Annotated in this window: 57 protein-coding genes, 1 tRNA gene and 1 pseudogene; 24 read left to right on the top strand and 35 right to left on the bottom strand. The window is 69.3% G+C overall.

Features of this window, described 5'->3' with window-relative positions:
* Positions 1–155 precede the first annotated feature (155 nt).
* The 3 genes from ON33_RS06830 to ON33_RS06820 are packed head-to-tail and all read left to right on the top strand — an operon-like array spanning position 156 to position 2878.
* Complete coding sequence (locus ON33_RS06830) at positions 156–920, top strand: carotenoid biosynthesis protein (protein WP_040856585.1); 765 nt, start codon at positions 156–158, stop codon at positions 918–920.
* 51 nt (positions 921–971) lie between these two features.
* On the top strand, positions 972–1712 hold the full coding sequence (locus ON33_RS06825) for an LppM family (lipo)protein (RefSeq protein ID WP_051151722.1): 741 nt from the start codon (positions 972–974) through the stop codon (positions 1710–1712).
* Positions 1709–2878: a glycosyltransferase family 2 protein gene (locus ON33_RS06820; protein WP_040856582.1), complete on the top strand. Its 1170-nt coding sequence runs from the start codon at positions 1709–1711 to the stop codon at positions 2876–2878. Before ON33_RS06825 ends, ON33_RS06820 begins: the two co-directional genes overlap by 4 nt.
* Positions 2879–2908: 30 nt before the next feature.
* On the opposite strand, the gene ON33_RS06815 is transcribed toward ON33_RS06820, so the two are convergent.
* Together ON33_RS06815 and ON33_RS06810 are read right to left on the bottom strand one after the other, a co-directional pair.
* Positions 2909–3691 carry a hypothetical protein gene (locus ON33_RS06815; RefSeq protein ID WP_040856579.1) on the bottom strand — a complete coding sequence of 261 codons (783 nt, stop codon included), beginning with the start codon at positions 3689–3691 and terminating at the stop codon, positions 2909–2911.
* Between the two features lie 104 nt (positions 3692–3795).
* The gene (locus ON33_RS06810) at positions 3796–4794 is read right to left on the bottom strand and encodes a methylenetetrahydrofolate reductase (protein ID WP_083868643.1); all 999 of its coding nucleotides are present in this window, start codon (positions 4792–4794) and stop codon (positions 3796–3798) included.
* A gap of 134 nt (positions 4795–4928) precedes the next feature.
* On the opposite strand from ON33_RS06810, the gene ON33_RS06805 reads away from it, so the two are divergent.
* The 4 genes from ON33_RS06805 (at position 4929) to ON33_RS40490 (ending at position 10468) form a co-directional block, all read left to right on the top strand.
* Positions 4929–6080, top strand: coding sequence for a polyprenyl synthetase family protein (locus ON33_RS06805; RefSeq protein ID WP_444543756.1), 1152 nt, complete (start codon positions 4929–4931; stop codon positions 6078–6080).
* Between the two features lie 15 nt (positions 6081–6095).
* Positions 6096–7721: a phytoene desaturase family protein gene (gene crtI / locus ON33_RS06800; protein ID WP_040856720.1), complete on the top strand. Its 1626-nt coding sequence runs from the start codon at positions 6096–6098 to the stop codon at positions 7719–7721.
* Positions 7722–7784: 63 nt separating this feature from the next.
* Entirely contained in the window at positions 7785–9479 is a 1695-nt protein-coding gene (locus ON33_RS40495) for an alpha-(1->6)-mannopyranosyltransferase A (RefSeq protein ID WP_169336784.1), read from the top strand.
* A 29-nt stretch (positions 9480–9508) separates the two neighbouring features.
* Complete coding sequence (locus ON33_RS40490; protein ID WP_040856716.1) at positions 9509–10468, top strand: phytoene/squalene synthase family protein; 960 nt, start codon at positions 9509–9511, stop codon at positions 10466–10468.
* A gap of 138 nt (positions 10469–10606) precedes the next feature.
* Here ON33_RS40490 and ON33_RS06785 read toward each other — a convergent pair whose 3' ends face one another.
* Positions 10607–10975, bottom strand: a complete 369-nt coding sequence (locus ON33_RS06785; RefSeq protein ID WP_040856714.1) for an Rv2175c family DNA-binding protein — start codon at positions 10973–10975, stop codon at positions 10607–10609.
* Positions 10976–11081: 106 nt separating this feature from the next.
* Here ON33_RS06785 and ON33_RS06780 point away from each other — a divergent pair, with 106 nt between their 5' ends.
* Complete coding sequence (locus ON33_RS06780) at positions 11082–13097, top strand: Stk1 family PASTA domain-containing Ser/Thr kinase (protein WP_218001379.1); 2016 nt, start codon at positions 11082–11084, stop codon at positions 13095–13097.
* 210 nt (positions 13098–13307) lie between these two features.
* On the opposite strand, the gene ON33_RS06775 is transcribed toward ON33_RS06780, so the two are convergent.
* On the bottom strand, positions 13308–14696 hold the full coding sequence (locus ON33_RS06775; protein ID WP_040856709.1) for a class II 3-deoxy-7-phosphoheptulonate synthase: 1389 nt from the start codon (positions 14694–14696) through the stop codon (positions 13308–13310).
* Positions 14697–14833: 137 nt separating this feature from the next.
* Here ON33_RS06775 and ON33_RS06770 point away from each other — a divergent pair, with 137 nt between their 5' ends.
* Complete coding sequence (locus ON33_RS06770; protein WP_040856578.1) at positions 14834–15331, top strand: polyadenylate-specific 3'-exoribonuclease AS; 498 nt, start codon at positions 14834–14836, stop codon at positions 15329–15331.
* A gap of 63 nt (positions 15332–15394) precedes the next feature.
* Here ON33_RS06770 and ON33_RS06765 read toward each other — a convergent pair whose 3' ends face one another.
* The 10 genes from ON33_RS06765 to ON33_RS06720 all read right to left on the bottom strand — a co-directional run bounded on the left by ON33_RS06765 (position 15395) and on the right by ON33_RS06720 (position 24726).
* Positions 15395–16120 (bottom strand): lysophospholipid acyltransferase family protein, encoded by a 726-nt coding sequence (locus ON33_RS06765; RefSeq protein WP_040856575.1) that lies wholly within the window; start codon positions 16118–16120, stop codon positions 15395–15397.
* A 172-nt stretch (positions 16121–16292) separates the two neighbouring features.
* Positions 16293–17288, bottom strand: a complete 996-nt coding sequence (locus ON33_RS06760; RefSeq protein WP_040856572.1) for an ROK family glucokinase — start codon at positions 17286–17288, stop codon at positions 16293–16295.
* Entirely contained in the window at positions 17285–18166 is an 882-nt protein-coding gene (locus tag ON33_RS43120) for a hypothetical protein (RefSeq protein WP_245550326.1), read from the bottom strand. Before ON33_RS43120 ends, ON33_RS06760 begins: the two co-directional genes overlap by 4 nt.
* Positions 18163–19521 (bottom strand): ArsA family ATPase, encoded by a 1359-nt coding sequence (locus ON33_RS06750; protein ID WP_051151721.1) that lies wholly within the window; start codon positions 19519–19521, stop codon positions 18163–18165. Before ON33_RS06750 ends, ON33_RS43120 begins: the two co-directional genes overlap by 4 nt.
* Before the next feature lie 47 nt (positions 19522–19568).
* Complete coding sequence (locus ON33_RS06745; protein WP_040856569.1) at positions 19569–20006, bottom strand: SRPBCC family protein; 438 nt, start codon at positions 20004–20006, stop codon at positions 19569–19571.
* Between the two features lie 19 nt (positions 20007–20025).
* Complete coding sequence (locus ON33_RS06740; protein ID WP_040856566.1) at positions 20026–20418, bottom strand: SRPBCC family protein; 393 nt, start codon at positions 20416–20418, stop codon at positions 20026–20028.
* Positions 20419–20570: 152 nt separating this feature from the next.
* Positions 20571–21728, bottom strand: coding sequence for a glycosyltransferase family 4 protein (locus tag ON33_RS06735; protein ID WP_040856564.1), 1158 nt, complete (start codon positions 21726–21728; stop codon positions 20571–20573).
* 62 nt (positions 21729–21790) lie between these two features.
* Positions 21791–22801, bottom strand: coding sequence for a peptidase MA family metallohydrolase (locus ON33_RS06730; protein WP_040856701.1), 1011 nt, complete (start codon positions 22799–22801; stop codon positions 21791–21793).
* Positions 22802–22837: 36 nt separating this feature from the next.
* Entirely contained in the window at positions 22838–23842 is a 1005-nt protein-coding gene (locus ON33_RS06725; RefSeq protein ID WP_051151720.1) for an NlpC/P60 family protein, read from the bottom strand.
* A 257-nt stretch (positions 23843–24099) separates the two neighbouring features.
* Positions 24100–24726, bottom strand: a complete 627-nt coding sequence (locus ON33_RS06720) for a C40 family peptidase (protein ID WP_083868665.1) — start codon at positions 24724–24726, stop codon at positions 24100–24102.
* A 583-nt stretch (positions 24727–25309) separates the two neighbouring features.
* Here ON33_RS06720 and ON33_RS06715 point away from each other — a divergent pair.
* Positions 25310–27049 (top strand): DEDD exonuclease domain-containing protein, encoded by a 1740-nt coding sequence (locus tag ON33_RS06715; protein WP_169336783.1) that lies wholly within the window; start codon positions 25310–25312, stop codon positions 27047–27049.
* A gap of 211 nt (positions 27050–27260) precedes the next feature.
* Positions 27261–27881, top strand: coding sequence for a class I SAM-dependent methyltransferase (locus tag ON33_RS06710; protein WP_051151728.1), 621 nt, complete (start codon positions 27261–27263; stop codon positions 27879–27881).
* A 6-nt stretch (positions 27882–27887) separates the two neighbouring features.
* Here the strand turns inward: ON33_RS06710 and ON33_RS06705 are convergent, their stop codons facing one another.
* From ON33_RS06705 to ctaE, 5 genes are all read right to left on the bottom strand, one after another.
* Positions 27888–28847 carry an AraC family transcriptional regulator gene (locus tag ON33_RS06705; RefSeq protein ID WP_051151719.1) on the bottom strand — a complete coding sequence of 320 codons (960 nt, stop codon included), beginning with the start codon at positions 28845–28847 and terminating at the stop codon, positions 27888–27890.
* Between the two features lie 115 nt (positions 28848–28962).
* Positions 28963–30582, bottom strand: coding sequence for a cytochrome bc1 complex cytochrome b subunit (gene qcrB / locus ON33_RS06700; protein WP_040856558.1), 1620 nt, complete (start codon positions 30580–30582; stop codon positions 28963–28965).
* Positions 30579–31727 carry a cytochrome bc1 complex Rieske iron-sulfur subunit gene (gene qcrA / locus ON33_RS06695; RefSeq protein WP_040856556.1) on the bottom strand — a complete coding sequence of 383 codons (1149 nt, stop codon included), beginning with the start codon at positions 31725–31727 and terminating at the stop codon, positions 30579–30581. Before qcrA ends, qcrB begins: the two co-directional genes overlap by 4 nt.
* A complete protein-coding gene (qcrC, locus tag ON33_RS06690) occupies positions 31724–32584 on the bottom strand; it encodes a cytochrome bc1 complex diheme cytochrome c subunit (RefSeq protein WP_040856555.1) in 861 nt (286 codons plus the stop codon). Before qcrC ends, qcrA begins: the two co-directional genes overlap by 4 nt.
* A 102-nt stretch (positions 32585–32686) precedes the next feature.
* Positions 32687–33298 carry an aa3-type cytochrome oxidase subunit III gene (gene ctaE, locus ON33_RS06685; RefSeq protein WP_083868641.1) on the bottom strand — a complete coding sequence of 204 codons (612 nt, stop codon included), beginning with the start codon at positions 33296–33298 and terminating at the stop codon, positions 32687–32689.
* A gap of 156 nt (positions 33299–33454) precedes the next feature.
* Here ctaE and ON33_RS06680 point away from each other — a divergent pair, with 156 nt between their 5' ends.
* Positions 33455–33889 (top strand): hypothetical protein, encoded by a 435-nt coding sequence (locus ON33_RS06680; protein WP_040856550.1) that lies wholly within the window; start codon positions 33455–33457, stop codon positions 33887–33889.
* Between the two features lie 68 nt (positions 33890–33957).
* Positions 33958–35013: an anthranilate phosphoribosyltransferase gene (trpD, locus tag ON33_RS06675; protein ID WP_040856547.1), complete on the top strand. Its 1056-nt coding sequence runs from the start codon at positions 33958–33960 to the stop codon at positions 35011–35013.
* Between the two features lie 33 nt (positions 35014–35046).
* On the opposite strand, the gene ON33_RS06670 is transcribed toward trpD, so the two are convergent.
* Positions 35047–35592 (bottom strand): phosphoribosylanthranilate isomerase, encoded by a 546-nt coding sequence (locus tag ON33_RS06670; RefSeq protein ID WP_040856545.1) that lies wholly within the window; start codon positions 35590–35592, stop codon positions 35047–35049.
* Between the two features lie 105 nt (positions 35593–35697).
* Here ON33_RS06670 and ON33_RS06665 point away from each other — a divergent pair, with 105 nt between their 5' ends.
* Positions 35698–36006, top strand: coding sequence for a hypothetical protein (locus tag ON33_RS06665; protein WP_040856543.1), 309 nt, complete (start codon positions 35698–35700; stop codon positions 36004–36006).
* A gap of 29 nt (positions 36007–36035) precedes the next feature.
* Here the strand turns inward: ON33_RS06665 and ON33_RS06660 are convergent, their stop codons facing one another.
* The gene (locus ON33_RS06660) at positions 36036–36311 is read right to left on the bottom strand and encodes an Lrp/AsnC family transcriptional regulator (protein ID WP_040856541.1); all 276 of its coding nucleotides are present in this window, start codon (positions 36309–36311) and stop codon (positions 36036–36038) included.
* 52 nt (positions 36312–36363) lie between these two features.
* Positions 36364–36834 carry a MarR family winged helix-turn-helix transcriptional regulator gene (locus ON33_RS06655; protein WP_040856686.1) on the bottom strand — a complete coding sequence of 157 codons (471 nt, stop codon included), beginning with the start codon at positions 36832–36834 and terminating at the stop codon, positions 36364–36366.
* 87 nt (positions 36835–36921) lie between these two features.
* Here ON33_RS06655 and ON33_RS06650 point away from each other — a divergent pair, with 87 nt between their 5' ends.
* Positions 36922–37773, top strand: coding sequence for an NAD(P)H-binding protein (locus ON33_RS06650; protein ID WP_040856539.1), 852 nt, complete (start codon positions 36922–36924; stop codon positions 37771–37773).
* 23 nt (positions 37774–37796) lie between these two features.
* Here the strand turns inward: ON33_RS06650 and ON33_RS06645 are convergent.
* Together ON33_RS06645 and ON33_RS06640 are read right to left on the bottom strand one after the other, a co-directional pair.
* Positions 37797–37871, bottom strand: a tRNA-Asp gene (locus ON33_RS06645).
* Positions 37872–38027: 156 nt separating this feature from the next.
* The gene (locus ON33_RS06640) at positions 38028–38492 is read right to left on the bottom strand and encodes a carboxymuconolactone decarboxylase family protein (protein WP_040856538.1); all 465 of its coding nucleotides are present in this window, start codon (positions 38490–38492) and stop codon (positions 38028–38030) included.
* A gap of 234 nt (positions 38493–38726) precedes the next feature.
* On the opposite strand from ON33_RS06640, the gene ON33_RS38000 reads away from it, so the two are divergent.
* On the top strand, positions 38727–39491 hold the full coding sequence (locus tag ON33_RS38000) for a YdcF family protein (protein WP_051151718.1): 765 nt from the start codon (positions 38727–38729) through the stop codon (positions 39489–39491).
* A gap of 62 nt (positions 39492–39553) precedes the next feature.
* On the opposite strand, the gene ON33_RS06630 is transcribed toward ON33_RS38000, so the two are convergent.
* From ON33_RS06630 to ON33_RS06610, 5 genes are read right to left on the bottom strand one after another with little or no spacing between them, the layout of a single operon-like run.
* Positions 39554–40006, bottom strand: a complete 453-nt coding sequence (locus tag ON33_RS06630) for a MaoC family dehydratase (protein WP_040856536.1) — start codon at positions 40004–40006, stop codon at positions 39554–39556.
* A gap of 15 nt (positions 40007–40021) precedes the next feature.
* A complete protein-coding gene (locus tag ON33_RS06625) occupies positions 40022–41506 on the bottom strand; it encodes a long-chain-fatty-acid--CoA ligase (RefSeq protein WP_040856534.1) in 1485 nt (494 codons plus the stop codon).
* A gap of 43 nt (positions 41507–41549) precedes the next feature.
* The gene (locus ON33_RS06620; RefSeq protein WP_040856532.1) at positions 41550–42707 is read right to left on the bottom strand and encodes an acyl-CoA dehydrogenase family protein; all 1158 of its coding nucleotides are present in this window, start codon (positions 42705–42707) and stop codon (positions 41550–41552) included.
* A 23-nt stretch (positions 42708–42730) separates the two neighbouring features.
* Positions 42731–43480, bottom strand: a complete 750-nt coding sequence (gene fabG / locus ON33_RS06615; RefSeq protein ID WP_040856530.1) for a 3-oxoacyl-ACP reductase FabG — start codon at positions 43478–43480, stop codon at positions 42731–42733.
* A gap of 29 nt (positions 43481–43509) precedes the next feature.
* Positions 43510–44661, bottom strand: coding sequence for an acyl-CoA dehydrogenase family protein (locus ON33_RS06610; RefSeq protein WP_040856528.1), 1152 nt, complete (start codon positions 44659–44661; stop codon positions 43510–43512).
* Positions 44662–44804: 143 nt separating this feature from the next.
* Here ON33_RS06610 and ON33_RS06605 point away from each other — a divergent pair, with 143 nt between their 5' ends.
* The 5 genes from ON33_RS06605 to ON33_RS06595 all read left to right on the top strand — a co-directional run bounded on the left by ON33_RS06605 (position 44805) and on the right by ON33_RS06595 (position 49194).
* Positions 44805–45476, top strand: a complete 672-nt coding sequence (locus ON33_RS06605; RefSeq protein ID WP_040856526.1) for a TetR/AcrR family transcriptional regulator — start codon at positions 44805–44807, stop codon at positions 45474–45476.
* A gap of 96 nt (positions 45477–45572) precedes the next feature.
* Complete coding sequence (locus ON33_RS06600; protein ID WP_218001378.1) at positions 45573–46652, top strand: alkaline phosphatase family protein; 1080 nt, start codon at positions 45573–45575, stop codon at positions 46650–46652.
* Positions 46653–46705: 53 nt separating this feature from the next.
* Positions 46706–46858 (top strand): hypothetical protein, encoded by a 153-nt coding sequence (locus ON33_RS40995; RefSeq protein WP_157184437.1) that lies wholly within the window; start codon positions 46706–46708, stop codon positions 46856–46858.
* Positions 46859–47337: 479 nt separating this feature from the next.
* Entirely contained in the window at positions 47338–47481 is a 144-nt protein-coding gene (locus tag ON33_RS40990) for a hypothetical protein (protein ID WP_157184436.1), read from the top strand.
* 471 nt (positions 47482–47952) lie between these two features.
* Positions 47953–49194, top strand: a complete 1242-nt coding sequence (locus ON33_RS06595) for a metal-dependent hydrolase family protein (protein WP_040856524.1) — start codon at positions 47953–47955, stop codon at positions 49192–49194.
* On the opposite strand, the gene ON33_RS06590 is transcribed toward ON33_RS06595, so the two are convergent.
* On the bottom strand, positions 49167–49895 hold the full coding sequence (locus tag ON33_RS06590) for a helix-turn-helix transcriptional regulator (RefSeq protein ID WP_040856522.1): 729 nt from the start codon (positions 49893–49895) through the stop codon (positions 49167–49169). The genes ON33_RS06595 and ON33_RS06590 overlap by 28 nt on opposite strands.
* A 129-nt stretch (positions 49896–50024) precedes the next feature.
* Here ON33_RS06590 and ON33_RS06585 point away from each other — a divergent pair, with 129 nt between their 5' ends.
* Both ON33_RS06585 and ON33_RS06580 read left to right on the top strand, forming a co-directional pair.
* Entirely contained in the window at positions 50025–50555 is a 531-nt protein-coding gene (locus tag ON33_RS06585) for a DUF2231 domain-containing protein (protein ID WP_040856520.1), read from the top strand.
* Between the two features lie 31 nt (positions 50556–50586).
* On the top strand, positions 50587–51003 hold the full coding sequence (locus ON33_RS06580) for a hypothetical protein (protein WP_040856518.1): 417 nt from the start codon (positions 50587–50589) through the stop codon (positions 51001–51003).
* 105 nt (positions 51004–51108) lie between these two features.
* Here ON33_RS06580 and ON33_RS06575 read toward each other — a convergent pair whose 3' ends face one another.
* From ON33_RS06575 to ON33_RS06560, 4 genes are all read right to left on the bottom strand, one after another.
* A complete protein-coding gene (locus tag ON33_RS06575; RefSeq protein WP_245550325.1) occupies positions 51109–52464 on the bottom strand; it encodes a TIGR03118 family protein in 1356 nt (451 codons plus the stop codon).
* A 91-nt stretch (positions 52465–52555) separates the two neighbouring features.
* Positions 52556–53053, bottom strand: coding sequence for a nuclear transport factor 2 family protein (locus ON33_RS06570; protein WP_040856516.1), 498 nt, complete (start codon positions 53051–53053; stop codon positions 52556–52558).
* A 14-nt stretch (positions 53054–53067) separates the two neighbouring features.
* Complete coding sequence (locus tag ON33_RS06565) at positions 53068–53907, bottom strand: TIGR03619 family F420-dependent LLM class oxidoreductase (protein ID WP_040856513.1); 840 nt, start codon at positions 53905–53907, stop codon at positions 53068–53070.
* Entirely contained in the window at positions 53904–54716 is an 813-nt protein-coding gene (locus ON33_RS06560; protein WP_040856510.1) for an SDR family NAD(P)-dependent oxidoreductase, read from the bottom strand. Before ON33_RS06560 ends, ON33_RS06565 begins: the two co-directional genes overlap by 4 nt.
* A gap of 105 nt (positions 54717–54821) precedes the next feature.
* Between ON33_RS06560 and ON33_RS06555 the strand changes: the two genes are divergently transcribed.
* Positions 54822–55430 (top strand): TetR/AcrR family transcriptional regulator, encoded by a 609-nt coding sequence (locus tag ON33_RS06555; protein WP_040856507.1) that lies wholly within the window; start codon positions 54822–54824, stop codon positions 55428–55430.
* A gap of 55 nt (positions 55431–55485) precedes the next feature.
* Here ON33_RS06555 and ON33_RS06550 read toward each other — a convergent pair.
* Positions 55486–55900 (bottom strand): annotated as a pseudogene (locus ON33_RS06550) (Fe-S oxidoreductase); the annotation flags it as partial.

Raw genomic sequence — 55900 nt, 5'->3', positions numbered from 1 at the left:
CCTCCCCCGGCCTACCCGAGCGGGCCGCGAATGCCGCTGGGGCCGCGCCGAAACCGGCCTGGTGGCCATCGCCCCGGCATCAGGGACCCCGGCCGACCGGCGACACGAGGCGAACGGCGATCAGATCGCAGGACCGGGTCACCGCTATCGCGGCAGTGCCGGCGGTGTTGCTGGTGCTGGTGCAGATCACGTATCCGCTGGCGCATGGGCAGGCGCGAGATCGGGTGACCGTGGCGGTCGTCCTGCTCTCGGCGGCCACGGCTCTCGTGCACGCCTTGGTGACGCGCGGAGTCCGGTGGGCTGCGGGTTTGCTGGTGATCGTGTCCGGGATCGGGCTCGGCGCCGAGGTGCTGGGGACCGCGACCGGATTCCCGTTCGGTAGCTACGACTACGCGGGTGGGCGGTTGGGGCCCGAGCTGCTGGGTGTCCCACTGCTCGTTCCGCTGGCTTGGACGGGCGGGCTGTATCCGGTGTGGATCGTGGCCGGGCTGCTGGGTAGCGGTGCGGCCGGGCGGATTTCGCTGACGGCGCTCGGAGCCGTCGGATGGGATCTGTTCCTGGATCCGCAGATGGCCGCCGATGGGCAGTGGACGTGGAGCTCGCCGATTGCCGGATTGCCGGGGCTGGGGCAGATCCCGGTCACCAACTACCTCGGCTGGTTCGCGGTGGCGCTGCTGATGGCGGGGTTGCTGGAGTGGTGGGATCGGACCGCGCCGGATACCGGCGCGGCGCGGCTGGTTCCAGTGGCGGTGTTCGGGTGGACGTGGCTGGGGTCGACGCTGGCGCACGCGGCGTTCCTGGGGCTGCCGGTGTCGGCGATTTACGGGTTCTGCGGCCTCGGTCTGCTGGGGATTCCGCTGGTTCGGGGGCTGAGCGCCCGTCGAATCACCCTGGGGCCCGGGGCGCATGGCACGATGTGAGCCGTGCAGCCGAGTCCGAACATGTCGACAGCAGAGGAAACGCTCGAATCCATGACACCGTCGGGTCCCAGCGCACCGGGAGCGCGGCGTACGCGCCGGTGGGTGCGGATGCTGGCCGTGGTCCTCTTCGCGGGACTCGCCGTCATGCTGACCGGATGCCTGCGGGTGCAGGTGTCGATGGGTGTGTCCTCCAATGACCGGGTGTCGGGCCGCATCGTCGCGGCGGCCGTGCCCCAGAACGACAAGGACAAGGGCCCGCAGCTGAAGGCGCCCGACGGGTTGCAGGGCAAGGTGCGGGTCGATTCCTACGCGCAGGACGGATACGTCGGCAGCCAGGTCTATTTCGACGATCTCACCTTCGGTGAGGTGCAGCAGCTGGGCAGCATGTCCGACCAGACCTCCGGCATGTTCAACCTGCTCTTCAGCCGCACCGGCGACCTGGTCACCCTGACCGGCCGGGTGGACCTGAAAAGCCTGCCCGCCCAGGGCTCCGACGTGCAGCTGACCGTGGCCTTCCCGGCGCGCGTCGCCACCACCAACGGCACCCGCGAGGGCGACTCGGTGGTCAGCTGGAAGCTGCCGGCCGGTGATGTGACCACGCTGCGCGCGGAAGTCGGCTACGCGGACCCGAATACGCGGTCCTTCGCCGGGTGGGCCGGCATCGTCGGCGGCATCACCCTCGCGGTGGCGGCCGTGGTCGCGGTCCTCGCCTACATGACCCGCAACCCCGATCCGCCGGCCTACGTCCGCGCGGCCCGCTGGCTGCGCCCCGATCGCACCAAGACTCGATGACCTTCGCCGCCAGGGCGGTGACGGCCGGTAGCGCCGTCGCCGCCCTGGGCGCGGCCACCGCTCTCGCGAACCGCCTCGGCACCCGCCGCCTCCGGGCCGCTGGGCATCCGATCGAGGAAACGGTCACCGTCTGTATCCCGGCCCGCGACGAGGCCGGCCGACTGCCCTCTCTCATCGCCGATCTGCGTGCCCAGCAGGGTGTTCCACGACTGCGGGTCCTGATCCTCGACGACGCCTCGACCGACGGCACCACTGCCGCCGCCCGCGCCGCCATCGGCGACGACGACCGTTTCCGGCTGTCCCGCAACGACATCGATCCCCCACCCGGCTGGACCGGCAAGACCGCGGCCTGCACCCGACTGGCCGACCTCGCCCTCGAACCGCCCGCCGGTTCTCCCCATCCGCAGGGCGCCCTGATCTTCCTCGACGCCGACGTGCGCCTCTGCCCCGACGCCCTGGCCGCCGCCGTGCGCGAATTGCGGTCCGCGCGAGCCGCACTCGTCTGCCCGTGGCCCCGCCAGCTCGCCGAATCCCCGGCAGAGCGCCTGGTTCAGCCACTGCTGTGCTGGTCCTGGGCCTCGACGCTCCCGGTCGCTCTCGCCAACCGCACGCTGTTTCCCTCGATGGCCGTGGCCTGCGGCCAGTTCCTGGTCTTCGACGCCGCCGCCTACCACGCGATCGGCGGCCACTCCGCGGTCGCTGACAGCGTCACCGAGGATCTCGCCATCGCCCGCGAACTACGCCGGAAAGGACGGCACACGGTCCTCGCCGCCGCCGGTCCGCTCGCCGAAACCCGCATGTACCGCACCGGATCCGACCTTGCCGAGGGCTACACCCGCTGGCTGTGGTCCGCCTACGGCGGCCCGGCGGGCAGCCTCGCCGTCGGTTCGATTGCGGCCCTGGCGTTCTGGGTCCCGCCGCTGGCCGCCCTCGGCGGGCGAGGACGGCTGCGACGCATCGGACTGCTGGGTTACGGCGCGGCCGTCACGGCTCGCCTGCTCGCGCGCTCGATCGAGTCGGGCGGACGCCCCGACGGCGCGGATGTCGTTGCCGCGCTGGCACACCCGCTGTCCGTCGTGGCATACCTGGCCCTGTCGGCCCGCTCCCACCGCGCCCATCGAGCCGGTGGCCTGCACTGGAAGAGCCGACCGCTCGACGCCCGCTGAAGTCGTCCCGTTCTGCCGCCGGCCTCCCGGTCAGGGAACCGGGGTCATGCCGATGGTGGGGAGGAAGAAGCAGGTGGTGTTGCCGTTGCGGACCGTGCCGAACATGGCGGCCAGGACGGTGCCGGAACCGGTGGTGACGGGGACGGCGCGGACGCCGCCGACAGGCAGGGCGGCGGTGAAGTAGTTGCTGACCGCCTGCTCGACCATGGGGCGGAGTTCGGCCGGAACCTGGGGCGGGATCATGGCATTGAGAACCTGGCTCAGCGGACCCATGGGGACCAGTCCGCCGCGCCCGGTGTTCATGTTGAACCAGGCGACCTGCATGCCGGAGGTGTCGGCGCCGTCGGAGCCGATGCCGTAGGGCACGAAGGCGAACATGGTCTCGCCCGCCTTGACGGCCGAAAGATCCAGTCCGGGAATGGAAATCGCGTACTTGGGCCACGGGCCGGGGATGGCGCCCGCCACGGCGGGGGCGATGCCGAGGGTGGTGCCGCCGAGGCAGAAGGGGGCGGCGGTCGGGTAGAGGAAGGGCTGGATGCCCAGGGCCTGCAGGCCGTCGAGGGCTTGGCGGTAGGCCGAGAGCCAGTCGGAGGTACCGGCGGCACCCGAGCGGGCCGCGGGATCGGCCGTGGTGGTGTCCGCGGCGGTGATGGCCGCCAGCGCGGCGGCCGCCTCCTGGGTCGCGGCCGCGGCGGGGGCCGCGGGCGGATCGGCGGCGGCCGGGCCGGTCACGGTTGCCGGGCCCGCGGCGGTCAGCACGGCGCAGGCGCCGACTGCGCCTGCGACACGGACGAGGTGATGGAACACGGACATGGATAGCTCCCCTCGAGGTCACGAGACGAGGGCGACGCTACTACGCTGACCAGCGCATACCGGGGATTTGATCCGGCATGCCGGGTGGCGGATCGAGCTCGGTGTCAGGCGTGCGCCGGGGTCGGCGACATGGTGTAGCCGAGGTTAGCCAGCACTTCGCTGGTGGTCTTGGCGAAATTCAGGGTGATGAAATGCAGGCAGGGCGCGCCCTCGGCGATGAGCCGCTGGGCCATCTCCGTGGCGATCTCGATGCCGACCTCGCGGACCGCGGCGCGATCCTCCTCCGGTCCGTCGCCCGCGGCCTTGCGCAGCCGCTCCATCACCGCGGCCGGCAGCGGCCGGCCCGACAGCTCCTCGGCGCGCTGTACGGTGCGCAGCGAGGTGACCGGCATCAGCTCGGGGATGATCGGCTTGGCGCCCTCGACCGGATCACACGCGATGACCCGATCCCGCAGGCGCAGATAGTGCTCCACATCGAAGAACATCTGGGTGATCGAATACTCCGCGCCCGCACGCAGTTTCGACACCAGGTAGTGGGTGTCCTGGTCCAGGTCGGTGGAGCGCGGGTGGCCCTGCGGGAACGACGCCACACCCACGTGGAAGTCGCCCAGGTCACGGACCATGCGCACGAGCTCGTCGGCGTATTCGACGCCCTCGGGGTGCTTGATCCACTCCCCCAGCACGTCGCCGGGCGGATCGCCGCGCAGCACCAGCAGGTTGCGGATGCCGGCGTCGGCGTACGCGCCGACGATCGACCGCAGCTCGGCGACCGAGTGATCCACCGCGGTCAGATGCGCGACGGTGAGCAGCGTGGTCTCGCGGGCGAGCTGGCCGGTGACCCGGATGGTGCGGTCGCGGGTGGAGCCGCCCGCACCGTAGGTCATGGACACGAACGCCGGATGCAGCCGCTCGAATTCGCGCGCGGCCCTCCACAGCCGTGCCTCGCCGGCGGCGTCCCGCGGCGGGTTGAACTCGACCGAGAACGGGATCGAGCCGTCCGGGCGCGGGCCCAGCTGCTGGACTACGGAGCGAGTTCCGGACGCGTGGGGGGTGCGGGAAACTCGGCCAGGGGTCGAATATCCCCATACGTTGTCGGAACTCACGCGGACATTTTACGGGCCCGTGCCGGGCACTGGACCGCGACCTGGGCTTATCCCAGCAGGTGAGACCGAATCGGAGCCGACCGATTCCCGGCCGCGACGAGGTGGTCGGTAGAGTCGGTCGCGAACCCCGCTGGCTGCGCACGCGACGCGCCGCGGCACTCACCAAGGAGGCTCCCCTGTCCGCCGGACCCGGTACCCCGACCCGCCACCCGGTCGGCGCGGGATCACTCGTCGCCGCCGTGGAGGACCGTCTCACGGCCTTCTTCCGCACCCGGGAGCCGATCGTCGCACCGCTCGGCCCGGTGTTCGTGGACGCGGCGGCGGCGCTCGAGGACTTCGTCATTCGCGGCGGCAAGCGGACCCGGCCCTCCTTCGCGTGGACCGGCTGGCTGGGCGCGGGCCGCAGCGCCGGCGATCCGGACGCCGACGCGGTGCTCACCGCCTGCTCGGCGCTGGAGCTGGTGCAGGCGTGTGCGCTCATCCACGACGACATCATCGACTCCTCGCGCACCCGGCGCGGTTTCCCGACCGTGCACGTGGATTACGAACAGCGGCACCGGGATCAGCGCTGGGCGGGTGACAGCGATCACTACGGCGTCAGCGTCGCCATCCTCATCGGCGATCTGGCCCTGGCCTGGGCCGACGACATGACCCGCGACGCCGGGCTGCCGGCCGACGCCGCCGCCCGCTTCGCCCCGGTGTGGGCGGCCATGCGCACCGAGGTGCTGGGCGGGCAGCTGCTCGACATCCACGGCGAGTCCGCCGGCGACGAGACCGTCGAGGCGGCGCTGCGGATCAACCGGTACAAGACCGCGGCCTACACCATCGAGCGCCCGCTGCACATGGGCGCGGCGCTGGCCGGGGCCTCTCCCGACCTGATCGCCGCCTACCGCGAGTTCGGCACCGATATCGGCATCGCCTTCCAGCTCCGTGACGACCTGCTCGGCGTCTTCGGCGATCCGGCCGTCACCGGCAAGCCATCGGGTGACGACCTGCGCGAGGGCAAGCGCACCGTCCTCATCGCCGAGGCCCTGCGGCGCGCCGACGCCTCCGCCCCGGCCACCGCGGACCTCATCCGCTCCAGCCTGGGCACCGACGTCACCCCGGAGCGGGTCGCCGAATTGCGAACGGTCCTCACCGAACTCGGTGCGGTCGACGCCGTGGAGATGCGGATCGGCTCGCTCACCGACCAGGCCCTCACCGCGCTGGAGGCCAGCACCGCCACCCCGGACGCCAAACGGCAGCTGCGGGCCATGGCCCTGGCCGCCACCGCGCGCTCCTACTGACCGGAGGTGGGCGCGATGGCGAGGGGCTCGAGAACTGTTGCGGGACCGGCTGATCGGGTCGTGGTGATCGGCGCCGGACTGTCCGGGCTGGCCGCCGCGCTGTACCTGGTGGCGGCCGGACGGCAGGTGACCGTCCTGGAACGCGACGATCGCCCGGGCGGGCGGGTCGGCGCGTATCGCGGACCGGACTACGAGATCGACTCCGGGGCAACGATTCTCACTCTGCCCGAACTCATCGACGAGGCGCTCGCGGTGGTCGGGCACACCCGTGAGTCGGTCGGCCTGCGCATCCTCGACATGGCTCCGGCGTATCGGGCGCGCTTCGCGGACGGCTCCGAGATCGGCGTCTACTCCAATGAGGAGGACATGGCGGCCGAGGTCGAGCGGGTGCGCGGCCCGGGCGCGGCCCGCCGCTACCGGCGGCTGCGCGGCTGGCTGAAAGACGTGTACGAGGCCGAGTTCCGGCAGTTCATGGACACCAACTTCGATTCGCCGCTGGACATGGTGCGGATCCCGGAGAAGCGGGTGGCGCTGACGCGGCTGGTGCGGCTGGGCGCCTTCGGGCGGCTCGGGCCCAAGGTCCGGCGGATCGTACGGGATCCGGACGTGGCCCGGCTGTTCAGCTTCCAGGCCCTGTTCGCGGGCATGGCGCCGAACCGGGCGCTCGGGGTGTACGGCGCGATCCCGTACATGGACACCTGCCTCGGCGTCACCTACCCCGAGGGCGGGATGCGGGCCATCGCCGAGGCGCTCGGCCGCGCGTTCACCGCCGCGGGCGGCACGCTCGAACTGAACGCCGAGGTCATCGGCATCGAATACGCGGGCAAGCGGGCCACCGCCGTGCGGACCGCCGACGGACGCGTCTTCGACTGCGACGCCGTCGTGGTCACCGCCGACATCGGCTCGCTGTCGCGGTTCGGGCTGCGGCGCCGGATCGGGCTGCGAGCCTCACCGTCGGCGGTGGTGGCGCACGGCACGATTCCCGCCGCGGTGGCCCAGAGCTGGCCCGTGCAGGCGCATCACACCATCGACTTCGGCCGGGAGTGGGACCGCACCTTCACCGAGATCGCCGCCCGGCGCGGCCGCGGGCAGCTCATGAGCGATCCGTCGCTGCTGCTCACCCGGCCCGCGCTCACCGATCCGACCCTCTACATCGAGCGTGCCGAACAGCACATCGACCGTGACGGGCACCTGCGCGATACCGTCCGCTACGAGCCGCTCTCGCTGCTGGCCCCGTGCCCGAATCTCGATGCCGCAGCGCTGGCCTGGGAGCAGCTCGGCCCGCACTATCTGCGCGAACTGCTCGCGGTCCTGGAAGACCGCGGCTACCAAGGCATTTCGCGTTACTTCCGGATCGACCACCTCGACACCCCGCATACCTGGCGGGACAGGGGCATGATCGCCGGCACCCCGTTCTCGGCCGCGCACCTGTTCCGGCAGACCGGCCCCTTCCGCACCCGGAACCTGGTGCGGGGCCGCGCGAATGTGGTTCTCGCGGGCTCGGGCACCGTGCCCGGCGTCGGCGTGCCGACCGTGCTGTTGTCGGGGAAACTCGCGGCGGCACGGCTGACGGGTGATCCGCGACATGCCGGTGGCGAATCCGCCCACTCCGGGGCTGTGGCACCCGCGCCCACGCCGTAGACTGTCCGCGTCCTGAATCAACGCGGCTGCCGCCGCCTACCTTTCCGGGGGGAACGACCGCCAATGCCGACCCCCGATGCGGACGCAGCCACCCCCGACACCGTCGGCAGCACTGCGACGCGGACCGCGGCCGGTGTCGCACAGGCCGAACCGGACGCCCCCACCCCGGCCGCCGTGACCAGCGCCGTCGAGGGCACCACCGCGCAGCGTCGGCTGCGACACGCCTCCGACTTCACCCGCAGCCCCGAGGGACACGCGGCCACGCTCGGATTCTTCGGCGCCCTGCTGATCACCTTCGGCGGGTTCGGCGCGGGCAGTGTGCGGCGCAGCGACCCGCTGCTGGAGGCCATGCACCTGTCGTGGCTGCGGTTCGGGCACGGGCTGGTGCTGTCGTCGGTGTTCGTGTGGCTCGGCGTGATCGCCATGATCACCGCGTGGGTGCGGCTGGGGCGCATCGTGATCGGCAAGCAGCCGGGCACCACGGTGTCGCTCAACGAGCTGCGCGGGATCGTCGGCATCTGGATCTTCCCGCTGCTGTTCTCGGTCCCCATGTTCAGCCGCGACGCCTACTCGTATCTGGCGCAGGGCGCGATGCTGCGCGACCACATCAACCCCTACGTCTTCGGGCCCGTGGAGTTGAAGGCGAATGCCGCGGCGGTACTGGACAATGTGAGCCCCGTCTGGCTCAACACGACCGCGCCCTACGGTCCGGTGTTCCTGGTGATCGGGCGGGCCATCACCACCATCACCGGTGACAATGTGGTGGCGGGGACCATCGCGCTGCGGCTGGTCATGCTGCCGGGCCTGGTGCTGATGGTGTGGGCCATTCCTCATCTGACCAAGCATCTGGGCGGCAAGCCGACCATCGCTTTGTGGCTCGCGGTGCTCAATCCGCTGGTGCTGGTCCATCTGATCGGTGGCGTGCACAACGAGATGCTGATGGTGGGCCTGATGGCCGCGGGCATCGCCCTGGTGCTCGAGCACCACCACATGTCGGGCATCGTGGTGGTCGCGATCGGCGTGGCCGTGAAGGCGACCGCGGGCGTCGCGCTGCCGTTCCTGGTGTGGATCTGGATGATTCACGAACGCGAGCGCCGCGCCTCGCAGGACGAGGGCGACCTGCCACATCCGATCCGGACCTTCGCCAAGATCAGCGCACTGGGTGTGGCGATCTTCGCGGCCGTGTTCGTGCTGGCCACCTGGGCCACCGGGCTGCGCGATCACCAGATCGGCTGGCTCACCGCGCTGTCCGGGTCCAAGAAGATCATCAACTGGCTCTCGCTGCCGACCATCATGGCGCACGTGGTCACCTGGGTGACCCCGCTGTCGATGGACACGGTGCTGTCCTGGACGCGCCTGCTGTGCGCGGCGGTGATGGTGGCCATCCTGGTGTGGGCCTGGTGGCGGTTCAAGAACAGCGAGAAGGAGGCCGTGCTCGGCATTCTCGTCGCGTTCGTGGCCATCGTGATCCTCTCGCCCGCCGCACTGCCCTGGTACTACTCGTGGCCGCTGGCGCTGGCCGCCGGATTCGCGCTCACCACCCGGACCCTGCAGGTGCTGGTGGGCCTGTGCACCTGGCTCATGCTGGTGTTCCAGCCCGACGGGTCGCCGGTGTCCAACTATGTGCACGGCACGCTGGCCATCTTCGCGGCGGTGGTGGCGGCGCTGTCGCTGTGCACGGTGGATCCGCTGAAACTGCGGGCGGCCCGCCCGCAGGCCGAACAGCTCGGCGTCGCGCCCGCGGCCGGGCCGGCGTGAACCAGTCCACCGCACCCGCGCCACCCGTACTGCCCGATCAGTCCGAGCGGCTCGACCGCGCCTATCGTGACTGCCGCCGGATCGCCGCCGCCCACGGCCGCACCTACTTCCTGGCCACCCGGCTGCTGGAACCGGAGCGAAGACCGGCCGTGCACGCGCTGTACGCCTTCGCCCGCCTGGTCGACGACATCGTCGACGCGAGCGACGCGCCCAGCCGCGCAGCGGAATCCGCGGCCCGGCTGGATCGGATCGAACACGAACTCCGGGCCCGCCTGGTGGACGCCCCCGTCGAGGCCGGCGACGGGCCCGAGGACCGGGCACTGCTCGCGGTATGCGACACCATCCGCCGGTATTCGATTGCCGCCGAACACTTCTGGGTCTTCCTGGACTCCATGCGCATGGACATCCCCGGCGGCCCGCACTACCGCGACCGCTACCCCACCATGAGCGACCTGCGCGACTACATGCGCGGCTCGGCCGCCGCCATCGGACTGCAGCTGCTGCCGGTGCTGGGCACGGTCGTCCCGGTGGCCGACGCCGAACCCGCCGCGGCCGCGCTGGGAGAAGCCTTCCAGCTCACCAACTTCCTGCGCGATATCGGCGAGGACCTCGATCGCGGACGCGTGTATCTGCCCGCCGACGAGTTGGCGGCCTTCGGCGTGGACACCGAACTGCTGTACCACTGCCGGGCATCCGGCCGGACCGATCCGAAGGTGCGGCGCGGGCTCGCGCACCTGATCGCCGTCAACCGCGGCGTCTACCGCCGCGCCACCCCCGGCATCGAGCTGCTCAGCCCACGCGTGCGCCCGGCCATCCGGACCGCGGCCACGCTCTACGGCAGCATCCTGGACGAGATCGAACGCGCCGATTACGCGGTCTTCACCCGCCGCGCGGTGGTGCCGCAGCATCGCCGATTGCGGATCGCGGCACGGGAACACCTATCCGCCTCTTCGCGCCTGCTGCCGGGATTCGGGGAGCCCCTCCGATAAGCGAGCGGACCGGCGGTCGTGCCAGAGGGTCGACTCTCGGACGTCCCCGACGAGTTACCCCGTACGGCGCCAAATCAGTTGGCGCCTCGGGCATCAGGCCGAGCGCGGTGCCTGGGCACCGCGCGGGAGGCCTGCGGGTCAGAAGGGGTCGGCCGCAGCGCGCCGGATCACTTCACGCGCCAGCGGGCCGTGGATGGCGTCGATCGGACGACCGGGGAGGGTGTCGTCCTCGGTGTAGATCCACTCGAGGATTTCCTCGTCGGTGTACTTGCCGTCGCGCATCACCGTGATCAGACCCGTCAGATGCTTGGCGACGGCGCCCGTGGAGTCGAAGAACTCCTTCGGGATACCGGCCACGCCGTTCCGGCGGACCGCGAGGATCTGGTGGTCGCGCAGCATCTGGTGTACCCGCGTGACCACCATGCCCAACTGGTCGGCCACGTCGGGCAGCGGGATCAGGGTCACCGAGTCCGGCAAGACGTCTTCGCTGCATGGAAAGGCACTCACGCGGACCACGGTAGTCTCTCGCGTCGCCACAGTCGCATCACACCCCGACGCGACTACCATCGGGTGAGCCGCACCGGGCGGACTCGGGAAATCGGAAGGGTTGCTGTTGATCGGCCAGATGCTGGAAGGGCGCTACCGCATCGACGCGCCGATCGCGCGTGGCGGTATGTCCATGGTGTTCCGGGGAGTGGACACCAGATTGGACCGACCCGTTGCCATCAAGGTGATGGACCCGAAATTCGCCTCCGATCCGCAGTTCCTCACCCGCTTCGAGCTCGAAGCGCGGGCCGTGGCCAAGCTCAAACACCCGTCGCTCGTCGCGGTCTACGACCAGGGCGTGGACGGTGACCATCCGTTCCTCATCATGGAACTGGTCGAGGGCGGCACCCTGCGCGAGCTGCTGCGCGAACGCGGGCCCATGCCCCCGCACGCCGTGCGCGCCGTCGCCGAACCCGTCCTCTTCGCGATCGGCGTCGCCCACTCGGCCGGACTGGTGCACCGCGACATCAAGCCGGAGAACGTGCTCATCTCCGACTCCGGCGAGGTGAAGATCGCCGACTTCGGACTGGTGCGCGCGGTCGCCGAGGCCAAGATCACCTCCGACAGCGTGATTCTCGGCACCGCCGCCTACCTCTCGCCCGAGCAGGTCACCAGCGGCACCGCCGACGCCCGCAGCGACGTCTACTCGGCGGGCATCCTGATCTTCGAAATGCTCACCGGCCGAACGCCGTTCACCGGCGACAACTCGCTGTCCATCGCGCTGCAGCGGGTCGAGAAGGACGTGCCCAGCCCCGGCCGCCTGATCAGCGGCGTCCCACCGGAATTCGACGAGCTGGTCGCGCACGCCACCGCGCGCGAACCCATGCACCGCTACTCCGACGCCACCGAGATGGCGAACGAACTGCGCCGCATCGCCCGCGAACTGCGGCTGCCCGACTACCGGGTACCCGCGCCCACCGAGTCGGCCGAGCACCTCAGCGCCAAATACCGGGTCGGCCCCACCCCCGCGCCGCGCGGACCGGTCACGCCGCCCTCGCGGCCGATTCCGGGCGCGGCCGACCTCACCACCCGGCTCCCCGCCGACCCGCCGACCGTGCACATGCAGCCGCAGGCGCAGCAGACCCGGGTCATGACCGCGGCGCGGGAACTGCCGTCGGAGTACCAGCAACAGCAGCCCGAATACGCGCCCCCGTCCGGGCCGCCGGCGAACCGCGGCTACGGCAACGATCTGATCGAGGATCGCGGCAAATCGCGACGCAAGGTCGTGGTCTGGCTGAGCATCGTGATCGCCCTGGCCGTGCTGCTGGGCCTCGGCGGCTGGTGGCTCGGGGTCGGCAGATACTCGGCGGTGCCCTCGATCGCCGGTATGGACACCCAGAAGGCCGTCGCCACACTGCAGGACGCGGGCTTCAAGACCGAGACCCGGCAGAAGGCCTCCGACATGATCCCGGTGGGCAATGTGGTCGGCACCGACCCGGTCGCCGGTACCCGGATCACCAAGGGCTCGCTGGTCGCGGTGCTGGTCTCCAGCGGCAAGCCGAAGGTCCCCGACGTCCAGTCCGGACAGGATGTCAACTCGGTGAACAAGGCCATCCGGGACGCGGGACTGACGCCCGTGGACGGCGGCGAGGTGAGCAGCACCGCCCCCAAAGGCACTGTCGCCAAGGTGGATCCGGGTCCCGGCACCGTCCTCCCCGCCAACGCGCAGGTGAAGGTCTACCGCAGCAAGGGTTCCCAGCCGGTCAAGGTCCCGGATGTGCGGGGCAAGACCGAGGACGAGGCCAAGACGGCGCTGCAGAAGGCCGGGCTCACCGTCAGCTCCACCCGCGACCAGTACGACACCAAGATCAAGTCCGGGCAGGTGATCGGCACCGACCCCGCCGCGGGCACCAGCACCGAATCCGGCAATGCCGTGGTCCTCATCGTCAACAGCGCCATCGACATGCCGAACCTGCTGGGCGCCAACGTCTCCACCGCCCGCAGCAAGCTACAGGCCCTCGGCCTGCAGGTCACCGTCCGGCAGCTCGCCAACAACGACGGCTCGATCGTCATCTCGCAGAGCGCCGCGCCCGGCGACGCCGTTCAGCCCGGATCCACCATCACACTCGTCGCCATTCCGTAGCCGGCCCGCGCCTCTCCCCGCCGTCAGCGGACGGCCGAGAGCCGGCGACCGCAGTGCATCCGTGCCGGTGGTTGGGTTCCGAACCGATTCTGGGCGTACTCGGGCCGTTGCCCCCATCGGCACGAAACAGTTGTCGCCCTGGACGACGTGACACGAACAGCCGAGAGCCCGGGCCGCACAGGGCGGTCCGGGCTCCGTTCGTTTCGCCTACTAGCGCAGCATCTCCGCGACCAGGAACGCCAGTTCCAGCGACTGCTGGGTGTTCAGGCGCGGGTCGCAGGCGGTCTCGTAGCGCTCCTCCAGGTTGAGGTCCGAGATGTCCTGCGCGCCACCGAGGCACTCGGTGACGTTCTCACCGGTGAGCTCGATGTGCAGACCGCCCGGGTGGGTGCCCAGCGCGTGATGCACCTCGAAGAAGCCCTGCACCTCGTCGACGATGCGGTCGAAGTGCCGGGTCTTGTAGCCGGTGGACGACTCGTGGGTGTTGCCGTGCATGGGGTCGCACTGCCAGATCACCTGGTGACCGGTGGCCTGCACCTTCTCGATGATCGGGGGCAGCGTTTCGCGGACCTTCTGATTGCCCATGCGCGCGACCAGGGTCAGGCGGCCGGGCTCGTTGTTGGGGTCCAGCCGCTCGACGTACTCGACCGCCTGGTCGGGCGTGGTGGTCGGGCCGATCTTGAGGCCGATCGGGTTGGACACCAGTTCGGCGAATGCGATGTGCGCGCCGTCGAGCTGACGGGTGCGCTCACCGATCCACAGGAAGTGCGCCGACAGGTCGTACAGCACCGGGTCGCCCGTGACCGGGTGCTCGCTCAGGCGCAGCATGGCCCGCTCGTAGTCGAGCACCAGCGCCTCGTGACTGGCGTACAGCCGGGCGCTCGACAGGTTCGGATCGTTGACGCGACAGGCCTTCATGAAGGCCAGCGCGCGGTCGATCTCGGTGGCCATCTGCTCGTAACGGGCGCCGGCCGGGGACTGGGTCACGAACTCGCGGTTCCAGTCGTGCACCTTGTGCAGATCAGCCATGCCGGCCGAGGTCAGCGAGCGCACCAGGTTCATGGCGGCCGAGGCGTTGGCGTAGGCCCGCACCAGGCGCGACGGATCGTGTTCGCGCAGCGCCGCATCCGCGACCAGCGAGTTCACCATGTCACCGCGGTAGGACCGCAGGCCCAGCGAATCGAGGTCGGCCGACCGGGGTTTGGCGTACTGGCCCGCGATCCGGGCCACCTTCACCACCGGCAGGCTGGCGCCGTAGGTGAGCACCACGGCCATCTGCAGCAGCGTGCGGATATTGCCGCGGATATGCGGCTCGGTGTTGTCCGCGAAGGTCTCGGCGCAGTCACCGCCCTGCATGAGGAACGCCTCGCCGCGGGCCACCTCGGCCAGCCGCAGGCGCAGCTCCTCGACCTCGGCGGGCACGCAGATGGGCGGCACGCTCTCCAGCACGGTGCGCATCTTGGCGGCCTGCTCGGGATTCCAGGAGGGCTGTTGCAGAGCCGGGCGGGCCAGCGCGTCGTCGAGACGCCGACGGAGCTCGGCGGGTAGCGGAGGAAGTTCCGGCAAGCGATCGATCGGTACGTCGACGGTCCAGTTCACCAGTTCAGAATACGGATTGCCCGCGCCGACCCCGAGCACCCCCAGGGCTTGAATTGCTCACACCGCGCCGCCGCCTAGGCTGGGAGCGGATGATCTGCCATCCGACCCGGACCTGAGCTGAGGAGAGACCCATCTCACTGCGGTACTTTTACGATTCGGAATTCATCGAGGACGGGACCGTCATCGACCTCGTATCCATCGCGGTGGTGTGCGAGGACGGACGCGAGTTCTACGCGGTCTCCACCGAATTCGATCCCGAGAAGGCCGGGCCGTTCGTCCGCCGCAATGTCCTGCCCAAGCTACCGCCGCCGTCCTCGCCGCTGTGGCGTCCGCGCGAGCGGATCCGCGACGACCTCTACAAGTTCCTGGTCCCACGACCCAACGTGGAACCCGAACTGTGGGCCTGGGTCGGAGCCTACGACCACGTGGCGCTGTGCCAGCTGTGGGGATCCATGGTCGACCTCCCCAACGCGCTGCCCCGCTACACCAATGAGCTGCGCCAGCATTGGGACCAGCACGGCCGGCCCGCCCTGCCGCCGGTCCCCAAGGACGCGCACGACGCGCTCGCCGACGCCCGCCACAACCTCGCGAAATTCGAGGCCATCGAGGCGGCGCGGCGCCTGCGCGCGGTCTGAGATCGACATGCGAAAGGCCCCGGGAGACTTGGTCTCCCGGGGCCTTTCCGGTGGTCTGGCGGACTAGCCGGCCATGGTCTCCGGGACGCGGTCGGCGTCCGGGCGGCTGCCCGACGGCACGCCCTTCTTCAGGCTCGCGGCGTACACGTCCACGTACTCCTGACCGCCCATCCGCATGAGCTCGTACATGATCTCGTCGGTGACGGCGCGCTCGACGAAGCGGTTGCCGCCCATGCCCTCGTAGCGCGAGAAGTCGATCGGCTCACCGAATTTCACGATGACCTTGCGCGGCCGCCAGCGGAACGGACCGGGCGGGCACACCTCGTCGGTACCGATCAGGGCGACCGGGATCACCGGCACTCCGGTCTCCAGGGCGAGGCGTGCCACACCGGTCTTGCCCTTGTAGAGGCGACCGTCCGGGGAGCGCGTGCCTTCGGGATACAGGCCTACCAGGCGACCCTCGTCCAGCAGCTTGCGCGCGGTATTGAGCGCGCTCTCGGCGGCGTCCGCACCGGAGCGGTCGATCGGATACTGACCGGCACCGGAGAAGAACCATTTCTGCAACCGGCCCTTGAGACCGGGCGTGGTGAAGTATTCGGCCTTGGCCAGATAGGTGATGCGACGCGGGCTCATCAGCGGGGTGAATAGCCAGTCGGTGAACGACAAGTGATTGCCGGCCAGAATCGCTGCGCCCTTGGCGGGAATGTTCTCGACGCCCTCGACCTGCGGCCGGTTGACGAGATGCATCCATGGACCAGGGAACACATACTTCAGCAGCCAGTAGAACATTGCGTCCTTTCCCCTGTTTTCGATACCCGGGACCGGCCTCGTTGCGGGCACCACCACTCGCTTGCCTACCCTACCGCTGCGACCAGCCGGTAACCAACCGGCGGTGGCGCGTTTCTCCGATGACGGGACTTTGGTCCCACGCTTCGGAATTCGCCGGGCGGTGAGCAGCAGGTCAGCGGTGCGCCGACACCGCGTCCGACGCCGACGGCACCGCGGCGCGCGCCAGCTCGGCGGCGCCGATCATGCCCGCCGCCTCACCCAGCTGGGCGGTGCGGATCCGGGCCAGCCGGCGGTGCCGGGCGCCGGTGATGGAGGCCGCGTAATGCTCGCGCGCGTCGTCGAGGAACAGTGGGGCGGAAGTGCTCACGCCGCCCGCCACCACGATCAGATCCGGGTCGAAGAGGTCACTCACGAAGGCCAGGCCCAGACCCAGCCAGCGCGCGAAATCGGCCATCACCTCGAGCGCGACCGGGTCGCCGTCCTGGGCCGCGCCCGCCACCCGGCGACCGGTCAGCGAGCCCGGGTCCCGCCCCGACTCCCGGGCCAGCACCGCGGAACGCTGCGGATCGGTGGCCAGCAACTCGATCGCGGTGTCCACCAGAGCGGTTCCGCTGCAATACCTTTCCCAGCAGCCGCGCTTGCCGCAGGCACACGCGCGGCCGTTCGGCACCACCTGCAGATGCCCCAGTTCCGGTGCGACACCGAAACTTCCGCGATACAGCTGGCCATTGCTCAGCAGGGCCGCGCCGATGCCGGTGCCGATCGCCACCAGCACCACATTGCGCCCGCCCGCCGCCGCGCCGAAGCGGTACTCCGCCCACAGCGCGGCATTCGCGTCGTGCTCCAGGATCACCGGCAGGCCGAGACGGTCGGTGAGCCGCTGCGCGACCGGGGCGTCCTCCCACGGCAGGTGCGGGGCGAAACGCACGGTGGCGCGGTCCTCGTCCACGAAACCCGCCACCGCGAGACCGACCGCGCCGATGGCGTGCCGGGAGCACAGTTCGCGCACCGCCCGGGCCAGACCGTCCTCGAGAGCGCGCGCGGAGTGCGGGGTCGGCGCGGTCACGGTGTCGAGCACCTCGCCCGCGCTGTCGACCACCGAGGCCCGAATATTCGTGCCGCCCACATCGATACCCACGGTCAACGGCACGTCCACACCGCCCGTCATGCCTTGATCGTCACGTCGATAGGGACGTATTTCGCGCGCTTGGGCCGCCTTCCACCACCGGATTGCGCGCCGCGGCCCGCCGCCGAGCTCGCGTCGCGGGCGGGCTGGGCCGTGGATCCGGCCACGGACCCCGGCTCGGAGCCGGGGTGTGCGACCGGCGGGCCGAAGGGCCCGGCGGGGGCGGGCTGCTCATCGGCCACTCGGCCGGTGCGGAAATCGTTGTGCGGCATCGCGGTCGAGTCGTCCGGATCACCTGCGCCGGAGCGGCGGGCCGTACCGGTGCCGGGACCGAAGGAATCGTCCGACGCCTCGGCGGGCGGGTGGGCCTGCGACCGGCCCCGGGCCGCCGCACGGCCCTGCGCGCCCGCGAGGAAGCGCGCGAACACCGCGGCCAGGCCCGCCGCACCGTGCGGGTCACCGGATCGCGCTCCGCCGGGCGGGAACTCACCCGCGCCCGTGTCGCCGCGCGCGGCGTCATTCGCGTCGGCGAAAGGCAGATCGCCCGCCCCGGAATCGGTTTCGGCGGTATGCGAGAAGTGATGCCAGGCTTGGTATTCCGGCGACTCCGGATCCAGATCCGGCGGGATCACCGGATCCACCGGGACACCGGCGAGCGCCTCGCGCAGCACGGTCACGATGGCGGTGCCGTGTTCGGCGATGGCCGCCACCACATCGTGGTGCTCGCCGCGCACGATGGCCGCGGCCGCACACACCGGGCACCAGCTGCAGCTCGACCATTCGGTGCGGCCGTCTGCGGCGGTGCGGCGCAGCACCGGCTCGACCCGTTCGAGGACGGCCTCGGCCAACAGCCGTAGCTCCTCGGCGAATTCGCCGAGATTCTCCTCGGGGTGACCGGGGCGCGGGTGGTGCCTGGTCATTTCGGCCAGACCTGAGGATCGGGCCGGAAGCGGATCACCAGGTGGTCGCCGTCGAGTTCGGCGGCCTCGACCGTGCACCGCCGCAATACCGGGGCCAGCCGCAACCGCCGCCGGACCCCGTCCGCTCCCACGATCAAATCGTCCTCCACTCGTCCCAGCCGCAGCGTCGACGGATCGACCACCGGCAGATGCATGCGCATCGCGAACACCGAGTGCACCCCCGCCCCGGACTCGAGCCGTACCACCGGCTCGGCGGCGGTACTTCTCTCGAGGCCGGGCGGCACACCGTCCGCGTCTGTGCCAAGCATAGGGACCGGACGCCCTCCCACCCAGTTACCACTCGCGTCCACCGCGTAGGACAGCGCCGCCAGCGAACCCAACCCCACCGGTTCGGCGCCCGCATGCGCAACGACCTGCACCGGAAGCCCGTGCAGCCGCTTGCGCAGCTCCCCCGCCACGTCGAGTTGCTCGCCGCGCCGGTTGAAGTACCACTGCGTCGCCGGATGCGGCGGCTCCACCGGATGCGGGGGCGGCATTTCCGGCAGCACCTTGTTCACCAGCACCGCGTCCAGCCGGATCCCCAGCAGCGCCGCCGCCGACCGCACCCGCGCGGACTCGGCCACCGCGACCAGTTCGGCGGCGGTCACCAGCCGGGCGCCGGTGCGGGTCTGATCCGCCAGCAGGTCACGGGCTTCCGAGACCGCCTGCACGATCTGCTCGACCGTCACCGCCAGCACGGCCTTGCGGAAGTCGGCGCCGATCGCCTCCATCGTGCGGGCGTGCGCGGGCCACACCCGCTCCAGATAGCCGAGCACGGTGTCCGGCGCGGTGACAATGCGCAGCATGTCCGCCGAGGGCGGGCAATCCACCACGATCACATCCCATTGCGCGTCCCTGGCGAACTGGGTGATCTCCAGCATGGCCAGCAGTTCCTGCACCCCCGGCAGGCCGGTCAGCTCCGCGGGATCCAGTGCCCCCAGGTCGAATCCGTGCTCGTGCCCGGCGCCGGACACCATGACCAGCACCTGCCGGAACCGATCCTCCAGCAGCGCAAGCGAATCCACCTCGATGACATCCAGCGCCGGCTCGGCGTCGGGACCCGGCCCGAATCCCGGATCGGGGGCGTCCGGATCGCGGACGTCCGCGAAAGCGGGTGCCGGAGTTCGGAACATGGGCAGGGGCAGCGTGGCGACCGCGGGGGTCGAACCGTGACGCAGGCGGTACCCCAGGGCGTCGCCCAGGGAATGCGCCTGGTCGAGGGAGGCCAGCAGGACGCGGCGGCCGTTGCGGGCGTAGGCGAGTGCGGTAGCGCAGGCCAGCGTAGTTTTTCCGACACCGCCCTTGCCGATGAACAGCTCGACGCGGGTGGCGGGGCGCGGCGAGCGTTCGGTACCGCCGGCGGTCAGCCTTCGACCCGTTTCTTGAGTTCCTTGAGGGCGGTGTCGGTGATGACCTTCTCCGCTTTGCGTTTGAACATGCCGATCATGGGGATGTTCAGATCCACGGTCAGCTCGTAGACCACCTGGGTGGTGCCGTCGGGCAGGGCGATCAGCTCGTAGGTGCCGTCCTGCGTCTTCTGCAGATCACCCGCGACCAGGCTCCAGCTCACCGCGCGGCCGTCGGGCCGCCAGGTATAGGACAGCGTGTAGGTGTCCTTGACGACGCCGGCGTCCAGCACGAAGCGGGCGATGCGGGCGCGGCCGTCCGGCAGCTTGTCCAGCACCTCGACCAAGCGGGCCGCAGCGACCCATTCCGGATACGACTCCAGGTCGGCGATGACGGCCATCACTCGATCCGAGGGGGCGTCGATCACGATCGACCTCTGAGTTCGATCGGCCATGGGCGGCAACGCTTCCTTTCTAGTGCGCGGCCGCGGGCGCGACCCCGGCCTTGCGCCCGGCCTCGAGGCGGGCCTTGATCTCGAAGGACATGACCTTGCCCGCGACCCGGCGAGTCCGGTTCAGGGCCAGCAGCTCACGCCCGGACATACCGGCGACGCCGCCGCGCGGTTCAGCGTGCATGAAGTAGTGCATGATGACGCCGTCCAGCATGGGCTCCAGCCAGACCTCCATGGTGCCGTCCGCACCGCCGCTGACGGTCCAGCGAATCCCCTTGTCGCCCCGGTCTTCCCGGACCTCCAACTGCAGGTCGGGCCACCAGCGGCGCCAGCGGGCACGATCGGCCAGCACCTCGGCCACGGCCGTGCCCGGCGCGGCGACGAATGTCTGGTCGGCAACCTGGATACTGCTCACGGTGCCTATCTTGCCCTACGCTTCGCTCCGGGCGGGTTCGCGGCCCCGAAGTCTCGATTCTTCCCTCTCCGCTCGAGCCCCCTTCGCTCGAAGCGGAGGTCTCTCGAGCCGCAGGCCAGAATCTAGACGGCCGCGAACCTTTGGGTATTGCCTCAGCGCGCCGGTGCGTTCGTCGAGCAGCTCGGATCCAGCAGTCGCTGTAGTCGCGCGCCCATCAGGTCCCAGCGCCATTGCTGCTGGACCCAGGCGCGGCCGGCCTCGCCCATGCGGGCGGCGGCGTCGCGGTCGGAGAGGATGTCGACGATGGCGTCGGTGAGGTCCTCGACGGAGCGGCCGTTCACGACGCGACCGGTTTCGCCTTCCCGCACGGTTTCCGGCGCGCCACCGGAATTGCCCGCCACCACTGGCACTCCGGTGGCCGAGGCCTCCAGGAACACGATGCCCAGGCCCTCGACATCCAGGCCCAAACCGCGGGTGCGGCAGGGCATGGCGAAGACATCGGCGATGGTGTGGTGGGCGGCGAGTTCGCCCGATGCGACGCGGCCGGTGAAGACCACGTCATTGCTCAGGCCCATGACCTCGGCGAACTGCCGCAGCTTCTGCTCGTAGGGCCCGCCGCCGGCGATGACCAGCACCGCCCCGTCGATCCGCTTGCGAATCTCGAGCATGGCCGTGATCAGCATGTCCTGCCCCTTGCGCGGCACCAGCCGCGAGAGGCACAGAATGGTGGGCCGGTCCCCGAGCCCGTAGCGCTCGCGCAGTTCGGCGCGGGCGGCCGGATCCGGCTTGAACACCTCGGAATCCACGGCGGGTGGCAGATATTCGAGCGCGGCCTGCGCCCCGAACGCGGTCGAGAACCGCCGCCGCGTGTACTTGCTGACGTAGGTGACGACATCGGTGTGATCGCCGATGACCCGCAGCGCCTGCCGCGCCACCGGCAGCATCGACCAGCCCACCTCGTGCCCGTGGGTGGACGCCAGAATCCGCTCCGCGCCCGCCTGGCGCAGCACCGGCGACATCAGCGCCAGCGGCGCCGCCGCCCCGAACCACACCCGATCGCACTTCTCGTCGCGTATCAGCTTCTTGGCCCGCCGCGCCACCAGCGGTGTGGGCAGCATCAGCGTCGTCGGATGGCGCACCACCTGAAAAGGCTGCTGCGCATCGAACTTCCAGTGACTGTCCCCCCGCCACCGCGGCGCGTACACCACCAGCTCGTCGGCGGGCAGCTGCAGGGCGAGCGCATGCAGATACGACTGAATCCCACCCGGTCGCGGCGGGAAATCATTGGTAACCAGCAGAGTTCGCCCCATGTCACAAACCTACTGCACCCAGCGCTCGCGCTCCCCCCGCCCCGAAACCTCGCACCCCCGAGTTATGCGCCCTCGGCCGTGCGGGTGGTCAGCCAGGTACGCCAGTCGGTGATGAAGTCGGCATAGCCGACGCCGAGGGTCGTGCGCAGGGCAGTCTCGATCGCGGTGCGGTCCTTCGGGCCCGATGCGAGCTGCCGGTAGAGGGTGATGAGTTTCGCGTCGCCGTAGCGGTCGGCGATGAAAGCGCAGGCGGACCAGCCCTGTTCGTAGGCCAGGGAGGCGTTGCCGCTGGTCGGCTCGAACATGGCGTCGGGCGGAAGGTCGGCGGGCAGGTCGCCGGCGTGGGCGCGGGCGGTGAGGGTGGGGGCGATCTGGGCGATGGGGTGGCGCAGGTCGCGGTGGGCCGAGTATTCGGCGAAGCCCTCGAGCATCCACATCGGGGAGCCGTCGACGGTGACCGCGCGGGTCGCCATGTGGGTGAGTTCGTGACGCAGCACCGAGCGCAGGGCGTCGGCGCCGAGGCGGCGGCCGGCGTCGGGGCCGAAAACCACGCGCTGCCCGGTCAGTTGGGCGCCGGGACGGAAGGGATCGGCGACGGTCGAGGCCGCGACCTCGGCGGGCACGTCACCGACGACATGGGTGAGCGCCGCGAACTCCGACGTGCTGGACGCCACCACGACGACGGGCGCCTGATTCCAGTCCGCACCCCACAGCGCGGTGACCGCCGTGGTGCTTGCCGCGAGTTCGCCTGCCAGCACATCGATATCGGCCTGCTGCCCGGAATGACCGAGCACGATGCCGGTGCGATCCGGCCCGGTGGAAGCGGTCTCGGCGACGACCTTGCCGTAGCCCTCCATGGTCCGTTTCACCTGCGGCACCTGCGGATCGGTGGGCGTGACCTGGCTCGAATCCTGCCCCGGCGCCACCGCGCGCAGCTTGGGCAGCACCGAGTTCGGCAACATGAGCAGCGCCCCGCAGGCCGCGGTCAGCGCGCTGACCATCACCAGGGTGGCGACGAACTGGAACCGCCGCCGGGCCGCGAGCCAGCCGTGCACCTGCCGCAGAGCGCTCATCGCCACCTCGTCGTGATCATGCGCGGTCCGCGGAGGTCAGAACCGGCGCGCCGAATGGAACGGTGTGGAGCTCATCGGCGCGACCTGCACGGGAACGCCGAAAGTCGAAGCGTGCAGCATCAATCCGTTGCCGGCGTAGATGCCCACATGCGAGATGTCAGAGTAGAAGAAGACGACGTCGCCGGGTTGGAGGTCCTTCGCGTCGACCGGCGTGCCGTAGCTGGACTGCTGCTGGCTGGTGCGCGGCACACTCTTGCCGACCTGGCGGAACGCCCACTGCACCAGGCCGGAGCAGTCGAACTGGTCGGGACCGGTGGCGCCCCAGACATAGGGATCGCCGACGCGGGTGAGACCTGCGGCCAGCGCGCTGGTTCCGGAACCGGGCACCAGACCGCGGAGCAGGCTGTCGCGATCGAAGCCGGGCGGGAACATGGAGCCCGCGAGCGCGGACTTGTCACCGGCGGAGAGCTGACCCCACGCGGCGATCACCTGGGCCATGGATCCTTGCAGCGCAGCACGTTTGGATTCGAGGTCGGTGCGGACCGCGTCGGCGGCGGCGCTGGCGGCGCGCGCGGTGTCGGCGGCGGCGCGGGCGGCGGCCTCGGCGACCGAGGCCGCGTCGGTGGCCCGCTGATACTGGCCCAGTTGATCATTGGTGCGCGCGCCCACGAAGTCCACGATGGACATCTGGTCGAGCAGCTGCTGTGGCGAATTGCTGACCAGTAGCGATGTCAGCCGGTTGGTGCGGCTGCCGAGCAGCGCGGAGGTCGCGGCCCGATCGATGACCGGTTGGTAGCGCCGGATTTCCGCCTTGGCCGCGTCCAGGGTGGCGGCCGCGTCGGCGGCCCGCTGGTCGGCCACGCCGGCCGCGGCGGCCTTGGTATCCAGATCGGCCTGCGCGTCGAGCGCCTGCTGATTGAGCTGTTCGGACTGCCGCGACAGATCGATGAGCCGCTGCACTGCTTCCCCAGCAGATGCCGGTGCGGAGGCCGGATCGGCTGTCGCGGGTCCGATGCCCAGCGTGCCGGAGGTGCCGACCATGAGTGCGCCTACTGTGAGGGCTCCACCCACCAGTCGCCTGGTTCGCTGACTGTGTGTCCGATGAGGTCGCTGCTGCGCTGCCACCGTTGGTGTCGTCCCGTTCTCTTACCCCGAGCCGGTTCAGAAGGTCTCGATAAGATTACGAAACGGCGACCGGTTGTGTCCAGCAGGCCACGGAATCATCACGGTCACCGCCTCTTCCGCAGGTCGGCCGCCCGCGGTCGGCTACGGGGAAGGCTCCCCGGTCAAGCGGCGAATCAGATGCGGCGCGCGCCCGTGAACGGCATGGAGGAAATCGGGGCGACCTTCACCGGCTGACCGGAGGTGGACGCGTGCACCACATTGCCGTCGCCGATGTAGATGCCGGAGTGGCTGCCGCCGTAGAACGACACCACGTCACCGGGCTCCAGGTCGTTGAACGAGACCGGGCTGCCGGCATTGAGCTGCTCATAGCTGGTGCGCGGCAGGCTGACTCCAGCCTGCGCGTAGGACCACTGCACCAGTCCGGAGCAGTCGAAGGCGTTCGGGCCGGCGGCACCGTACACGTACGGGTCGCCGATGCGGCTCATGGCGGCGTCGACCGCGATCTGGTGCGGGCCGGCCTGCGGGCCGGGGGCCGCCGGGACGCCCGGGATGGTGATGCCCGGGAGGGCGGGGATGTTCACCGGCAGGGATTCCGGGAGGCCCGGAATGCCGGCGGGGAGCTGGATCTGGTCGGGCACGTCGATGGTGCCGACCGGGGTGTTCACCGGCTGGGCGGAGGCGGGAGTCGCGGGCAGCAGCAGCGCGCTCAGCGTGGCAGCGCCGACGGCACCGGCCGCAGCGGCACGACGCGCAGTGCGCTGCATGCCCCGGGCCTGTCGCTTCACGGTGGTGGTCGCCATGATGAGGTACTTCCAATCTGCCTTGCGACGCCGCACCCGGTGGTGCGTCGGACTCCGCAAGGTCTCAGGAAGATTACGAGTACATAACGGTGCTTTGTAAAGCCGGGACAGCCGATGCATGACTCGAAATTGTTACGCAGCCCTATTTCGGTGCGACAAACGTCACAGCAATCACGAAAAGATAACAACGGCCATTTTCCGAAGAGCGTTCCAGTAGCTACCGGCGAGTAGCCCGTGGCCGCCGGAGGCCCTTCCGACCTCGACGAATTCCGCATAACACGAGGTAGGAGCCACGGCCCCCGACCAGGGCGATTGCGACACACCCATCCGACACGCCCGACCGCAGGACAGCGGCACAGCACACGCCGGAACCCGATCCGAACCAACCACCCCCTTCCTCAAAATTGATCCATTTTCCGAATAATTGTGACCCTGGCCACAATCTGGCATATTTCGGCAATTCGGGGATTTCATCTCGAGAATCTCCGCCACAAATACCGATATTCCCCAGGTCACCTCGAGCCGCTTCCTCCCGGCCGTGACCGGGCGAAGTTGTCGGACCCTGCGCCTAGGCTTCCCCTCCGTGTCCGGACAGCTGGCCTTCGACGAGCTCGAAACCCCGCTCTATGACACAACGTTCGTGGTCGTGGACCTGGAGACGACCGGCACCAGCCCCGAGGGCGACTCGATCACCGAGATCGGGGCGGTGAAGGTACGCGGCGGCGAGGTGCTCGGCGAGTTCGCGACCCTGGTGAACCCCGGCTGCGCGATCCCGCCGCAGATCGTGCAGATCACCGGCATCACGACCGCCATGGTGGTGGACGCCCCGCGCATCGAGCAGGTGCTGCCGGGGTTCCTGGAGTTCGCGCGCGGAGCCGTGCTGGTCGCCCACAACGCCCGCTTCGACACGGGCTTCCTGAAGGCCGCCGCCGCGAAGTGCGAAGTGCCGTGGCCGGCTTTCCAGATCGTGTGCACCGTCCAGCTCGCGCGGCGGGTGCTGCCCAAGGACGAGGCGCCCTCGGCCAAACTCTGGTACCTGGCGCAGCTGCTGGGCGCCGAGACCCGCCCCACGCACCGCGCGCTCGACGACGCCCGCGCGACGGTGGACGTGCTGCACGCGCTCATCGCCCGGGTCGGCAACCAGGGGGTGCACAGTCTCACCGAGCTGCTCGACTATCTTCCCGAGGTGACGCGCCGCCAGCGTGCGAAACGTGTGATGGCGGCGGATCTTCCGGCCACGCCGGGTGTTTACCTGTTCCGGGGACCGTCGGACGAAGTCCTCTATATCGGGACGGCGTTGAATCTGCGCCGCCGCGTTCGCAATTACTTCACCGGTTCCGACACCCGACCGCGCATGCGCGAGATGGTGCAGCTGGCCACGCGGGTCGATCACGTCGAGTGCTCACACGGTCTGGAAGCCGGGGTGCGGGAGCTGCGGCTGCTGCTCGCCCACACCCCGCCTTACAACCGGCGCTCGAAATTCCCGCAGCGAGCCTGGTGGCTGACGCTCACCGACGAGCCGTTCCCCCGCTTCGCCGTCTCCCGCACGCCCACCCGGGACGCGTTGGGCCCGTTCACCTCCCGCGCCGACGCCCTGGAGATCGCCGCCACCGTCGCCGAGCAGTCGGGCTTGCGGACGTGCACCACCCGCATCCCGCGCACCGGCCGCCACGATTGCCCGCCGGCGGTGGTCGGCGGTTGCCCGGCGGGCGCCGAGAACGGACCGCTCTATATAGAGGAGTACGAACGCGCTCCGGCCACTGTTCGCGCCCTGTTCGCCGGCGCCGACGACACCCTGCTGCACAGCATTGCGGCGCGGCTCGAATCCCTGTCCACCGCAGAACATTTCGAGGCCGCAGCCCGGCTGCGAGATCGCACTGTGACGGTGATCCGCGCCCTGCGCCGCACCCAGCGTCTGACCGCGCTGGCCGCCATCCCGGAACTGATTGCCGCTCACCCCGACGGTGCGGGTGGCTGGCAGTTCGCGATCATCCGCCATGCCCGCCTCGCCGCCGCCGGCACCGCCGTGCGCGGCATCTCCCCCATGGCGGTGGTCGACCGCCTCGCCGCCTCTGCCGAAACCGTGATCCCACCCCTGCTCTCGGCCCCCGGAGAGCACCCCGCCTATCCCCCACTGCGCGGCGCACTTCCGGAGGAGGCGGGCCTGCTGGTCCGCTGGCTCGAGCAACCCGGCACCCGCATCGTCCGCACCACCGACGGCTACCACGAACCCCGCCTCGGCGCGGGCCCCTGGCTCGACTGGGTAACCCGGGCCGAAGCCGCCTCGCACATCACCACCCCGGATCAGTCCCCGTCGACGTGACGATCGAACTGGTCACGTTTCCGCGTGCCGGATCAGAGACGCAGTCCCCGTATCGATTTGGCGAAGGCCCCGATCGGCCGATGCGGTCAGGGTTTTCGTGCGAACAGTCCGGTCCGGGCCGCCGATCGGATGAACCAGCGTGGGAGGTGTCCGGCGAGTGGCCGACCGGAACGTGCGGGTGGCAGCAGCGGCGCGCTGTCAGAATGGCGGGATGTATGTGCCAGATGCCGAGCGCTGGAATCACAACATCGAGTACCACCCGTTGCTGGCCGAAGCGGTCACGGGGGCGAAGGACGTGCTGGACGTCGGGTGCGGGGAAGGCATGCTGGCCAGGCGGATTCGGCTGGGTGGGGCCGCGGTGACCGGAATCGATCCCGATGCGCGGAGTATCGAGCTGGCCCGGGACCAGTCCGGGCCGGACGAGATCACCTATCTGCAGGCGGATTTCCTCGAGTACCCCTTCGAACCGGAGTCGTTCGACGGGATCGTGTCCATCGCCGCCCTGCACCACATGGACACCGTCAAGGCTCTCACCCGGATGCGGGAGCTGCTGCGACCGGGCGGAACCCTGGCGGTCGTGGGCATGGCGCGCAACGACTTTCCGGCCGATCTGTCCTGGGAGGCCGCCGCCCTCCTCACCAGTTTCAAGGATCGGCTGTTCCGCTCCCAGTGGGCTCACCCTTCCCCGGTGGTCTGGCCGCCGCCGCAAACCTATGCCGAGACGAGGCGGACGGCCGCGGAAATCCTGCCGGGCGTGCGCTACCGACGCCACATCCTGTGGCGGTTCTCGCTGGTGTGGACCAGGCCGAATCCGGCTGCGCCGCAGGGTTAGCGACCGTCAGCGCGGGATGTCGTGAGCGCGGCCGGGCCGGGTGCCCGGGCGTCGCGGGTAGCCGGGACCGAAAACGGGCTGGGCGGGTGAGCCGACCATGCGGGTGACGGTTTCGCCGGCGATTCCGAGGTCGAGCAGTTCGGCGGCGAGCTGCTGCCGGATCTGGTCGACCAGGCTGCGAAAGCTGATGTGCTGGTCGGCGAGTCGGCGGTGCAGTCCGCGTTCGGAGAGCGCGAGCTCGCGGGCGACCTCGGCGAGTGACGGCGTGATCGCGGGCGTCCGCAGGAGCACTCGGCGAACCTGTGCTGCCGGGCCGGTGTGCCGGTGCCGCCGGTCCAGCGCCAGCTCGCACTGCTGAATGCACTGCGCTCCGGTGTGCGCGTCGGGTGGGGCGGCGGGCCGGCCGAGCGCCTCGGGCGGCACGGTGAATGCGCCTCGCCCCGGCTCGAATTCGAGGGTGAGCGTCCCGCCGCCGGCCGAGACCAGCGCCGAGACCAGCGTGAACGCGGCCGTCAGATCGCGAGTCAGCAGGAAGGCCCGTGCTTCGCCGCGCACCTCCCCGTCCCCGGCTTCGACCGCCAATCCGGCCCGGGTCTCGATGAACGAGGGCCCGAATCGCACCGAGGTCACCGCGAAATACCTCGGTAGCAGCCGGATCGCGTCCCCCACGGTCGGACTCGTCACCATGGCGTAGCCGACGATCCCCGCGCCGCCGAGTGTGTACCGCCGCCCGGTCGCGGCTCCCAGTTCGGCCGCGTCTCCCCCGTGCGCGATCAGATTCCGGATGACCCGCAGTTCCTGCCCCGACCGCACCTGTGCGCCGGGTTCTTCCAGATCGCCGCCACGCAGCCCGGTCCCGGCCAGGCACGCCGAGACCGGAATCCCCTGTGCCCGACCGGTCTCCACCGCGTAGCGGGTCGCCACCGCGGGCCGGGCGACCGCCCGTCGATCCGGCTGGACAGCCATGATTCGGAAGCTAACAGGTCCCGGTCACCTTGTCACCCGATCGGCGGAGTCCCGGAAACGGGGAAGGCCCCGAGTCGAATTCGACTCGGGGCCTTCCCGTGTGACGGTGTGACGATCAGTGATCGTGCTTGCCGGCAGCGGCGTTCTGCGCCTCCGCCAGCACCTCGAGCATCTTGTGCTCTTCCTCGTGGGCGATGGCCACGTTCTCCGCCTGCTCCGACGCGGGGTCGGCGCGCAGGAAGGAGCCGGTGCCGGGCTTGCCGGCGGAACCGAGCTTGACCATCTTCTTGGGCACCGGGGCGCCCTGGTACTCCAGCGGAACCGGGTGACCGTGCGAGTCGACCGGGCCCAGCGGCTGGTGCACCTCGATGTACTCACCGTGCGGAAGCCGCTTGATGACACCGGTTTCCACGCCGTGCTCGAGCACCGCGCGGTCGCTGCGCTGCAGGCCGATGCAGAACCGGTACGCGACGAAGTACGCGATCGGCGGGGCCAGCAGCAGGGCGATGCGGAAGAACCAGGTGGTGGCGTTCAGCGAGATGTTGAACTTCAGCGCCAGGATGTCGTTCACACAGGCCAGGGTCAGCACCATGTAGAACGTGATGGCCATGGCACCGATGGCGGTGCGGACCGGCACGTCGCGCGGACGCTGCAGCAGGTTGTGGCGGGCGGTGTCGCCGGTGAGGCGCTTCTCGATCCACGGGTAGGCGATCAGCACAGCGAACACCGCGCCCATGATGAGCGCGACCCAGAACGGCGCCGGAACCGTGTAGCGGCCCAGGTACAGCTCCCACGGCGGCATGAGACGCGCCATGCCGTCGGTCCACATCATGTAGAAGTCCGGCTGCGAACCCGCGGAGACCTGAGACGGGTTGTAGGGACCCAGGTTCCAGATCGGGTTGATCTGGAAGACGCCACCCATGATGGCGACGACGCCCAGGGTGAAGGCGAAGAACGCGCCCTGGTCGGCGGCGAACACCGGGATGATGCGAGCGCCGACGACGTTCTTCTCGGTGCGGCCCGGTCCGGGGAACTGGGTGTGCTTCTGGTACCACACCAGCGCGACGTGCGCGGCGATGAGCGCCAGGATGATGCCCGGCAGCAGCAGCACGTGCGCGATGTACAGACGCGGAATGATGATCGTGCCCGGGAAGTCACCGCCGAAGATCAGCCAGTGCATCCAGGTGCCGATGACCGGGATGCCCATGGTGATACCACCGAAGGCGGCGCGCAGACCGGTGCCGGACAGCAGGTCGTCCGGGATCGAGTAGCCGAAGAAGCCCTCGAACATGGCCAGGATGAGCAGCAGCGAGCCGATCACCCAGTTGGCCTCACGCGGCTTGCGGAACGCGCCGGTGAAGAAGATGCGGAACAGGTGGATGATGATCGACGACGCGAACAGCAGCGCCGCCCAGTGGTGCACCTGGCGCACGAACAGACCGCCGCGCACCTCGAAGGAGATGTTCAGCGCGGTCTCGTAGGCACGCGACATGGTGACACCGCGCAGGGGCTGGTAGGCGCCCTGGTAGACGGTCTCCGACATGGACGGGTCGAAGTACAGCGTCAGGTAGATACCCGACAGCAGCAGGATGATGAACGCGTACAGCGCGATCTCACCGAGCAGGAACGACCAGTGGGTCGGGAAGACCTTGTTGATCGACCGCTTGGCGAACGCCGCGACGCGGTAGCGCTCGTCGATCTCGTTGGCCTGGACGGCCACTTTGCTAGGGCTCATGAACGACGCTCCCAGTAGGCCGGGCCGAGGGGCTCGATGAAGTCGTGCTGGGCGACCAGGTAGCCATCGGCGTTGACGGTGATCGGCAGCTGCGGCAGCGCACGCGCGGCGGGACCGAAGACCGGCTTACCCCATTCGGTCGCCGAGAACTGCGACTGGTGGCAGGGGCACAGGATCCGGTTGGTCTGCTGCTCGAACAGCGAGGTGGGGCAGCCGAGGTGGGTGCAGATCTTCGAGTAGGCGAAGTAGTCGCCGAAGTTGAAGCTCTCCTGGCCCTTGCGCTTGATGGCGTGCTCGGCGTCGTGCGGGCGCAGACGGATCAGCATGACCGCGTTGCGGATTCCGCGCAGCGACTCCAGGGTCGCGTGCTCGTCCCCGCGCCAGGATTCCTTCCAGGGGAAGACGGTCTCCATGGCGCCGGCGTCCAGATCCTCCGGCTTGACGAGGACGATGTCCTCGGGGCGGCCGGTGTCGCGACGCAGGTAGATGGTCTCGCCCGGGTAGTCCGGGGTCCAGCCCGAGACCCACAGCGGCGACTTGTCGCGCTTGGCCCACGGGTTCTTGATCATGCCGCCGACGAAGACGAACAGCGCGCCGACGCCCAGCAGGCCGACGCCCAGGCCCGCGGTGCGGGTGATGAGCTTGCGGCGGCCCAGGGTGGAGGTCTCGGCGGCGTCCTGCAGCTGCGCGACCAGGGTGCGGCGGTCGACCTCCTTGGACGTGCCGTCGTGGCGGTCCTGGATGGAGATCTCGGCCGGGATGAAGTGCTTGCGGATCAGCACGACCGCGACGCCGACGGCCAGCACGGCGATGCCGAGGGTGAGGCCGTACAGCGGGGTGGTCAGCGTGTACATCGCGTTGCCGTCTTCGTGCCGGCCCTTGTATTCCCAGGGCCAGAACAGGTAGACGCCGATCAGCGCGGCGCCCATGAGGGCGGAGATGCCGAACCACAGCGCCACCCGGCGCTCGGCCCGCTTCTCGGCCCGGGTACCCGGGACCGGCCAGCGCGGGGCGCGGTAGGCGACGTCGACGCCGTCGAGCTCGGTTCCGAGCTTGACCAGCTCGTCCCGCGACATGGCGTCGAGCTGCTCATCGGTGGGTTCGGTGGGGTTGTCCCCCATGGTGTTTCGCTCCTGTTCGCTCATGACCGGGAACCGATCCACATCGCGGAGCCGACCAGGACCACGATGCCGACGACCCAGATGGCCAGGCCCTCGGTCGCGGGGCCGAAGCCGCCGAGGCCGTAGCCGCCCTCGGACGGGGTCTCCATGCGGTCCTTGATGTAGGCGACGATGTCCTTCTTCTCGTCCGGCGACAGCTGCCGATCGGAGAACTTGGGCATGTTCTGCGGGCCGGTGAGCATGGCCAGGTAGATCTGCTGCTCACTGGCCGGCTCCAGCGGGGGCGCGAACTTGCCGGACGACAGCGCGCCACCCTTGCCGGTGAAGTTGTGGCAGGAGGCGCAGTTCATGCGGAACAGCTCGCCACCACGGCCGAGGTCACGTCCCTCGACGATGGAGTCCTGCGCGATGTCGCCGTTGCTGTCGCGCAGCACGGAGGGACCGCCGCCCTGGGACTGGACGTACGCGCCGAGCGCGTCGGTCTGGTGCGCGTCGAACTTCGGGGGCTTGCGCACGATCTGCGCCTCGTTGCGGGCGGCGGGCATACGACCGGTGGAAACCTGGAAGTAGACCGCGGCCTCACCGACGCCGATCAGGCTGGGGCCGCGATCCTGGACACCCTGCAGGTTGGCACCGTGGCAGGTGACGCAGGAGGTGTCGTAGATCTGCTTGCCCTCGCGGATCAGCGCGGACTGGTCCTCTTTCGCGGTGGCGACCTGAGCCTGCGGGGTCAGGGCCGACGCCGCGAAGCCGGCTCCGACGAGGCCCATCAGGAGAACCAGACCGCCGGCCAGCTTCCGACGCATCCGGCGCTGCTTGCGGATCTTGGTGGCCTGGCCGATCCCCTCGGGATCTGGCGCTGACGGGGGAGATGAACTCATCTGTGTCCCTTTGGAGTAGACGGAACCGACTTGTACAAGTTTGTGTTTCGCCGACGCGGGCAGTCCCGGAGAGGCGGGTGCCGTGCCTCGGCGCGTCCGGTGCTAGCGGACGAAGTAGATCGTGGCGAAGAGGCCGATCCAGACGATGTCGACGAAGTGCCAGTAATAGGAGACGACGATCGCCGCCGTGGCCTGCGCCGGGGTGAACTTGCTGAGCTTGGTGCGGATCAGCAGGAACACGAACGCGATGAGACCGCCGATGACGTGCAGACCGTGGAAGCCCGTGGTGATGAAGAACACCGAGCCGTACACGCTGCTGGAGATCGAGGTGCCCTCCGAGTACAGGGCGTGGTACTCGGTGGCCTGGCCACCGACGAAGAACGCACCCATCAAGAAGGTGAGCAGGTACCAGCGGCGCAGGCCGAAGACGTCACCCTTCTCGGCGGCGAACACGCCCATCTGGCATGTGAAGGAGGAGGCGATCAGCACCGCGGTCACCGGCACGGCGAGCTTCATGTTCAGCTCGGTCGGCTCCGGCGGCCAGTTTCCGTGCGCCTGCGCGCGAGCAACGAAGTACATGGCGAACAGGCCGGCGAAGAACATCAGCTCGCTCGACAGCCAGATGATGGTACCGACGCTGACCATGTTGGGCCGGTTCAGCGAATGCACACGCTGGGTAATGGCCGATCCTGGGGTCCCTACTGCGGTCGTCACGCGGTAAGTATGACTTGTCGTAGTACGACAGGCGTAGGCGGGTACGAAACTTTGTCGTACGTGTCGGAAAGCCCAGGGCGAGCAGGTGTCTCGGCGGGACTCTCGGCGTGTCCCCGCAGAGCCTAGATTGCGCAGGTAAGAGGAAGCTGAGCCCTGATGAGAGGGAGAGAAGCAGTGATGTCGTGGTGGCGGCGATTACTGGGACGCGGCGGCACAACTGACCTGGATCCGGGGCGCCCGGATCTGGTCGTGGTGGCCTCGAGTTTCGATGATGCGGAGGCCTGTTCGGCGGCCCTCGGCAAGGCCCTGGACTGGTCCTCCGACCAGCCGGTGGTGCTGCGGCACCATCTGCGGGTGCCCGCGGCCCAGGTGAGTGCGGTGCAAGTCATCGCCGCTCAGATCGGCTATGACACCGCCTCGGTGGACACGGCCGACCCCGCGAACCTGGTGCTGCAGCGTGTGCAGGTGCTGGACGCCCTGCACTGTTCCCAAGAGCGTTCCCGGATGGCCGGACTCGCCCAGCGCTACGAGGGCGACGTGCTGGGCTGGGACGCGCTGCAACCGGCCGGCGGTCCCGGCGAAAAGAACTAGGCCCGCACACTAGGCTGGCCCCAACCACACTGGTGTCCGGCATCGACCGGCAACGGGAAGAGAAGGCGATGAGCGCGCGCAGCTGGCGGGAAATCCTCGGCATCCTCACCGACGGCAACGACATGTCCTCGGACGAGGCCGCGTGGGCGATGAACGAGATCTTCTCCGACAATGCCACCTCCGCGCAGATCGCGGCGTTCGGTGTCGCCCTGAAGATGAAGGGCCCGACCCCGGACGAGCTGAGCGGCCTGGCCACCGGCATGCTCTCGCACGCCAAGCGGGTGCCGTTCGAGGGCGCGGCGGTGGACATCGTCGGCACCGGCGGTGACCGCTCGGGCAGCGTGAACATCTCCACCATGTCCTCGATCGTGGTGGCGGCCACCGGGATTCCGGTGATCAAGCACGGTAACCGGGCGGCCTCGTCGAAGAGCGGCGGCGCGGACGTGCTGGAGGCGCTGGGCGTGAAGATCGCGCTCGGGCCGGAATCGGTGGCCGAGTGTGTGCGGCAGACCGGTATCGGGTTCTGTTTCGCGCCGGTGTTCCATCCGTCGCTGCGGTTCGCGAGTCAGGCGCGCGGGGAGATCGGGATTCCGACGGTCTTCAACATCCTGGGCCCGCTGACCAATCCGGCCCAGCCGAGCGCGGGCCTGATCGGCTGCGCGTTCCCGGATCTGGTGGCGGTCATCGCGGGCGTGTTCGCGGGTCGCGGCGCTTCGGCGCTGGTGGTGCGCGGCAATGACGGCCTGGATGAGATCACCACCGCGGACACCACCGATGTGTGGGTGGTCGCGGGCGGCCGGTCGCACGAAACCACCATCGACCCAACGAAACTCGGCATCGAGCGGGTGGATCCGGTGGCGCTGCGCGGCGGCGACGCGGAGATGAACGCGGTGATCGCCCGCGCCATGTTCGCGGGCGACCCGGGTCCGGTGCGGGACGCGGTGCTGCTGAATTCGGCCGCGGCGCTGGTGGCGTTCGACCTGACGGCCGAGGAGGTCGACCAGGATCTGCACGCCAAACTGGCGGTGGCGCTGGAGCGGGTCGCCGAGACGGTGGACTCGGGTGCGGCCTCGGCGCTGCTGGACCGCTGGGTCACCGTCTCCAACCAGCTCGGCGCGAACTGAGCCCGGAACTTCGGGCCCGATCGAGCGGGGGCGTCAGGCCCCGGCGGAGTCCACGGCGTGCTTGAAACGACGCATGGCCTCGAAACTCTTGATGCCCGGTGCGGTTTCGAGGGAACTGGAGACGTCGACGCCGAACGGCCGGTGGGTCGTGATCACCTCGGCGATATTGTCGGGGCTGAGACCGCCGGCCAGCACCACCTGTCCGGGCGTCTTCTCCAGCCAGTCCGGGAATTCGGCGAAGACGCCCGATCCGATGCTGGCGTCGTAGAAGAAGTACTCGCAGGCCTGGTCCGGGGTGGGTTCGGTGGCCGAGCAGTAGGCCAGGTTCGGCAGGTCGGTCCAGTTGTAGAGCTGGATGACGTCGAAGTCGCCGATCACCTCGGCGACCTCGCTGCGGTCGAACGCGACCACGAAGGAGCGGATCCGGCCGCGCGCGTAGGCGGCCAGCTCGCGCGCCCGGGCGGGTTCGACATACCGTTTGCTCTTGGTGGTGCCGACCACGCCGATGGCGGTGTAGCCGAGTTCGACGGCCCAGTCGATCTGTTCCTCGGTGGTGAGCCCGCACACCTTCACGAACATGGTTCCTGCCCTCTCGTGGAAGATTTCCTCCGAGTGTCCTGAGAATTCCGGCCACCCAGCTGTGTGTTTGCCGTTCGGTCTCCGAGGCGGCGTTACAGTTTCGTCATGCGATACGGAGTGGTCCTACCCGGCCTGGTGGTCGTGTTCCTGGGCATCGGCATTCCGGTGAGCTCCGCTCACTGGGCTCACGACGAGTCCAACGCTCCGGGCAGCCTCTCCGTGGACGGCCACAGCTACGGCCTGCCGGACGACTGCGTGACCATCCGCAGTGTGCCGCGCCGGCTCAGCGTCGACAACGAGACCGCGCTGCGGGCCCGGGTGTACCTGTTCCCCGGCTGCAAGGGCGGCGTCACGCACACCATCGAGCCGGGGCACTCCGGTACCGCGCTGGGCGCGTCGGTTCAGACCCGCTGACATCCGTCCGGTTCCGCTGACTCTGTCGGCTATTCGCCGATCGAGAAGCCGGCCTCCACGTCCGCGCGCGAGTAGGACTTGAACGCGATGTGGGTGGCCGTGCGCAGCACGCCCGGCGTCTTGTTGATCCGGCCGGTGACCACGTCGGCGATCTCCTCGTGGTCGCGCACGCGGACGACCGCGATCAGGTCCACATCCCCCGCGCACGAATAGACCTCGGCCACCCCCTTGATGTCGGCCAGTTCCTGCGCGGTCTCCGGAATCCGATCCGGTTCGGCGGAGATCAACACGATCGCGGTAATCATGTGCCCAACTCTAGGTGATGGCCGGAACGGCAGCGTCCGGGATCGGCGCGGGTCAGTCCGGGATCGAGTCGGTGTGGTCGAGGGGTTCGCCGAGCAGGTCGCCGGCGGCACGGTGGATCTTGTCCAGAGCCGACATGAGGTGGCGGCGTTCGGCGGCGGTGAGGTCGGCGGTGACCTTGTCGGACAGGGCCTTCCGCTCGGCTTCGACGGGGTCGCGGAGCGCGCGGCCGTGGTCGGTGAGCCAGAGCCGGACCAGGCGGTTGTCCTTGTCGTCGCGGCGGCGGGTGAGCAGGCCGGCGGCGGCCATCCGGGTGGCCATCTTGACGACGGTCGGTGTGGTGACGTTCAGCGCGGCTGCCATCTCCCCCGGTGTGCGGCCGTCCCGTTCCCACAGCACGGCCAGCACGTGATTCTGGCCGAGGTGCAGGCCGAGGCGGCGCATATCGCGATCGGCCAAGGCGCGCAAGGCTTTCGAGGTGCGGCCGTGCAGGTCGAGGAAGTCGGCTGAGCCTTCGGCGGGCATGTGGCCTCCGGTCGGGTTGCGGGTCTTGACCATCAATCGTTAGCCGTCTAACGTTTTTCAGTAGACGGCTAACGATCTGGAGATGTCATGCTACTGCTGACCGGAGCGACCGGGAACATCGGCCGCGAACTCACCCGCGTCCTCGATGCCGAAGACCTCGATTTCCGTGCCCTGGTACGCGATCCGGCACGGGCGGCGACCTTGCCCGCCCACGCCGAGGCCCGCCTGGGCGACCTCGACGATCCCGCGAGCCTGGCACCGGCCATGACCGGAGTCACCAGCCTGTTCCTACTGGTCCCCGGCGTCGGACTCGACCACACCCGAAACCTGCTGCACGCCGCCGAGCGGGCCGGGGTGGGCCGGATCGTCATGATCTCGTCCGCCCACGTCCTGGTCGAACCGCTGCCCGCCATGGGTAGCTGGCACCACGAACGCGAGAACCTGGTGCGCGCCAGTGGAATTCCGGCCACGATCCTGCGGCCGGGCGGCTACATGTCCAATGCCCTGGAGTGGATTCCCGCCCTGCGCGCGGGCGACCCGATCCTCGATCCCTCCGGTCCCGGCCGGTTCGCCCCGATCGATCCGGCCGATATCGCCGCGGTGGCGGCCCGCTGCCTCACCGAGCCCGGCCACACCGGCGCGGCCTATCACCTCACCGGCGCGGAGTGCCTGACCGTCGGCGAGCAGGTCGCCATCCTCGCCCGAATCCTCGACCGCGACATCAAGATTCGCGAAGCCGCGACGCCCGAGGAGGCGGTGGCCGCCCGCTTCCCGAACGGCGCTCCCCCGCCCCTGGCCAAGGCCATCGTCGAGGGCTTCGCCCTCATGCGCGCCGACACCGTGGGCGCGCGCACCGATACGGTGGCCGAGTTGCTCGGCCGTCCGCCGCACACCTTCGCGGAATGGTGTGCAGCCCACCGCGAGGCGTTCGCGGAGTGACGCGATCGAGGCGAATTCACGTGCACCAGTGACGGGATTCGAACCCGTGATCTCTTCCTTGACGGGGAAGCGAGGACTCCGGACTCCTCTACACCGGCTGGACCACCCCACGTCCTGCGCGCCAGGGCGTCGGTGGCGCCGATGACACTAATGACACGTCGCGGAAAGCGACACCGAATTTCCGCGGCAGGTCACCCGAGGTCCGCGCGGGCCACCACCGGTGCGCCCCAGGAAGATCGGGGCGCACCGGGCGGTCACCACTGGCCGGGAACGTATTCGCCGCCCAGTTGGCCGGAGATGACGTTGAGGCGGTTCCAGGCGTTGATGGTGGCGATGAGGGAGATCAGCGCGCCGATCTGGTCGTCGTCGTAGTTCTTGCGGACCTGGGCCCAGGTTTCCTCGGAGATGCCGCCGCCGTCGGCGAGGCGGGTGCCCTCCTCGGTGAGGGCGAGGGCCGCGCGCTCGGGCTCGGTGAAGACGGTGGATTCCTTCCAGGTCGCGACCAGGGCCAGGCGGACCGCGGTCTCGCCGGCGTGGGCGGCGTCCTTGGTGTGCATGTCCAGGCACATGCCGCAGCCGTTGATCTGCGAGGAGCGGATCTTGACCAGTTCCTGGGTGGCCTTGGGCAGGCTGGACTCGTCGACGACGCGGGCCGCGGTGACGAGGCGCTTGTTGAACTTGGCGGCGACTTCGTTCTCGTACAGGGCGAATCGGGTCATTGTCTTCTTCTTTCTCGATGCTGCCGGTTGCCTTCGTCAGGTTGACGACGCGGCCCGAACAGGTGTGACATCGGGACAGATGTGACACCGGTCACTCTGCCAGAAGCGAGTCCGCCGGTCGCCGCGAATCCCGATTTCGCGAAATCACCCCCATGGAAGTGGATCCGGCGCGATCATGATTCGGACGATTGTGAACCGACCGGTAGTCACATTCCGGCTACCTAGGGGGTTGCGATGCTCGACACAGGCAGACATCGGAGAATCTCACCCAGTGGTCAATGGCAAGGAGTCCGCCCTCAACTGGGGCGCGTCCGGCCCGGCCGCCATCACCGCAGAACATCGAATCAGTTCCGCACCAAGGCCATCCAGGCCCTGCTGCCCGGAGCGACCGTCATCGCGCTCGCGGCGGCCGCCGCCCCCGCGCACGCCGACGCCGCACCCCGGCCGGTGCAGATCGATTCCATCACCGGCCTGTCCCAGGACATGCTGGGCGCCATCAGCGCCATGCAGACCTTCAACATCCCCGGCATGGACCTGCCGGGCCTGAACCTGCCGGCGCTGTTCACCCCCGACACCGCGATCGTGGTGCTCGGCTACGGCCTGCAGCCCGACGGCTCGATGCGCCCGGAATTGATGGCCCGCCTCTACGCCGGCTACGTCTCGGCCCTCCTCTCCCCGCAGGCGCCGGTCATCGTGACCGGCGGCAATCCCCAGAACGGGGTCACCGAGGCGGACGCCATGGCCGACTGGCTGGTCGAGCGCGGCATCGACCGCAATCGCATCCACACCGAGACCAAGGCGAATTCGACGGTCCAGAACGCGGCGTTCTCGGCGCAGCTGATGGATGTCATCGGCGCGCACGCGGCGATCCTGATCACCTCCGCCGACCACATCGCCCGCGCCCTGACGAATTTCCAGGCGGCCGGGATCGCGGTGGTCGCGACCTTGACCCCGGATTCCACTCCCCTGTCGGCGCAGCCGTTCGGCCCGTCCAGGTAGCCGCGGCCGAATGCCGAAGGCTCGCCGGTCGATTCGACCGGCGGGCCTTCGCGTTCCGCGGCTCAGGCGAGATAGCGGGCGATGCTTTCGGCGACGCAGGCGGGCTTGTCCTGGCCTTCGATGTCGACGGTGACCGTGCGGACGGCTTGGACGCCGCCGGGGATGTCGGTGACGGCGTCGAGGGTCGAGCGGCCGCGAATGCGGGTGTCGACCAGGACAGGGTTGAGGAAGCGAACCTTGTTGAGGCCGTAGTTGATCGCCATGGTGGCGGCGCTGACGGTCATGACCTGGGCGGTCATCGGGACGATGAGCGACAGGGTGAGGAAGCCGTGGGCGATGGTGCGGCCGTAGGGGCCCGCGGCGGCGCGGGCGGCGTTGACGTGGATCCACTGGTGGTCGTCGGTGGCGTCGGCGAAGGTGTCGATGCGCTGCTGGTCGATGGTGATCCAGTCGCTGACACCGAGTTCGGTGCCGGCGGCGGCGCGCAACTGGTCGAAGTCGCTGAAGTCGATCATGCTGGGTTCCTCCGGCTAGGCGTATCGCTGTTGGAGTTCGCGTTTGAGGATCTTGTGGGTGGGTCCCATGGGCAGTTCGGTGACGAATTCGACGCGGCGTGGGTACTTGTACCGTGCCACATGCGCTTTCGCGTAGTCGATGACCTCGTCGGCGGTGAGCGGCCCGGACGGCACGACCACCGCGAGGATCTCCTCGCCGTAGTTCTCGTCCGGCACACCGATGACAGCGACCTGCGCGATGTCGGGGTGCCGCAGCAGCGCGGCCTCCACCTCGGTCGGGTACACGTTGAACCCGCCGCGGATGATCATCTCCTTGATCCGGTCCACGATGCGCAGGTAGCCGTGTTCGTCCTTGATGCCGAGGTCGCCGGTGCGGAACCAGCCGTCCACCATGACTTCCGCGGTGGCCTCGGGCCTGCCGGTGTAGCCGCTGAAGACGTTGTGGCCGCGCACCACGACCTCGCCGATCGTGCCGGCCGGCTGCAGGTCGATGCGGTCGCGCACGTCGGCGGCGGCGATCTCGACGTCGACGCCCCACACGGGATGCCCGACGGTGCCGATCTCAGGGCCGAGCAGCGGCTGATTCACCGTTGCGGTGGGCGAGGTTTCGGACAGGCCGTAGCCCTCGAGGATGTGCGCGCCGTACACCCGCTCGAACTCTTCGATGATGACCGGCGGCATGGCCGCGCCGCCGCTGATGCACAGCCGCAGCTCGGGCAGTTCGGTCCGGTCCCGCGCGGCCTCGAGCAGGCCGTGGTACATGGTCGGCACGCCGTGGAAGGTGTTGACGTTCTCCCGCATCATGAGCTCGATGGCCTGTGCCGCATCGAATCTCGGCATGAGCACCAGGGTCGCGCCGAGCCGCCAGTGCGAGTTCATCGACACCGTCTGCCCGAACACGTGGAACAGCGGCAGCGCGCCGAGCGCGATGTCCTCGCGCTCGACCTCATTGGCGTCGAAGGCGTTCACGGTGGCGCACATGACCATATTGAGGTGGCTGAGTTCGGCGCCCTTGGGACGGCCGGTGGTGCCGCTGGTGTAGAACACGACGGCGGTGTCGAGCGGGCTGCGGGCGACGAACGCCGGAATCGCCTGCCCGGTCAGCTCTTTCGGGTTGACGCAGTCGATGCCCGCGCGGGCCGCGGCCTCCTTGCCGACGGCCTCGACCATCGGGTGGCAGACCATGACCGTGGCTCCGCTGTCGCGCAGCACGTATTCGGCCTCGTCGGCGGTGAGCAGCAGATGCACCGGCACCACGGTCGCGCCCGCCGCCAGGATGGCGAAGTACACGCGCGGGAAGTCAGCGGTGTTGGGTCCCATGAGCGCGACCCGGTCGCCCGGCCGCACCCCGAGTTCGATGAGCGCACCGGCCTGTTCGCGGGCCTGCCACCACAGGTCGCGGAAGGTGATGCGCTGGTCGCCTTCGATCAGGGCGAGGTGGTCGGGTCGCCGCCACGCCGGTTCGGCGAGGATGCTGGCCAGGGAGAGAGTCGCGTTCATGGAGACCTCGGTTCGATCGGATCGGCTGTCCGGGCGGCGCGCCCTACAGCCCCATGTCCTTGGCGATGATCATCTTCATCACTTCGCTGGTGCCGCCGTAGATGCGGTTGACGCGGTTGTCGGCGTAGAGGCGGGCGATCGGGTACTCGTTGATGAACCCGTAACCGCCGTGCAGCTGCAGGCAGCGGTCGATGACCCGGTGCGCGACCTCGGTGCAGAACAGCTTGGCGGAGGCGGCGTCGGCGGGGGTGAGGGTGCCTTCGTCGAGGGCCTCTAGGCCGCGGTCGACCACGGCCTCGGCGGCGTCCACCTCGGCCTGGCAGGCGGCAAGCTCGAACTTGGTGTTCTGGAAGCTGGCGACCGGCTGCCCGAACACGTTGCGCTGCTGCGTGTATTCCTTGGCGAAGCGGATCGCGGACTTGGCCTGCGCGTAGGCGCCGACGGCGATGGACAGGCGCTCCTGCGGCAGGTTCTGGCCCAGGTAGGAGAAGCCCTTGTGCTCCTCGCCGAGTAGATCCTCCACCGGCACCTCGACGTCGGTGAAGTTGAGTTCGGCGGTGTCGGAGACCTTGAGGCCCAGCTTGTCCAGCTTGCGGCCGACGCTGTAGCCCGGGGACTTGGTGTCGACCACGAACAGCGAGATGCCTTGGCGGCGATCGGATTCGCCGGGCGCGGCGGTACGGGCGCAGACGATGACGCGGTCGGCGAGCACGCCCCCGGTGATGAAGGTCTTGGACCCGTTCAGCACATAGTGCGTGCCGTCCGCGGAAAGCTTTGCGGTGGTGCGCATTCCGGCCAGGTCGGAGCCGGTCCCGGGCTCGGTCATGGCGATGGCGAACATGATCTCGCCGGTGACGAAGCCGGGCAGCCAGCGCTGCTTCTGCTCCTCGGTGGCGAGGTTCTTCAGGTAGGGCAGGCACAGCCCGACGTGCACTCCGGAGCCGCCGAACGACACCGCCGCGCGGGCGCACTCCTCCATGAGGATGGCCTGGAACTTGAACGACTCGATGCCCGCCCCGCCGTACTCCTCGGGCACCTCGATACCGAAGACGCCGAGTTCGCCGAGCTTGTAATAGAAGTCGCGCGGCGCGATTCCGGCGGCGTACCACTCCTCGTAGACGGGGACGACCTCGGATTCGATGAACGCGCGCACGGTCTCGCGGAAGGCGTCGTGATCCTTGTCGAAAACTGTTCTCTGCATTGAACGACTGTCTTTCCGAGCGATCAGAGACGGCGTCCGCCGTCGACGTAAATGGTTTGGCCGGTGACGAAGGAAGCGTCGTCGGAGACCAGGAAGGACACCACGTTGGCGATGTCGGCGGGCTCGCCGACGCGGCGCATCGGGGTGATCTTGGCGGCCTCGGCGCGGAACTCCTCCGGCGAGACGCCGACGCGGGCGGCGGTGGCATCGGTCATCTCGGTGACGATGAAGCCGGGCGCCACGGCATTGACATTGATGCCGAACGGGCCCAATTCCATGGCGAGCGTGCGGGTCAGGCCCTGGATGCCCATCTTGGCGGCCGAGTAGTTGGCCTGGCCGCGGCTGCCGAGCGCGGACACGCTGGAGGTGTTCACGATCTTGCCGGACTTCTGCTTCACCATGTACTTCTGCGCCTCGCGCGAGCACAGGAAGGTGCCCTTCAGATGTACCGACATGACGATGTCCCAGTCGTCCGCGGACATCTTGAACAGCAGGTTGTCGCGCAGCACGCCGGCATTGTTGACCAGCACGTCCACCGAACCCAGTTCCGCCGCAATGCGTTCGAACGCGGCGATGACCTGCGCCTCGTCGGTGACATTGCAGCCCACCGCGATGGCCGTGCCGCCCTTGGCGACGATGGCGTCCACGGCGTCCTTGCAGGCGGCCTCGTCGAGATCGACGATGGCGACGGCGAATCCGTCGGCGGCCAGGCGGGCGGCGGTGCCCGCGCCGATCCCGCGGGCGGCGCCGGTCACGACTGCGACTTTCGACATGAGTGAATCTCCTTGTCCGGTAATGGCGTTCAGAGGAAGGCGTTCACGCCGGTGAGGGCGCGTCCGATGAGCAGTTTCTGGATCTGGCTGGTGCCCTCGTAGAGGGTGAGCACGCGGGCGTCGCGCAGGTACTTCGACACCGGGTACTCGTCGATGTAGCCGTATCCGCCGAACACCTGGATGGCATTGTTGGCGGCCTTCACCGCTGCCTCGCTGGCGAACAGCTTGGCGACCGAGGCCTCGGTGCCGAACGGCTTGCCCTTCCCGACCAGGTCGGCGACCCGCCAGGTGAGCAGCCGCGCCGCCTCGACATCGACGGCGATATCGGAGATGAGTTCCTGGACCAGCTGATAGGAGGCGATCGGCTTGCCGAACTGCTCGCGCTGCTGAGCGTATTTCACCGCGGCCTCCAGGCAGCCGCGCGCGACGCCGACACACCCGGCGGCCACACCCATGCGGCCCTTGTCCAGGGCGGCCATGGCGATCTTGAAGCCGTGGCCCGGTTCACCGAGCCGGTTGGCGTCGGGCACCCGCACCTGATCGAGGACCAGTTCGGCGGTGGCCTGGCCGCGCAGGCCGAGCTTGCCCTTGATCTCGGTGCGCGTGAAGCCGGGCGCGTCGGTGGGCACCAGGAAAGCGGTGACGCCCTTGGGGCCGGGGCCGCCGGTGCGGGCGAAGACGAGGGCGACGTCGGCCCAGGTGCCGTTGGTGATGAACATCTTGGTGCCGGACAGCAGCCAATCCTCGCCGTCGGCAACGGCTTTGGTGGTGAGGCTGCCCGCATCGGAGCCGGTGCCGGGTTCGGTGAGGCCGAAGCAGCCCAGGGACTGCCCAGCGGTCAGGCGTGGCAGCCACTCCCGCTGTTGCGCCTCGGTGCCGTAGGTCTTGATCGACTTGGCGACCAGGCCGAGCGAGACGGACACGATGCCGCGCACCGAGCTGTCGCCGCGGCCGAGCTCCTCGAGCAGCAGGCAATAGTCCAGGGCGGTGCCGCCGGAGCCGCCGTACTCCTCCGGAATCTCGATGCCGAGGAAGCCCATCTCGCCGAGCTTGCCGACGATCGCGGTGTCGACGGCCTCGGCGCGATCCCAGGCGGCGGCATACGGGACGACCTCTTTGTCGACCCAGGCGCGGGCCAGATCGCGCAGTTCGCGCTGCGACTCGCCGAGTTCGAAGTCCATGGTGGTGATAGCTCCTAACCAAACGTTGTTAGGTTTATGACTCGAAGTTATCCTAACAGTGTTCGGTTAATCAAGGACCGGGTGATAAATTCGACGTCCGCTCGGGGGATCACCGGGGTCTTCCGCCGAAGGAGGTGAGCCGGATGGCCAGGCCGAAGGTGCCGCTGCTGAGCCGCGAACGGATTCGCGACGCGGCCCTGACCCTGATCGACCGCGACGGACTCGCCGAACTGTCCATGCGCAAGCTCGCCGCCGAGCTGGGCGTGCAGGCGGCGTCCCTCTACACCCACTACCCCACCAAGGACGCCGTCCTCGACGACATCGCGGGCGGCCTCATGGCGCGGGTGGACGCCTCCGCCTTCAGCCAGGGCTGGCGGGTCGGGCTCACCTCATGGGCGCACTCCTACCGGGACGCCCTGGTCCGCCACCCCAATTTCGTCGCCTACCTGGCCGCCGGTCCCGGCACCCGCGAGGAGAATCTGCGCGCCGCCGACGCCGTGCACGGCGGGCTGGTGTCCGCCGGCTGGCCGCCGCGCGACGCCACCATGATCGGTGCGGCCACCCGCTACCTGGTCATGGGCGCCACCATGGGTTCGTTCTCGCGCGGGTTCGTCGACGATGTCCAGGTCTACCGCGACCGCTACCCGCATCTGGAGCAGGCGCACCTGCTGCGCGCCAAGGCCGACGAGATCGACTCCGAGAGTTTCGAATTGGCGCTGTCGGCCTTCACCGACGGCCTGCAGTTGCGCTTCGATGCCATCGAGAAGGAGCGGGCCCGCCGCCGGCAGACACGCTCGCACCCCCGGTCCGGCTAGGGGATGCGACCCGCCGACGTTTCACTCAGCGGGATAGTTCTGGTCAATTGTCCGAATTTGCCGCGAAAGTGCCGAACCCCGGCTAGGTTGCCGCGCATGTCTCGTACTCGTGCACTGGTGGCCGCCGCCGCGCTGGCCGCACTCCCGCTGGCCACGGCCGCCCCGGCAACGGCCGCACCCGCGGTGAACAAGGTCGTGGTGATCGGCATCGACGGCACGCTGTGGAGCGAGGTGCAGGCGGCCAATGCCCCGAACCTGGGCCTGCTCGCGGCCCAGGGCACCCTGGCGCGGACCTCCATCGCCCCGCACACCACCATGTCGTGCGTCTCCTGGGCGACGGCCCTGACCGGGGTGTGGGATACCAAGCACGGCATCAAGGACAATGACTCCACCTGCACCCCTGCGCCTTTCGCACAGTATCCGACGGTGTTCACGCAGCTGGAGCGTGCGAAGCCGAGCCTGGCCACCGCGTCGCTGGGCACCTGGGACAAGATCGGCATGATCGCCCGGACCGGAAATCCCGCGGCGGACAAGGTATCCGTGACGCAGGTCGATCCCACCGGCGCGGGAGTCTGTGAGACGACCGCGGATTCGAACGCCGCGGCGCAGGTGGTGTCCGCCATCACCGACGACGGCGCGGATTTCGTGTTCACCCACCTCGATCAGGTCGATATCGTCGGCCACACCCTGCGTGGCATCTGGCCGCAGGCGTACCGGGATGCCATCGGCCGGGTGGACACGCTGGTCGGCAAGATCACCAAGGCGGTCGACGATCGCGCCCGTACGCACGCCGGCGAGCGCTGGACGATCCTGGTGACCACGGACCACGGGCACAAGCCCGAGGGCGGCCACGGTGGCCAGAGCGCCTACGAGACAGCGAGTTTCATGATCGCGCGCGGACCGGACTTCGCCGCGGGCGCGCAGAACAACGGCTACACCCTGGCCGACATCACCCCGACGGTACTGGACCTGCTGGGCGCACCGGCGGATCCGAACTCCGACGGCCGCTCGGCGCGACTCGGCGGTTCCGGTGATCCCGCTGCCACACCGCCGAACACACCCGCCATCGACTCCGGCATCACCGGTTCGTCCTCGGGCTCGGCGCAGATGCTCATGGTCAACAATCCGCTCTGCCTGGTCGCCAGCGGCTCGGCCGGTGGATCCTTCGGCAGGTAACCGGTCAGCGCGCCGCCGCGGAATCCGCCCCGCCTGCGGTTGAATTCCAGCCTGTGGAGCCCAAAGCGAAGCGCCTACTGATCCTCGCCGCGATCATCCTCGCCGCATCCACCTACACCTACGCCCTCGCCCCCGGCCACTCCGGCGCGGCAATCGCCCTCGGCGCGGTCCTGACCCTCTTCTTCATCGGCAAGGCCATGGGCTAGCCAACACGATCTCGCGGAGCTCGCCGAGCGTCTTCGCGAAGCCGGCGTCTTCGCCACCCGCGGCCTCCCGCTCGGGCCACGCGCCCGCGAAGCTGTCGTAGGTGACCCGGCCGAACAGCAGGGTGTCGGCGGTGGGTGGCGACCAGCGCGGAGACGGCCTCGCCCATCTCGGCGTTGGTGTAGGGGAAGTGCCAGTCCTGCGGGTCGGCGACGATGCCGTCGAGCGAGATGAACGATCCTGCGGTGATCTTGCGCATCAGTGTGTTCCTTGCCGTGTGAGGGTGGTGAGCCGCGCGGTTACCGATAGGACAGGGCCGCCGCGTCGAATTCATCGGTGCCACTGCCCCGTTTCGGCCGGCACGCACCTGGCGAGGGCCGTTCGCCGGGCCGCTGCCACTGCGCTGCCCTTCACCCATTACGCTGTGGCACAACGGAATCCACCGCTCGTACGGTTGGGAACGAGCCTGTGGGAGGCTACGGTGAAGCGCCTTCTTTTCCTGATCATGACGATCGTCTGTGTCGCCTCCACCTACGACTACGCCCGATCGCCGGGCCACTACGGACTGGTCGTGGTGATGGGCATCGTGTGCACGATGTTCCTGATCGGCAAAACCATGGAATAGCCGCTCCCACGTTCACAGCTTCCCGGGGAGTCACGCCTCCGGCCCGCAACCGCTACCCGGACGAACGCTCGACCCGCCGCCTACTCGGGCGTCCTCGCGCATACACCAGGTCCGAAGGGCATTGCCGGACAACGTGATAGCGGCGGTCACCTCGAATCCGGGCCGCTGATGGAAGCGAACATTGCCCTCGGTCGAGGTCTCCAGTAGTGATCGCATGCGAAGGCGCGGGCCAGCGTATCGACGCGGCGGGGGGATCGGCGTCGCGGATAAGCCGGACTGCGGGAGTTGTCATATCGGGCCGACGACAGGGTCGTCCGCCCGGTTCCCGCTGTGCAGTTATGGCGCCGCAAACCAAGGTCAACGGGCGGGGTGCGAGATTCCCGGGAAACGTTCACCGATGTGTTGAGATAGGGAGAACTGTTGGACAGAGCCTGCTTCAACCCGTCGGACGCGAGGAACGAGAGGGTAGCTATGGCAACGCTATTGACCGGGGCGACGGTGTGGGACGGGCTCGCCGACAGCCCCGCGGGGACGCGGGATGTGCTCGTGGACGGGGAGCGGATCAGAGAGATCGCCGAGCACATCGCGGTGCCGGAGGGCGCGACCGTGGTGGATCTGGCCGGGCACACGCTGACGCCGGGATTCATGGATTGTCATACGCATGTCACGGTGAGGCCGGATCTGGTGTCGGCGCTGGTGATGTCGCCGACCGCGACGGCGCTGCGGGCCATACCGATTCTGCGGACGTTGCTGATGAACGGGTTCACGACGGTGCGGGATCTCATGTGCGCGGACCCCGGGTTCAGCGTGCTCGATCTGCGGAACGCGGTCGCGGCGGGGCTCATCGAAGGGCCGCGGATGCTGGTCGCGCCGCACCTGATTTCGGCGCGCGGCGGGCATGGAGACTTCAGTTCGACGATAGCCGGTGTGTTCCAAGGCGATTCGCACGCACTGGAGCTGGCGGCAGCGGACGGCGCGGACGAGATCCGCACCCGGGTACGGCAGGAGATCCGCGCGGGCGCGGATTGGATCAAATTCGGTGCGACCGGCGGGTTTTCGAGCCCGTCGGACGATCCGGCGCACACGACCTACACCCAGGACGAGATGATCGCGCTGGTCGAGGCGGCGCGCGATCTCGGCCGGCCGGCGACCCCGCACTGTTACGGCGACGAAGGCGTGCGCCGGGCGGTCCGGGCGGGAGTGCGCAGCATCGAGCACGGCAATCTCGCTACCGCGGACACCCTCCGCATGATGACCGACCACGACGTCTACCTGGTTCCGACCCAGTTCACGATCCTCGAAGACGCCCGCCACGCCGACGATGACGAATTCTGGTCCGGCAAGCCGGTATACAAGCGCCGCAAGTTCCAGCGCTACGGCAAGGCGCTGCTCGACGGGGCCGAGTTCGTGGCCGCCAGCGACGTCCGGATCGCCTTCGGCACCGACGCGGGCATGTTCCCGCACGCGGAGAACTGGCGGGAATTCCCGACCATGGTGTCGACCGGCATCACCCCGGCCCGGGCACTGCGCGCCGCCACCAGTGTCGCCGCAGAACTGCTGGGCCTGGACGATCTGGGCGTCCTCGCGCCGGGCAAGACCGCCGACATCATCGCCATGCCGGGCGACCCGTTCGCCGACATCACCCTCACCGGCCGGGTCGACTTCGTCATGAAGGCGGGCACGATCTACAAGCAGCCGGCCGAGCATTCCTGACTGCTATCAGGGGCGGCGGGGCGTACTTCGACGCAGCATTCGCCGGGGGCCGGGGCCAGGATGGCGGATACGGCGTCGGTGCCCAGGCCCTCGATCACGCCGCTGAGGTAGGCGTGGTTTAGGCCGCAGACCAGGTCCGGCGCGGCTGCGGCGAGGGGGTGGAAAGGACAGTTGTGCAGGCGAATACAGGCCGGGCTCGGGCGACCGGGTTCGAAGCCCTGGTCGGCCAGCAGGGCATGTAGCAGAGTGAGGGCGCGTTCCACGCCGAGCCGGCCGGGTCCGAGGCGGTCGCGTTCGGTGCCGCCGAGTTCGGCGCCGCGCTGGGCGGCTACCCGCAGTGCCGCCTCGCGGGCGGTCTCGTCCGCGCCCTCGGCGAGTACCGCGGCCATCAGGATCTCGGCGAGGACCTCGTAGCGGCGTTCCGGGATACTCACGCGCACATCGGTTTCCGCGGGTTCGTAGACCTTGGGGGTGCGGCCGACACGGCGCGGGGTTCCGACGGCATCGTAACGGGCCTGGAGCAGGCCGGCGTCCACGAGCTTGTCGAGGTGGAAGGCGGCGAGTTTGCGGGAGATGCCGACCTCGGCGGCGGCCTCGTCGCGGGTGACGGGACGGCGGGCGCGGCGGATGAACCAGTACATGCCGCGACGGAGGTCGTCATCGAGGACGGCGACGGCACCGATCGCGGAAGCGCTGGTCACGTGACCACAATAGCGCCCCTCGTGTTGTCCGAAAGGCGATGGGTACTCCTCCGGCGTGTAGTCCTTGACCCAACCGGGTAATTACGCCAAGAATTATTTCCTAAATTAAAGGCTGGTTGGGAGGTTGTCGTGACCGCTGATCCACAACAGACCGCACCGGATCCGCACCAGGCGAAACACCCGGTGAGCGCGGCGCTGGCCGGGCCGTACGGCCATCCGTTCCATCCGATCCTGGTCACCGTGCCCATCGGGGCCTGGGTGGCGAGCCTGATCTTCGACCTCGGCTCACATGTGGTCGGCGATCCGGCGTTCCTGGCGCGCGGGGCCCTGTGGCTGATCGCCATCGGCGTACTCGGCGCGCTGGCGGCGGCCACCGTCGGATTCCTGGACTTCCTGGCCATTCCGGCCGGCACCCCCGCCTTCCGCATCGGCCTGGTCCACCTGAGCCTCAATCTCGCGGTGACCGTCGCCTTCGCACTGAATTTCGTCTGGCGCCGGGCCGTGGGCACGCACGACGTGGTGCCGTGGGGTCCGCTGGCGCTCACTCTGGTGGCGCTCGCGGCCCTGTCCGTCTCCGGCTATCTCGGCGGCAAACTCGCCTACCGCTACGGCGTCCGGGTAGCCGACGAGACCACCCAGGCCACGGGTTTCCAGCGCTGAATCCCCCGCCCTCTCTCGACAGGAGTTGATCATGGCCATTGCGGCACTCGTCACCTGGCTGCTCACCGCGGCCGGCGGTTTCGTTCTGCTCGGCACCTGGATCGCCAAAGGCGGTGTCCGGCAACCGAGTTCCAGCCACTTCCCGCCGCCCGTCATCTTCGGCCACTTCCTGCTGGCCGCGGTGGGGCTGGTGCTGTGGATCATCTACGTGGTTGTCGACACCAAGGCCATCGCCTGGGTCGCCTTCGCGCTGCTGGTCCCGGTGGCACTGCTCGGCTTCTTCATGCTGATGCGCTGGCTGCCGGTCTACCGGGCCCGCGCGGCCGGCACCGCGGAATCCGAACCGGCCGAACGCCACTTCCCTGTCATGATCGTGGGCGGGCACGGCGTGTTCGCGGTCGTCACCGTGGTGCTGGTCCTGCTGACGGCGCTCGGCGTCGGCTCCTGATTTCGGAACTGGGCGCCGGCGCGAACCGGCGCGGCGCGCGCCGGACACGCGTGAGCCCCGAGCCGGAATCGACTCGGGGCCCAGGACTTTCGCGGCTTTCGCAGCCTACTTCAGGCGCAGGCTGCCGAACAGGCCTTCCTTCTCGTCGTTCGGCCCGGCGGTGAAATAGAGGGCGTCGGCGTCGCCGAGGCTCTCACCGTTGCCGAACATCAGACCCCACAGGCCGTCGATCTCGGCGGGCTTGCCGTCGGCGTCGCGCAGGTAGTCGACGAACGTGCCGGACTGATCGTCGAGGGCCAGGATGTGGCCCGCGCCGCCGAAGTTGCCGACCAGCAGCTTGCCGGACAGCGGGCCGAAGCCCTGCGGCGCGAGGGTGACGGCCCACGGCGCGTTGAGGCGGCCGTCGGCGTCGAGGGTGCGAACCAGCTTGCCGTTCTTGTCGAATTCGGCGACCTGACCCTTCTTGGCCTTGTTGCCGGCGCTCTTCTCCTGGTCCTTGTCGAGCTTGTCCTCTTCACCGGCCTTCAGCTTGTTCGGGTCGCCGCCCTCGGACTGGGTGACGGCGTAGGTGACGAAGACGCGGTCGCCGATGGTGGCGACATTGAAGGGGGCCGGGTCGCCGACCTTCACCTTCTTGCCCTTGGTCGCGTCGGCCGGGTCGATGGCGTCACCGGTGGCGAAGGGGTTGGCGAAACCGGTGGTGGGCACCAGCTTCCAGTCCTTGTCGAAGGTGCGGACCTGCGGGTCCTTGCCGAAGTCGGCGGCGAGCAGCTTGGCGCCGCTCGGGTCCAGCGCGATGCCCTTGAACTTCATGCCGGCCGCGGTGCCGTCGTATTCGAGTACGGCCGGGCCGTCGTGGCGCACGATGGCGCCGCCCGCGCCCTGCTCGGTCCAGCCGGAGATCTTGCCGGAGTCGGTGGCGAAGATGAATCGGGCGGAGCCGGTGAGCTTCTCGTCCTTGCCGTCGTAGCTGACCGGCTGGTCCTTCACCGCGAAGATGTCGGAGGTGATGGGGGCCGGGTTGAAGACGACGCCGGTGGTCTTGCCTTCGCTGTCGTCACCGTCGTCGTCGGGGATGGAGTCGGCGCCCGGGACGGTGACCAGCTTCAGCGGGTCCTGGAACATCTTCTGGTACTTGGCATCCGGCGACTTGGTGACGTCACCCACGAACTGGAAGGAGTAGCCGCCCGCGCCGACCCAGAAGTGCCCGCCGGCGCCCTTGGGACGGTCCGCGATGCCCCAGGCGTTGATGAACTTCGGATCGGTGAACTGGGCCTTGTCCGAGTCCTTGTTCGAGGCGATATTGACCTGGGCGTAATGGTTGCCGTCGAGCGCCTTCACGTTGTCGTCGGTCGACTTCGTATTACTGCAGGCCGCCGCAACAACCAGCGCAGCGCCCAGTGCCGACACGCGCAGCAGGGTCTTGCGCACCGGCGGCATGCCGCTCGAGCGTCCGTTCATCATCAGGTCCTTCCTGCAAACGCCCAGGTTCGGCGTTAGGTGACGCTAACCATAGCTGGAAGGATCACGGGTGTCGTTAGGGGACCCTCATTCAGCTCTGAGCTGGGGATACGCCATCAGTCCAAGGAGCGGTGAGCAAATTTCGGGCCTCCTCGGACCCGTCCAGCGCACGGGTGACGCGCTGCGCGATCCGCCAGCCCTCCGGGGTGCGGGCCAGGCGGAAGTGGTTCGCGCCCGCCCGCCACACGAAGAACTGGCCGTCGCGACGCCGGACCAGCAGCGATTCGCACACCGCCGCGGCGGTGTCCCCGTCCACGATGACCGACACCGGGCCGAGGAAATGCGCCGATCCGGCGGCGATGAGCGATTGATGCGCCTGCGATTCGACCATGGCGCGCACCTGCCCGCGGTCGCGCATATGCCAGCCCTCCACGTCGTATTCACCGTCCTCGGTCCACAATTCGGCGACCGCCTCGGCGGCCCCGGCGTCGACCAGCGGGCCGTAGGCGGCGATCAGGCGGGTGATGGCGAGCTCGTCCTCGACCCGGCACAGCCGGTCCTCGAGGGCGGCGAGACGCTCTTCGATCATGGAAAATCCTTCCGCTACAGGAGATTGCGGTCGACCAGATCGCGCAGTGCGGCGAGCTGATCGCAGTAGTGGGCGGCATCGGAGGCCCGGACGGTGCAGGTGAGATGGGTCGCCCCGGCGACGCGCAGCGCGTCCAGCCGGCGCAGGGCATCCTCGGCGTTTCCGTGCGGATCCAGCGGCACACCGGGCGAGAGCACGACATCGAAACCGTCGGGCACGGTCACGGAGGCGAGCAGATGCGCGATCGCGTCGGCGGGCAGGCCGAACGGCACCCACCCGGTGCCCAGCGACAACGCGCGACGCAGTGACCGTCGGGTGCGCCCGCCCACCCAGATCGGCACGGTGGTGGCGGTGGCGTGCGGTTCGAGCACGAAGTCCTCGACGTCACGGCGGCCCCAGGCCCGGCGCAGCCGGGTCAGCGCGGCGTCGGCCCGGGCGCCCCGGTCCTCCCACGCCGCGCCGAGCAGGGCGAATTCCTCTGCGAGAGAGCCCACTCCGACGCCCAGCACCACCCGGCCGCCGCTGAGCCGGTCGAGGGTGCCGTAGCTCTTGGCCAGCGCCAGCGGATGGTGGTAGCCGAGCACGAGCACCGAGGTGGCGAGCCGGATCCGGGTGGTGCGCGCGGCGAGATAGGACAGCGTCGCCAGCGGATCCCAGTAAGTCGCGCCGCGCACCCCGGCGGCCGACGCGGGCACCCCGACGTGGTCGGAGCAGGTGAGGTGATCGAAGCCGAGTTCGTCGGCGGCCGAGGCGATCCGGGTCAGCTCCTCGGGTCCGGCCGTGGCCTCCCAGGGCGAGGCGACGCCGGGCACCTGCACCACGATCGGCGTGGAAAGACCGAGCCGGACGGTCATCGCACCATCCGTTCCGGCAGGCCCATGAGTCGCCGCATGCCCTTGTCGGCTCGCAGCACGGCGGCCGCCCGATCCGGGTCATTGCGCTGTGCGGCGCCCGCCTCGTTGCCGGACATGATGTGCACCGGCCCGTGTCCGAGCCGCGAAAGCCCTTCGCGCGCCACGTCATCGGGCTCGGACACCGTCATGCCCGGCACGGTGAAGTCGAGTCCGACCCGTTCCATGGCCGGTGTCCGGGTCACGCCGAGCACGAGTTCGAGAACATCCACGCCGTATTCGCCGAGTTCCAGCCACAGGCTCTCGGCGAAGATCCGCCCGAACGCCTTGACCCCGCCGTACACGGTGTGATGCTGCGAGCCCAGATACCCCGCGAGCGACCCGACGAGCAGAATCCCGCCCCGCCCACGGTCTTTCATGGCGCGCCCGAAGTGGTGGATCAGCCCGAGCGGCGCGGTGACGTTCAGATCGATGACCCGCTGGAAGGCGTCCAGATCCCCGTCCACGAACGGCGCGCTGTGCGTGTTCGCACCCGCGTTGAGCACCAGCAGCCCGACCTCCACATCGTCCACCACGGCCGCGATCTCCCCGACCGCTGCGGCCGCGGTCAGATCCAGTGCCAGCGTGCGCACCTCGACCCCCAGCGCCCGGCACTCGTCGGCGGTGGCGGCCAGCGGCTCGGCCCGGCGCGCCACCAGCAGCAGCGCGATCCCCGCCCGCGCCAGTTCCAGCGCGAACGACCGCCCCACCCCCTCCGATCCCCCGGTGATGACCGCCCACGGCCCATAACGCTGCGGATCCACACCGCTCATCGTGACTTCCTCACCTGTGCGAACGAACTCGGTACCCTCCTGTTCTACAAACTTCCGGCCGGAAAAACTAGAGTGAATTCTAGTTTCGCGACATAAGGTGAGGTCATGCCCCGAGTCCCCGAGTCCCGCACGCCCGGCCGCGTGTCGACCGCCCGCCAGCAGGAGCGCCAGCACGCGATCCTGCGCGCGGCCGCCCGCCTCGGCGCCGAACACGGCCTGGACCGGGTTCAGATGAGCGAGGTCGCCCAGACCGCCGGCGTAGCCCTGGGCACCCTCTACCGCTACTACCCGTCCAAACACCACCTGTTCGCCGGCGTCCTGGATCGCGCCATCCGCGAAATGCCCAGTCCCCCTGAACTTCCCGCCGACCCCGTCGCGGGCGCCACCGACTTTCTCAGCACCGCGATCGGCGAACTACTCCGCCACCCCCGCCTGGCCCGGGCGATGCTGGTGTCCATGAACGCGGTCCGAGCCGAGGATCCGGCCCCCGCCACCCCCCTCGCCCAGGACTACGCCATGCCCGACCGCATCCTCGCCGCCGCCGCGATCCCCCACCCCACCCCCGAGGACCACCGCCTGGCACGCCTCCTCGAACAATGCGTCTTCGGCATCCTCACCTGGACCACCGCCGGCCGCCTCACCACCGACCAGGCCCTCTCCGACATCCACCGAGCCTCCGAACTCCTCCTCGCCCCTTGGCGATCGGCACGATGAGCCGGACCAGGGGGCTTGTCGCCATCCGGCACTCCGGATGAGAACTCGAGGCTGATCACGACCGAGACTGCGCCCCAACGGATTTCGCCCCCGGCAGCTCGAGACCGCCCTTCATGGCGAGCCCGCCCGGCTTGGCGGCCGGAGCCGCGGGAGCCTCCGCAGGCGCCGCCTCGGCGGGAACCGGAGCGGCGGAAGCGGATTCGGCAGCGGGAGCCTTCGCACCCGGCACCTTCAGACCACCCTTCATCTGCAGGCCCTTGCCCGGCACTTTGGCCGCACCCTTCATCGCGAGTCCACGCGGCTTCGCGGCCGGTGCCACCGACGACTCGGGGGCGGCCCCGGCGGGCGCGGATTCAGCGGCGGGAGCCACAGCGACGGAAGCGGATTCGGCCGGTGCGGCAGCCTTCGCGCCAGGGGCCTTCAGGCCGCCCTTCAGGTCCAGCCCCTTGCCGCCCGGAGCCTTGGCGGGG

The organism is Nocardia niigatensis NBRC 100131 (assembly GCF_000308655.1).
GTDB classification, from domain to species: Bacteria; Actinomycetota; Actinomycetes; order Mycobacteriales; family Mycobacteriaceae; genus Nocardia; species Nocardia niigatensis.
The sequence above is the reverse complement of the archived record's forward strand: the minus strand, read 5'-3'. Positions and strand labels throughout refer to the sequence as shown.

Coding starts and splice junctions, on each gene's coding strand:
- qcrB (WP_040856558.1), bottom strand. CDS start 30,582: ATGAGCCCTAGCAAAGTGGCCGTCCAGGCCAACGAGATCGACGAGCGC.
- ON33_RS06680 (WP_040856550.1), top strand. CDS start 33,455: ATGAGAGGGAGAGAAGCAGTGATGTCGTGGTGGCGGCGATTACTGGGA.
- ON33_RS43120 (WP_245550326.1), bottom strand. CDS start 18,166: ATGACCAGGCACCACCCGCGCCCCGGTCACCCCGAGGAGAATCTCGGC.
- ON33_RS06620 (WP_040856532.1), bottom strand. CDS start 42,707: ATGCAGAGAACAGTTTTCGACAAGGATCACGACGCCTTCCGCGAGACC.
- ON33_RS06575 (WP_245550325.1), bottom strand. CDS start 52,464: ATGAACGGACGCTCGAGCGGCATGCCGCCGGTGCGCAAGACCCTGCTG.
- ON33_RS06705 (WP_051151719.1), bottom strand. CDS start 28,847: ATGGCTGTCCAGCCGGATCGACGGGCGGTCGCCCGGCCCGCGGTGGCG.
- ON33_RS06560 (WP_040856510.1), bottom strand. CDS start 54,716: ATGAGCGGTGTGGATCCGCAGCGTTATGGGCCGTGGGCGGTCATCACC.
- ON33_RS06820 (WP_040856582.1), top strand. CDS start 1,709: ATGACCTTCGCCGCCAGGGCGGTGACGGCCGGTAGCGCCGTCGCCGCC.
- ON33_RS06765 (WP_040856575.1), bottom strand. CDS start 16,120: ATGTTCTACTGGCTGCTGAAGTATGTGTTCCCTGGTCCATGGATGCAT.
- ON33_RS06555 (WP_040856507.1), top strand. CDS start 54,822: ATGCCCCGAGTCCCCGAGTCCCGCACGCCCGGCCGCGTGTCGACCGCC.
- ON33_RS06610 (WP_040856528.1), bottom strand. CDS start 44,661: ATGGACTTCGAACTCGGCGAGTCGCAGCGCGAACTGCGCGATCTGGCC.
- ON33_RS38000 (WP_051151718.1), top strand. CDS start 38,727: ATGCTCGACACAGGCAGACATCGGAGAATCTCACCCAGTGGTCAATGG.
- crtI (WP_040856720.1), top strand. CDS start 6,096: ATGGCGAGGGGCTCGAGAACTGTTGCGGGACCGGCTGATCGGGTCGTG.
- trpD (WP_040856547.1), top strand. CDS start 33,958: ATGAGCGCGCGCAGCTGGCGGGAAATCCTCGGCATCCTCACCGACGGC.
- ON33_RS06670 (WP_040856545.1), bottom strand. CDS start 35,592: ATGTTCGTGAAGGTGTGCGGGCTCACCACCGAGGAACAGATCGACTGG.
- ON33_RS06605 (WP_040856526.1), top strand. CDS start 44,805: ATGGCCAGGCCGAAGGTGCCGCTGCTGAGCCGCGAACGGATTCGCGAC.
- ON33_RS06725 (WP_051151720.1), bottom strand. CDS start 23,842: ATGGTCGGCACCTCCGGCACGCTGGGCATCGGACCCGCGACAGCCGAT.
- ON33_RS40495 (WP_169336784.1), top strand. CDS start 7,785: ATGCCGACCCCCGATGCGGACGCAGCCACCCCCGACACCGTCGGCAGC.
- ON33_RS06625 (WP_040856534.1), bottom strand. CDS start 41,506: ATGAACGCGACTCTCTCCCTGGCCAGCATCCTCGCCGAACCGGCGTGG.
- ON33_RS06595 (WP_040856524.1), top strand. CDS start 47,953: ATGGCAACGCTATTGACCGGGGCGACGGTGTGGGACGGGCTCGCCGAC.
- ON33_RS06640 (WP_040856538.1), bottom strand. CDS start 38,492: ATGACCCGATTCGCCCTGTACGAGAACGAAGTCGCCGCCAAGTTCAAC.
- ON33_RS06630 (WP_040856536.1), bottom strand. CDS start 40,006: ATGATCGACTTCAGCGACTTCGACCAGTTGCGCGCCGCCGCCGGCACC.
- ON33_RS06665 (WP_040856543.1), top strand. CDS start 35,698: ATGCGATACGGAGTGGTCCTACCCGGCCTGGTGGTCGTGTTCCTGGGC.
- ON33_RS06565 (WP_040856513.1), bottom strand. CDS start 53,907: ATGACCGTCCGGCTCGGTCTTTCCACGCCGATCGTGGTGCAGGTGCCC.
- qcrC (WP_040856555.1), bottom strand. CDS start 32,584: ATGAGTTCATCTCCCCCGTCAGCGCCAGATCCCGAGGGGATCGGCCAG.
- ON33_RS06815 (WP_040856579.1), bottom strand. CDS start 3,691: ATGTCCGTGTTCCATCACCTCGTCCGTGTCGCAGGCGCAGTCGGCGCC.
- ON33_RS06660 (WP_040856541.1), bottom strand. CDS start 36,311: ATGATTACCGCGATCGTGTTGATCTCCGCCGAACCGGATCGGATTCCG.
- ON33_RS06735 (WP_040856564.1), bottom strand. CDS start 21,728: ATGGGGCGAACTCTGCTGGTTACCAATGATTTCCCGCCGCGACCGGGT.
- ON33_RS06745 (WP_040856569.1), bottom strand. CDS start 20,006: ATGGCCGATCGAACTCAGAGGTCGATCGTGATCGACGCCCCCTCGGAT.
- ON33_RS06600 (WP_218001378.1), top strand. CDS start 45,573: ATGTCTCGTACTCGTGCACTGGTGGCCGCCGCCGCGCTGGCCGCACTC.
- ON33_RS06825 (WP_051151722.1), top strand. CDS start 972: ATGACACCGTCGGGTCCCAGCGCACCGGGAGCGCGGCGTACGCGCCGG.
- qcrA (WP_040856556.1), bottom strand. CDS start 31,727: ATGAGCGAACAGGAGCGAAACACCATGGGGGACAACCCCACCGAACCC.
- fabG (WP_040856530.1), bottom strand. CDS start 43,480: ATGTCGAAAGTCGCAGTCGTGACCGGCGCCGCCCGCGGGATCGGCGCG.
- ON33_RS06720 (WP_083868665.1), bottom strand. CDS start 24,726: ATGGCGACCACCACCGTGAAGCGACAGGCCCGGGGCATGCAGCGCACT.
- ON33_RS06760 (WP_040856572.1), bottom strand. CDS start 17,288: ATGACGGGCGGTGTGGACGTGCCGTTGACCGTGGGTATCGATGTGGGC.
- ON33_RS06570 (WP_040856516.1), bottom strand. CDS start 53,053: ATGATCGAAGAGCGTCTCGCCGCCCTCGAGGACCGGCTGTGCCGGGTC.
- ON33_RS06650 (WP_040856539.1), top strand. CDS start 36,922: ATGCTACTGCTGACCGGAGCGACCGGGAACATCGGCCGCGAACTCACC.
- ON33_RS06730 (WP_040856701.1), bottom strand. CDS start 22,801: ATGAGCGCTCTGCGGCAGGTGCACGGCTGGCTCGCGGCCCGGCGGCGG.
- ON33_RS06655 (WP_040856686.1), bottom strand. CDS start 36,834: ATGCCCGCCGAAGGCTCAGCCGACTTCCTCGACCTGCACGGCCGCACC.
- ON33_RS06580 (WP_040856518.1), top strand. CDS start 50,587: ATGGCCATTGCGGCACTCGTCACCTGGCTGCTCACCGCGGCCGGCGGT.
- ON33_RS06710 (WP_051151728.1), top strand. CDS start 27,261: ATGTATGTGCCAGATGCCGAGCGCTGGAATCACAACATCGAGTACCAC.